Below are 56818 nucleotides of genomic sequence, written 5' to 3' on the forward strand. Positions count from 1 at the left end.
GCACCCGCGCCCGCCCAAGCACCCGCTCAAGCACCCGTTCAAGCTCCCGTTCAGGTGCCCGTTCAGGCACCCCCTCCCGTGCTCGCTCCGGCGCCCAGCCAGGCCCCGTCGCTCGCCCGGAAAGCGGCCCAAGCGCCGCAGGAAGCCGAGCAGGCCCTGGAGGGAGCCCTGCCGCAGCTGACCTGGCGCACCGCGGGACCGGGATCCGGCCCGCCGGCCCGCATGGCGAACGGCTGGGAGACCTGGCGCTTCCTGCCCGACAAGCAGCTGAACCGCTACTACCCGACCGGCATCTGGACGATCACCGCCACCGCCAGGGGAGCGGGCGGGGCGACGGTCACCGAATACGCGTCGTTCCAGTTCAGGCGGGACACGAAGCTCTCGTCGGTGCGGGCCGACAAGCTCGAAGGCTCGGATCTGGTACGCCTGCGCGGCTCGCTCCGGCGGGTGGACCCGCGCGGCTACACCGACTACGGCCCGTTCGCCAGGCAGCGGCTGGAGATCCTGTGGCGCGGCGACGAGGCCTCGGCCTGGGAGCGGATAGGGCAGACGACGACGGACGCCTCCGGCACCTTCGAGGCGACGGTTACGGGCCGCTCGGGGGGCTTCTGGCGCGTCCGCTATCCCGGAACGGGACACTACGCCTCAGACGCCTCCAAGTCCCGACAAATTACGCAATAGCCGAAAAGATGCCTATAGCACGGCCTTAAACCGCCGTTGCGGAATTGTGATCAGCTTTACCACAACTTTTCCTTACCCTTACGCGTCATTGGCGTTGACGTGGCCCCGTCTTGGGGTCGCGTTCGAGACGGGGAAGGAATTCCATTTTGAAGATGCGACGTCTAGCCGCCGGCCTGGCGGCTGCCGCCCTGGGCGCGACGATGGTGGCGACCGCCGCCTCGCCCGCCCTCGCGGACCCGGACCCGGGCCTGGACCCGGATGTCGCGGGCTACACGAGCCTGCAGTTCGACGCGAACCCCGAGCCCGCATGGCGGGGCCGGCCCATCACTCTCGAGGGCAAGCTCTCCGTGCAGTGCGACGAGGACTACATCAGTGGCCTCGTCTCGGTGCACAACGCCGACTACTGCAAGGACTCGGAGCGCTGGCACCGTCTGGCCTGGAAGCGGATCGTGATCCTCTTCCAGCCTGACGGCAGCGGCCGCTGGGAGTACGTGGACACCATCAGGACCAGCGGCAAGGGCTACTTCTCGACGCGGGTTCCGGCCCGCACGTCGGGTACGTGGCGCGCGGTCTTCGAGGGCTCCCGCTCGCTCTCCCCGGCGGAGGGCAAGGACTGGGTCAAGGTCGTCGGCCGCCGCTGATCCACCCCGAAACGCCCGGCCTCTCCGGCCGGGCGTTTCCCATTCCCGCCCCTTTCTCCCGACATCGCGATTCCCACTACCTCCCTAGACGCCCTGAGCGCGGGAACCGGCGGTGTCTAGTACGACACGGCGACCTGGACGCGGTGATGCCGGGGCCGTTCGACCTCGTCCACCACCGCCACCCCCAGATCGGCGAACGAGAACACGGGCTCCAGCGCCGGTACCTCCCCGCCCCCGATCCGGTACCGCCCGGTCCGGGACGCCGCCTCATCGAGGAACACGGGCGGCGGCGCGAGCACCACCCAGTCGAGCCCCGACCCCTCGAACACCTCCAGCTCCGCCGCATGCCCCAGCGAGAACGCCCGCGCCTCGGCCGGGAAGTCCGGCGTGTCCACGAGCCGAACCCCCGGCGACACCTCCAGCAGGCTCCCGATCCCGACCGCCACCAGCCGGGACACCCCAGCCTTCCGCAGCCCGCCGGCCAGCGCCCGGGCCGCCGCCGTGTAGAACTCCTCCGACGACATGTCCAGCCGGGCCGCCACCTGGACGGCCGCGTCGTGCCCGGCCGCGACCTCCGCCACGCCGGCGAGGTCGGTGACATCCCCGGCCACCACCCGCACCCGCCCCACGGACTGACCCGGCCCGGAGGAATCCCACACGCCCGCGTACTTCCCGGGATCCCGGACGACGGCCGTCACCTCGTGCCCCCGCCCGACCGCCTCGGCGACCACGCGCACCCCGGCCCGCCCACCGGCACCGAAAACGACGATCTTGCTCACCTTCACCACACCCTTCTGCCTGGGCCGGCCTGTCCGGACCGGCCGCTCAGCGGAGACGGTAAAGGGTGAGATATCGCTTTCCGCAACGATAGTTACCTACGATGTCGGGATGGCCGAGCCACTCGATCCGGACATGTTCACCGGCTGCCCTCCGGTAGCCGCGCCGATTCGCATCGGCGACAAGTGGACCGCGAAGCTCATCCGTTGCCTGGAATCGGGCCCACGTCGCTTCAAGGAGCTTCAGACCACGCTGCGCGGCATCACCCCGAAGGTCCTCACCGAGTCCCTGCGCGCCATGGAGCGCGACGGCTTCCTCACCCGCACCGCGTACGACGAGATCCCGCCGCGCGTCGAGTACGAACTGACCGACCTCGGGCGCAGCCTCATCGGACCCATGAACGCGGGCTGCGAGTGGTCGAGAAACCACCTGGCCGACCTGATGCACGCCCGCGAGGCGTGGTACGAGGCGGCGGGATGAACAGGGGGACGCGGCGGCCTCTCCCGCCGCTCTGATCCGTTCGTGTGGAATCGATCTAGCGGGCAAAGCGTTGTCGTGCGGTGAAGGAGTGATTTTGAGCGCCGCCCGACGGGCGTCGTAGTCTGGCCCTCTGGCGAACGAACAGGAGGTGACGCCCCATGTTGCGAGACTCGTTCGGACGGGTGGCGACGGATCTGCGGGTGTCCCTCACGGACAAGTGCAACCTGCGCTGTACGTACTGCATGCCCCCGGAAGGCCTCGACTGGCTGCCCAACGCGCAGCTCCTCACCGCCGACGAGATCGTCCGCCTCGTGACCATAGGCGTCGAACGCCTGGGCATCACCGAAGTGCGCTACACCGGTGGCGAACCCCTCATCAGGCGCGAGCTGGTCGACATCGTCGCCCGCACCACCGCCCTGACCCCCAGGCCGCAGGTCTCGCTGACCACCAACGGCATCGGGCTGGCCCGGCTGGCCGGGCCGCTGGCCGCCGCCGGGCTCGACCGGGTCAACGTCTCGCTCGACACGCTCGACCGCGACACGTTCAAGCGGCTCGCCCACCGGGACAGGCACGCCGACGTGATCGCCGGCCTCGCCGCCGCCGACGGGGCGGGCCTGCGTCCCGTGAAGGTCAACGCGGTGCTCATGCGCGGCATCAACGACCACGAGGCCGTACCGCTGCTGCGCTGGTGTCTCGACCAGGGCTACGAGCTGCGCTTCATCGAGCAGATGCCCCTCGACGCCCAGCACGGCTGGACCCGCGAGGGCATGGTCGACGCCGACGAGATCCTCGACCGGTTGTCGGGCGCGTTCGACCTCACGGCGGACGACCTGGAGGAGCGCGGCAGCGCGCCGGCCGAGCGGTTCCTCGTGGACGGGGGGCCCGCCCGGGTCGGGGTGATCGGGTCGGTGACGCGCCCGTTCTGCGGGTCCTGCGATCGGGTCCGGCTCACCGCCGACGGCCAGGTACGCAACTGCCTCTTCGCGAGGGAGGAGTCCGACCTGAAGACGTACATGCGCGAGGGGGCCTCCGACGAGGAGCTGGCCGAACGCTGGATGGCCGCCGTGGCCCGCAAGCGCGCCGGCCACGGCATCGACGACCCGTCCTTCCTCCAGCCGGCCCGGCCCATGTCCGCCATCGGCGGCTGACGACGTGACGCCCTCGGCCGAGAGCCCGGGCCAGGTGGCCTTCGACGCGGTGATCCTGGCCGGGGGAGAGGCGCGCCGGCTCGGCGGGGCGGACAAACCCGGCCTCACCGTGGGCGGCAGATCCCTGGTCGAGCACGTGGTGGCGGCCGTCGCGGACGCCCGCACGACGATCGTCGTCGGCCCCGGGCGCCCGATCCCCGGAGCGGTGTTCGTCCGCGAGGACCCGCCGGGAGGCGGCCCCGTCCCGGCCCTGGCGGCCGGACTGAACGAGGTCACCGCCCCATGGGTGGTCGTGCTCGCGGGCGACCTGCCGTTCATCACCGCCCCCCACGTCACCGCCCTCCTGAACGCCGCCACAACCCGACCACCCACCACCCACCCGGCCGCACCGACCATCCCGGCCGGAGCCCCAGCACCCCAGCCGCCCACCAAAGCCGCACCCCCGACGCCGGCTGACGCCGTACCTCCGACGCCCGCCGACGCCGCATCTACGACGTCCGTTAACGCCGCAGGGCCGACGCCCGCTGACGCCGCACGCCCGACGCTCGGTGCGACGGCGCGGCCGGTGTCCGGTGAGAGGGTGCGGCCGGTGTCCGGCAGCGTCGTCATCCCGGCGCCCGGCCACTTCGCGGAAGCTGCGCCCGGAGGCGCGGCGCGGTCAACGCCCGAGAGCGCGGGGCGGTCAACGCCCGAGAGCGCGGCGCGGTCAGCGTCCGGGAGCGCGGCGCGGTCAGCGTCCGGGAGCGCAGCGGAGCCGGGCGTCGGCCCTGCGATGCCCGGCCAAGCGGCCCACCCGACGCCTCAGGACGCCGCAGCGGCGATGCCTCGTCACGCCACCAGGGCGACGGAGGGTGCCGCGCCGCCGGCGGCCGGAGACGCCCGCCAGCGGACGCCCGAGGAAGGGGCGGTCGGCGGGGTGGTGATGGTGGATGACGGCGGCCGGGAGCAGTGGCTGGCCGGGGTGTGGCCGACGGCCCGGCTCAAGGAAGCCCTCGCCGCCTACCCGGGCCGCTCGCTCAAAGGCCTGCTCGGCCCCCTCACAGCCGTGCGGCTGGCGTTGCCGGGAAGGCCGTGGTTCGACTGCGACACAATGGACGACCTGGAGGAGGCTCGCATGCACGTGCTCAACGAATGGACCGCGCTGGCCTGCAAGGAGCTGGGCATCGACCCGGCCACCGTGGACCGCGACCTGATTCTCGACCTCACCAAGGAGGTCGCCCACGGCGTGGCCAGACCGGCCGCGCCCTTGACGGCGTATCTGCTCGGCCTCGCCCAGGGCGCCGGGACCGCCCCCGACGACGCGGCGGCGAAACTGATCACATTGGCGAAGAACTGGGGACAGGCCACAGCCGAGACGCTGACAGACAGCTGACACTCGAACGAACTCTTGAAGTCAAGCCGTCCTCCCGCCTGAAGATTTCCTGTGAATAACGAGGCGGGAGGGAGTGCAAACGGTTTCGGGAAAGCGGCCCTATCGGACTGCGGCCGGCGTCGCCACGCTGATCAATAGTTCCGGGAAAGGGCGACGCCGGGTGGTTACGGGGGCAAACCACCCGGCGTCGCGTCATCGGCGTTCCGACGGGGGCCCGGAACGCCGGCACCAGCACTCCGACGGGGGACCGGAGCGCTTGCCTAAAGCGTACACCTACAACCCGTGGGATGCGTCAAGACTTAGTCACGACCCGATCTCGCGTCGATGCAGCGGTATCTCGGTTTGGTTAGCTTCAGGGGTCTCAAAGGTAGGCGGAGGGGCAGCCTTCCCTCTCTCATTGGCCCCGATTACTGCTATGTATGGCAAAAAGACGGCCGCCGCGATGAACAGCAGGCGGTACGGCCACGGCACCGGCACCACGACCGCCAGGATCAGGCAGATCGTCCGGATGCCCATCTTGATGAGGTAGCCGATCTCGCGCTTGCGGATGTCGTCCGTCAGCGACGGCTTGGCGTCCGTGACCTGGTGGACGTCCGGTCTCCTGCGCCACCCCTTCATGTCTTCCACCGTAGACCTGGAAGAGGCAGGGTGCGACAGCGCCCCGGTGCGGGAACAGGGGTCATGCGATCATGGCCTTCGAGTAAGGAGGATGAGGAGATGACGGATCGAACGTACCGGGTCACCGAGATCGTCGGAACGTCGGGTGAGAGCGTCGACGAAGCCATCCGCAACGGCATCAGGCGGGCCTCGCAGACGCTGCGCCACCTCGACTGGTTCGAGGTGACGGAGATCCGCGGATACCTCGACGCGGGAGAGGTCGCGCACTTCCAGGTCGGCATGAAGGTCGGCTTCCGCCTCGAGGACGCCTGACCTCAAGGACACCTCGCGGGCCGTGTACGGCTCTCTGGCGGCCGTAGGGGGCCGTGCAGGCCCCGGGGGAGCCCGGGGGGATCGAGGGCCGTCCCGCCGCCCCTCGCCGGAGGCGAGAGGTTAGATTGGCCGGTGTGAGTGTTGAGTTCCGGATCCTGCTGGTGTGCACGGCGAACATCTGCCGTTCCGCCATGGCGCAGGTGATCGCCGAGGCGATGCTCAACTCCGCGCACCTGCCCGTGGCGACGGGGAGCGCGGGGGTTCAGGCGCTGGTCGGCCAGCCGATGGCCCCCCACGCGATCACGGCCCTCCACCGGCTGGGCCTGGACGGCCGGGCGCACCGTGCCCGGATGCTGGACCTCGACCTGGTCAGGTCGGCCGATCTGCTCCTGACGATGGAGTCCGGGCACCGGGCCGTGGCCATCGGGATCGACCCTCAGGCGGAGCGCAGGACGTTCACGCTGCCGGAGTTCGCCGAACTGGCGGCCGGGGCGGGGCACCGCCGTTACCGGTCGGACACGGCCGAGCGGGCGCGGGCGATCGTCGAGTCGGCCGCCGAGCGGCGCGACGTGCGGCGGGTGCTCGAGGTGTACGACCCGTACGGGGGCCCGTACGAGGGTTACGAGGCGTGCACCAAGACCCTCGGCGAGGCCCTCAGCCACGCCCTGGGCGCGCTCCTGGGCCCCCGCTGAACGACCGCCCGCTGATGACCGGGGCCGCGCCCGGGAGGGGCGCGGCCGCCGGGATGGTCAGCTGGCCTGGCTGACCGTCGACATGTTGAAGTCGGGCACCCGCACCGCCGGCATGATCGTGCGCTGGAAGTAGTCGTTCCACTCCCGGGGCAGGGTGCGACCGCCCGCGCCCACCTCCGTCAACCGCCCGAGCAGGTCCACCGGGCTCTCGTTGAAGCGGAAGTTGTTCACCTCGCCCACGACCTCGCCGTGCTCGACCAGGTAGACGCCGTCCCGGGTCAACCCGGTCACCAGCAGCGTCTGCGGGTCGACCTCGCGGATGTACCACAGGCAGGTGACGAGGAGCCCGTGCTCCGTGGAGGCGATCATCTCCTCCATGGACCGGCCGCCGTCGGGGCCCGACATGATCAGGTTGTCGATCGGGGGCGTCACCGGCAGGCCGCTCAGCTCCGCCGAGTAGCGGGTCTGCAGCAGCGCCTCCAGGCTCCCGTCCTTGATCCAGTCGGTCGGCCCCAGCGGGAGCCCGTTGTCGAAGACCGAGCTCTGCCGGCTGGAGGCGTGCGCCGTGACGAACGGCGCGCACGCGATGCCCGCGGCCGACGGGTCGCTCGACAGCGTGACGGGCAGCGTGCCCAGCCGCTCGCCCACCCGCGTGCCGCCGCCGGGCTTGGAGAACACCGAACGCCCGTCGAGCGCGTCCCTGGCCCCCGCCGACCAGAACAGGTAGATCATCAGGTCGGCCACCGCGCTGGGCGGCAGCAGCGTCTCGTAGCGCCCGGCCGGCAGGTCGACCCGGGTCTTGGCCCACTCCAGCCGCTGCGCCAGCGAGGAGTCGAGCGCCGCGACGTCCACGTCCGTGAAGTCCTCGGTGGACACGCCCGTCCACGCCGAGCGCTTCAGGTCGCCCGACTTGGCGTTGAGCTCCAGGCGCCCGGTCGGCTGGTCGTGGCGCAGCCGCAGGCCCGCCGACGTGCCGAGGAACGTCGAGGTCAGCGAGTGCTCCGCGAACCCGTACAGCTTCCTGCCGCCCGCCTCCGCCGCCGCGAACGCGTCGCCGAGCGCGGGCGCGAACCCCTCGAACACCCCGATGTCGGTCGGCTGGACGGCCGAGCCCCAGTGCGGCGACTGCGGCACGCCCTCGACGAGGGCGCGGGCGTCCTCGGCGGGCTGGGCCTCCCGCGCGGCCGCGTCGGCCGCCGCCACCACGTCCGCGAGCTGATCGTCGCGTACGGCGGCCCGCGAAACGACCCCGACGCCCTGCCCCGCGATCGAGATCACGGTCAGCCGGGCCGAGCGGGCGACGCCGTTGGTGGTGAGCGTGTTGCCCGCGAACCGCAGGTTGGCCGTGGACTCCTCGTCCACCAGCACCACGCAGTCGTCGTTCGCCGAGAGCTCCAGGGCCTTCTCGACCATCTCCTGAGGCGTCACTTGCCACCCTCCTGAACGGTGTTGAGGATCCGCACGCCCCTGAACAGCGCCGACGGGCAGCCGTGGCTGACCGGCGCGACCTGGCCCGGCTGGCCCTTGCCGCAGTTGAAGGCGCCCCCGAGCACGTACGTCTGCGGCCCGCCGACGGCCTCCATCGACTGCCAGAAGTCCGTCGTGGTCGCCTGGTAGGCGAAGTCCCTGACCTGCCCGGCCAGCTTCCCGTGGGAGATCTTGTACGCCCGCTGCCCGGTGAACTGGAAGTTGTAGCGCTGCATGTCGATCGACCAGCTCTTGTCGCCGACGATGTAGACGCCCCGCTCCACGCCCGAGATCAGCTCGTCGGTGGAGGGGCCGTCCGGCGCGGGCGCCAGCGACACGTTGGCCATGCGCTGGATCGGCATGTGCCCCGGCGAGTCGGCGAACGCGCACCCGTTGGACCGCCCGAGCCCCTTCATCAGGGCCATCCGCCGGTCGAGCTGGTAGCCGACCAGGATGCCGTCCTTGACGATGTCGAAGCTCTGCCCCTGCACGCCCTCGTCGTCGTAGCCGATCGTGGACAGGCCGTGCGTGACCGTGCGGTCGCCGGTCACGTTCATCAGCGGCGAGCCGTAGACCAGCTCGCCCAGCTGGTCGAACGTGGCGAAGCTGGTGCCCGCGTACGCCGCCTCGTAGCCGAGCGCCCGGTCCAGCTCGGTCGCGTGGCCGATCGACTCGTGGATCGTCAGCCACAGGTTGGACGGGTCGATGACCAGGTCGTAGTCGCCCGCCTCGACGGAGGGCGCCGCCAGCTTCTCGGCCAGCAGCTCGGGCAGCCTGGCCAGCTCGCCCTGCCAGTCCCAGCCCGTGCCCGTCAGGTATTCGTACCCGCGCCCGACCGGCGGCGCGAGCGTGGACATGTCGTCGAAGCCGCCCTCGTGCGCCTTCATCGCGTTGAGCTTCGGGTGCACCCGCACCCGCTGCTGCGTGGTGACCGTGCCGGCCGTGTCGGCGTAGAACTTCTGCTCCTTGACCTGCAGCAGCCGCGCCGACACGTGGTCGGCGCCCTTCAGCAGGCCGGCCGACCAGTCGGCCAGCAGGCTCACCTTGTCGGCCGAGGAGACCTCGAACGGGTCGACGTCGTAGGCCGACACCCACACGGCCTCGGCGTGCACCGGCTCGGGCGCCAGCTCGATGGGCTCCCGGTTGATCGGGGCGCTCACCTCCGCCACCCGCACCGCCTGCTCGGCCACGGCCGCGGCGGCCTCCGGGGTCAGGTGGATGCCCGCCGCGAACCCCCACGTGCCGCCCTTGACGACACGCACGGCGTAGCCCAGGTCGTCGGCGTCCATGGCGCCTTCGAGCCGGGCGTCATAAAGGCTGAGCGTCTCGGCTCTGACGCGTTCGAGGCGGAAGTCGGCGTGCTCGGCGCCGAGCTCGCGGGCGCGTTGCAGGGCGGCGTCCGCCAGCTGCCGCAGCGGCAGCTCCAGGAAGTCGGGATCGATCTGGCGCATGTCCACGATCCTAACCCTGTGATCTTGTGCCACCCGGACAACCGGATACCCGCCGGTAGGAGATAGCGTCTGGTGCCATGGCACGCTCTGTACTCGTCACCGGGGGCAATCGCGGCATAGGCCTCGCGATCGCCCGTGAACTCGCCGCGGCCGGCGACGCCGTCGCGGTCACCTACCGATCGGGGGAGCCGCCCGAGGGCCTGTTCGGCGTGCGCTGCGACGTCACCAGCATGGCCGACGTCGAGGCCGCGTTCGACAAGGTCGAGGCGGAGCAGGGCCCGGTCGAGGTCCTCGTCTCCAACGCCGGCATCACCAAGGACACGCTGCTGGCGATGATGAAGGAGGACACCTTCACCGACGTCATCGACGCCAACCTGACGGGCGCCTACCGCGTGGCCAAGCGGGCCATCCGCCCGATGATGAAGCTCAAGCGCGGCCGGATCGTCCTCATCTCCTCCGTGGTCGGCCTCACCGGCCAGGCCGGCCAGGCCAACTATGCCGCCTCCAAGGCCGGGCTGGTCGGCTTCGCCCGCTCCCTGGCCCGCGAGTACGGCTCGCGCAACATCACGGTCAACGTGGTCGCGCCCGGCTTCGTGGCCACCGACATGACGGCCGACCTCGACCAGGAGGCGATCGTCTCGCGCATCCCCCTCGGCCGGCAGGCGGCGCCCGAGGAGGTGGCCCGCGTCGTACGCTTCCTGGCCGGCGACGACGCCTCTTACATCACCGGGGCCGTGATCCCGGTCGACGGCGGACTCGGAATGGGGCACTGACGTGGGAATTCTCGAAGGCAAGCGGATCCTCGTGACCGGCGTGCTCACCGACGCCTCGATCGCGTTCTCGGTGGCCAAGCTGGCCCAGGAGGAGGGCGCCACGGTGGTGCTCACCGGGTTCGGCCGGCTGAGCCTGGTCGAGCGCATCGCCAAGCGGTTGCCGAAGCCGGCGCCGGTGCTGGAGCTCGACGTCCAGAACACCGAGCACCTCGACACGCTCGCGGCGCGGGTGGGCGAGCACGTGGACGGCCTCGACGGCGTGGTCCACTCGATCGGCTTCGCCCCGCAGACGGCGCTGGGCGGCAACTTCCTCAACACCACGTGGGAGGACGTCGCCACGGCCCTGCACGTGTCGACGTACTCGTTCAAGTCGCTCGCCGTGGCCTGCCTGCCCCTCATGAAGGAGGGCGGGGCGGTCGTCGGCCTCGACTTCGACGCCACGAAGGCGTGGCCCGTCTACGACTGGATGGGCGTGGCCAAGGCGGGCCTGGAGTCGTGCAGCCGCTATCTCGCCCGCGACCTGGGACAGCACAACATCCGCGTCAACCTGGTGGCGGCCGGTCCGCTGCGCACCATGGCGGCCAAGTCGATCCCGGGCTTCAAGGAGTTCGAGGACAGCTGGCCGGACAAGGCTCCGCTGGGCTGGGACCTGTCGGACACGATCCCGGCGGCCAAGGCCTGCGTGGCCCTCATGTCGGACTGGTTCCCGGCGACGACCGGCGACATCGTCCACGTGGACGGCGGTGTCCACGCCGTAGGCGCCTGATCAGAGGTCAGTGCGGGGTCTCGCGGGTCGCGGGGCCCCGCTTCCTGGTTCGCGGGGCCGCTCTCGGGGCCGGTCAGGCCAGGCGGTGACGGCCGTTCCCGGTGCCGGTGCCGCTGCCGGCGCGCGCCGGTTCGAAGGGGATCGACTCCACCGGCTCCGTGCGCTGCCGGCGCTGCTGGACGATCCGCGTGGCCAGCACCGCCGACCCCAGCAGCGCGATCGTCAGCGCCGTCCCCAGCACGTCCGAGGCGGGCGGGCTGGGCCGTACCACCCGCTTGTCCTGCATCGGCAGGGTCAGCTCATGGGCGAACGGATTGGGCCACAGCAGGTCCACCCGTGGCTCGTCCGTGTCGACCTTCGTCTCCTTCTCGACCACCGGCCGCCCCGTGTCCACGGTCTGCGGCCGCTGCTCCGGCGCCGTGGGCCGCTTGCTGGGCAGGGACTCCACGCCCCATTCGCGGGGGCGCGACGTGCGCGAGGGAGAGGGCGAGGGGGAGAGCTTCTGCGTGGCGTCCTCGCCCGCGCAGGCGAGCCCCGGCTGGCAGGCGCTGTCCGAGGGGGCGTCCTGCCCCGTCGCGGAGGTGGAGGGCGCCGGCGAGGACCTGGTGGTGGGCGTGGACTTCGTGGTCGGCACCACCTCTCCGACCCGGCCGAGCACCTCGTTGGTGGTGTCGTTGACGCCGTCCGTCACTTTTTCGGTGGTTCCGCCGGTTAAGGTGTCGACCGTGCCGGTGAGCGTGTTCACCACGTCGCACAGAGTGTTGGTCACCCCTGACAGCAGGCCCCCGTCGCGCGTACAGTCCTGCGCGTCGGCCGTCGCGGCCGTCGCGGCCCCTGGGACGGCCGCCAGCGCCACCGCGAGAACTCCAGCCGAGATCGCGGTCCTGGTCCCCATCCGTCCCCTCCCGCGTCGCTTCCGGGGGAAATCTTTATGGACATCGGACCTGAGACGCAGGCGTTTGGCAGGTAAAGTTGCGATTCGGTATCGACTAGTGATACGCGAGGGGGTCTCTCGTTCCTGGGGCGAGGGGTCAGTCGGGTGACGACACGTCATCGAGGGCATCTCGGATCTCTATGGGCAGCACCACGTCCTCGGCCGTCAGGGCCCCCGTGAGCTGCGCGTGCGTACGGGCTCCGACGATGGCCGAGGAGATCCCCGGCTGATCGCGGACCCAGGACAGGGCGACCGCCAGCGGTGAGACGCCGAGCCCGTCGGCGGCGGTCATGACCGACTCGACGACGCTGCGGCTGCGCTCATCCAGATACGGCCGGACGAAGTCGGCGAAGTGCGGGGTGGCGGCCCGGGAGTCGGCCGGGATGCCGGTGCGGTATTTCCCGGTCAGCACCCCGCGGCCCAGCGGCGACCAGGCCAGCACGCCAACACCCAGCTCGGCGGCGGCGGGCAGCAGCTCGCGTTCGGGCTCGCGGGCCAGCAGCGAGTATTCGGCCTGCGCCGAGGTGATCGGGATGCGGCCGGGGATCATCTTCTGGGTGACCGCCGCGACGGCCAGCTGCCAGCCGGTGTAGTCGCACACGCCCGCGTAGACGGCGCGCCCGGAGGAGACGATCGCGTCGAGCGCGGCCATGGTCTCCTCCAGGGGCACCTCGGCGTCGTAGGTGTGCAGCTGCCACAGGTCGACGTAGTCGAGCCCGAGCCGGTTGAGCGAGTCGTCGACCGCGGCGATCAGGTGGCGCCTGGAGGCGTCGCGCGGCCGGCGGCCGGTCGGCGTCACCACGGCCTTGGTGGAGATCACCAGCTCCGAACGCGGCACCGAGTCGCGCAGCATCCGGCCCAGCAGCCGCTCGGAGTCGCCACCGGTGTAGACGTCGGCCGTGTCGACGAGATTGCCGCCCGCGTCCATGAACGTGCGGAGCTGGGCGGCCGCCTCGTCGGCGTCGGTGTCACGCCCCCAGGTCATCGTGCCGAGCCCCAGCCGGGACACCGACAGGCCGCTGCGGCCGACATAGCGCTGCTCCATGATCCCGCCAGATTACCAACAACAAACCTGCTCATCGGGCTGCCGCACCACTGTTGGGTCGCGGTCGGGGCGGCAGCGGCGGCCCGCGTGGAGATGTTGTGATCCACGCCTGCGACACTTGCCGGGTGACCACGCTGCTTTTGGCCCGCCACGGGCTGACGGACCTCACCGGCCCGGTGCTGGCCGGACGTACGCCGGGGGTGCATCTGAGCGAGGCCGGCCGGGCGCAGGCCGCGGCGCTGGCCGCCCGCGTCGCGGGCGTCAGGCTGGACGCCGTCGTCTCCAGCCCGCTCGAACGCTGCCGGGAGACGGCCCACGCGGTCGCCGACGGGCGCGGGATGGACGTGCTCGTCGACGACCGGTTCATCGAGTGCGGCTACGGCGGCTGGACCGGCCGCCCGCTCAAGGAGCTCGCCAAGGAGCCGCTGTGGCAGGTGGTGCAGGCGCACCCCAGTGCGGTGACATTTCCGGAAGGGGAGTCCCTGGCCGGTATGCAACACCGGGCGGTCTCGGCGGTCCGGGAGTGGAATCAACGCCTGGGGGAGAAGGCTGTCTACCTGGTTTGCAGCCACGGCGACGTGATCAAATCGATCGTCGCGGACGCTCTGGGCCTGCATCTCGATCACTTTCAGCGGATAACAGCCGATCCTGCGGCCCTCACCATCATTCGCTATGCGCCCCTGCGCCCCTTTGTTCTCAGGCTCAACGATATGGGGGAATTGCGGCTTCCCGAGGATTCGGAGGAGAAAGACGGGGGAGAAAACATCACCGGGAGCGATGCCGCCGTCGGCGGCGGACCCGGAACCACGTAAGGTCAGCGTATGCCGGTCTTCGACTACGACCCACCAGAGAGGTTCGTCGCCGGTGCCCTGGGGCAGCCGGGCGCGCGCGCCTTTTTTCTGCAGGCCAGGGCCGAGGGCAGACTGACCACGGTGGCGCTGGAGAAGTTGCAGGTCGCCGCCCTCGCGGGCAGGCTCGACGAGTTGCTGGACGAGGTGCTGCGCCTGAGCGGGGGCACCGCGCACGTGCCCGCGCTGGCCCCGGCCGACCTGGCCGACGACGCGCCGCTCGACGTGCCCCTCTCGGAGGACTTCCGCGTGGGCACCATGGCGCTGGCCTGGGACGCGGAGAAGTCGCAAGTGGTGATCGAGGCGCAGGAGGTCGTCGACGAGGAAGACGTCGAGGCCGCCGACCCCGCGGTGCTGCGCGTGCGCATCAGCGCGGGAGCCGCTCGCGCCTTCACCCGGCGGGCCCTTGAGATCGTCGCCGCGGGCCGACCGCCGTGCCCGCTGTGCGGACAGCCGCTCGACGCTGCCGGGCACGTCTGCGTGCGCCTCAACGGATATCGCGGGGGTGAGGCGGCTTCATGACCGCTCCGGAGAGCGAACCGGCCGTCAAGCCGTCCCGGCAACCGCCGTCCATACAGGAGGATGAGGCTCTCGCGCTGCTGCGCGACGGCCGGCTGGAGGTGGCCGGCCGCCTCGTCGAGGCCACCAACATGACGCTCTACTGCTCGGTCAAGCTGGGCTCGCGCTCGGCCGCCTGCGTCTACAAGCCGGTACGCGGCGAGCGCCCGCTGTGGGACTTCCCCGACGGCACGCTGGCCGCCCGGGAGGTGGCCGCGTTCGAGGTCTCGCAGGCGACCGGCTGGAACATCGTGCCGCCCACCGTCTACCGCGACGGCCCCTTCGGGCCCGGCATGGTCCAGCTGTGGATCGACACCGAGCGCGAGGTCGACCTCCAGCGGCTGGTCAAGAGCCGAAACCCGCTGGTGCGCCGGATGGCGGTCTTCGACGCGGTGATCAACAACGCCGACCGCAAGGGCGGCCACCTGCTGCCGCTGCCCACGGGGCACGTCTACGGGGTCGATCACGGGGTCTGCTTCTCCGCCGAGGACAAGCTGCGTACCGTGCTCTGGCAGTGGCGCGGCAAGCCCCTCGCCCGCGAGGCGGTGGCCGTGCTGGCCAAACTGGAGCGCGACATCGAGTCGGGCTCGCTCGGGCGCAGGCTGCGCGAGCTGCTGACCCTGGAGGAGGTCGAGGCCACCTGGCAGCGGGTCAGGCGGCTGCTCGACACCGGCGTGCACCCGTACCCCTCCGAGGGCTGGCCCGCCATCCCCTGGCCCCCCATCTGAACCGTTCCCGGGCCCGTTCGGGGCCCGCCCCCTCCTGTCGGCGGCCGAAGCCCGTTTATTACCCTTTGCCCCATGTGCACGCTGATCGTGAGACCCGGGCGGACGCTCACCCTCATGGGCGTCAGAGACGAGTTCACCGACCGCCCGTGGGAGGCGCCGGGCGAGCACTGGCCGGAATATCCGGGCGTGGTCGGCGGGCGCGACCTCAAGGCCGGCGGCACCTGGCTGGCCGTCAACCCGGCGGCCCGCCGCGCCGCCGCGCTGCTCAACGGGCGTGGCCGGCCCGCGCCGGAGACGGACCGGCTCTCGCGTGGCGACCTGGCGCTGCGAGCCGCGTTCACGGGCGGGCCACCCGGCCCCGGCCTGACCCGCTACGACCCCTTCCACCTGGTGCTCGCCGACCTGGCGCGGATCCGCATGTTCAGCTGGGACGGCGACCGGCTGACCACCACCGACCTGCCCGACGGCATCAGCATGATCGTGAACACGGGCCTGGACCCGGCGAGCGAACGGGTCGTCGTCTACCTGCCCAGGTTCGAGAGCGAGACCTGGAGCGAGCTCATCAAGGCGGAGCCGTCCGCCGACCCCGGCGCGCTCATCGTCCGGCACGAGCTCCCCGACGGCCGGGTCTTCGCGTCCCTGTCGGTGATGGAGGTCTCACTCTCGCCGCAGGACGTGACGTACGAGTTCACTGACCTGACCGCTGATCGGGACAGATAGGCTCAAACACATGAGATCGTGGGCTGCCCAGAACGTTCCAAAGCTCCCAGGTGAGAGCATTCCGCTGAGTCTCTATGACACCTCGGCCAATCAGGTGAGGCAGAGCGATCCGGGGCCGACCGCCAGGATGTACGTCTGCGGCATCACCCCCTACGACGCCACCCACCTCGGCCACGCCAACACCTACCACGCCTTCGATCTCGTCGGCCGGATGTGGCGTGACGCGGGTCACGAGGTCCACTACACGCAGAACGCGACCGACGTGGACGACCCGCTACTGGAGCGGGCCGAGCAGACCGGCGTCGACTGGCGGGAGCTGGCCGAGCGGGAGATCGAGCTGTTCCGCGGCGACATGGAGGCGCTGCGGATCCTGCCGCCCCGCGAGTACGTGGGCGTCACCGAGGTCGTCGGCCGGGTGGCCGAGCTGATCTCCAGGCTGTCGGCCAAGGGCGTCACGTACGTCCTGGACGGCGACGTCTACTTCAGCGTGTCCGACGCGCCCAAGTTCGGGCAGGTGTCCGGCTACGACGAGGCGCAGATGCTGGCCCTGTTCGCCGAACGCGGAGGCGACCCCGCCCGGGCGGGCAAGCGGCACCCCCTCGACTGGCTGCTGTGGCGGGCCGAGCGGCCCGGAGAGCCCGCCTGGGACTCCCCGCTGGGCCGGGGGCGGCCCGGATGGCACATCGAGTGCACCGCGATCGCCCTGGACAGCCTGGGGGGCGGTTACGACGTGGCGGGCGGCGGCTCGGACCTGATCTTCCCGCACCACGAGTGCGGCGCCTCCGAGGGACACGCCCTCACCGGCGAGTGGCCGTTCGCCAAGTTCTACACGCACGCGGGCATGGTGGCGCTGGACGGCGAGAAGATGTCGAAGTCCAAGGGCAACCTGGTGTTCGTGTCCAGGCTCCGGGTGGCCCACGACCCGATGGCGATCCGGCTGGTGCTGCTGGCCCGGCACTACCGCGCGGACTGGGAGTACGTCCCGTCCCTGATGGCCGACGCCGAGCGGCGGCTGGCGCGGTGGCGCGCGGCGGTGGCGCTGCCCTCGGGGCCGCGCGCCGACGAACTGCTGGCCACGGTACGCGCCCGGATGGCCGACGACCTCGACTCCCCGGCCGCCCTGACCGCCATCGACGCCTGGGCGGAGGAGGCCCTCACCCAGGGCGGCCCCGACCCCGACGCCCCCGCCCTGGTCCGCGACCTCACGGACGCCCTCCTGGGCGTCGCCCTCTGACGCCGGCCTGCGAGCGCCGGATCTGACGGCGCTCTCGGCGGGGTGCCGGGTTCAACGGCCCTTCTTGGGACCGTCGAATTCGCCGCGCTCGGTGGGATGCCGGGTTTCGGCGGCGCTTCTCCGGGGCCTTCGAATTCACCGCGCTCGGTGAGGTGCCTGGTTCGGCGCGTTTCTGCGGGATCGTCGGGCGTGAACGGCGCTCGGCGGGGTGTCGCACTCTGACGGCGCTCCGCGGGTGCCGTGCCAACGGTGCTGCGGAGCCGTCGGGCTGACGGCGCTTCGCGGGCGTCGGGCCTTGAGGACCCTCGCCCGCCCGCAACAGCGCTCCGGGCCGGGAACGCCATGCACCCCACATCACCCCGCACCTCCCGGCTTAGTGCCTGCCGTCCGCCGCGCCGGAGGGCAGGCCCCGCCGGAAACCGCACGCCGCACGTCGCCGGGACCTGCGCTGGAGGGCAGGCGCCGCTGGAGGCCGCACCTCGGTGGGAACCGCACCTCGCCGGCAACGCGCCGCGTCGGCAACGGCGCCGGAGGGCGCGCTCCGCCGGAGGTCGCACCTCGCCGGGAACGGCGCCGGAGGGCGCGCTTGGCTGGAGCCGCAGCCCGCCGAAAAGCCGCAGCCTCCGTTACAAGGACGCCCGGTGCAGGCCGGGTGAATGCCGGGCGAGCCTGTGGCGCCGGGCGAGGGCGGTGTCGTAGCGGTGCCAGATGAGGGCCGCCACGTCCGGATCAGGCCCCAGCGGGTCGCTCACCAGCCCCGCCCCCGCCGCCGCCAGCCGGTCGTGGAAGTGGCCCGGCGCGAGCACGTACGAGGCGATGGCCACCCGGGCGGCCGGGGTCGAGCCGAGCCGTTCCATGGCCTCCTCCAGGGACGGCGAGCCGGCCGAGGCGAAGGCGGCCGTGACCGGCCGGGCCAGGCGTACGGCGAGCCGGTGGGCGGCGGCGCGGACGTCGGCGAGGGCGGAGGGGTCGGAGGAGCCCGCGGCCCCGAGCACGACCGCGTCCGTGGCGCGCAGCCCGGCGCGCGCCAGCTTGCGGACCAGCGCGGACGTCAGCAGCCGGTGCGGCCCCAGCCAGCCGGCGATCACGGCGTCGGGTCGGCGGGAGGCGATGACCTCCGGCAGGTCGATGTGGGCGTGGTAGCCGCCCGCCAGCAGCAGCGGGACGACGACCACGGGCCCGCGGACGGCGGGCAGCACGTCGGACAGCAGGGGCGAGCTGATCTCGAGGTAGCTCAGCTCGACCCGGTGCCCGGGACGGGCCCTCCTGACCGTCTCCGCCAGGGCCGACAGGGTCGACTCCCCGGCCGCACTCCGCGTGCCGTGCGCGGCCAGGACGAGTGTGGGCGTGCGTTCGATCACAGCCCCGCCTCGTACTGGCAGGCGAGCCGGTAGCCGCGCTTGACCACCGTCTCGACGATCCCGCTCGGCCCGAGCGCCCGCCGCAGCCGCGTGATCGCCATTTCCACCGCGTGCTCGGCCGAGTCGCGGGCGATGCTGCCGGGCAGCACGGTACGCAGATCGGCGCGGGACACCACGTGACCCGGCTTGTCGGCCAGGCGCTTGAGCACCGCCATCGGGGCCGGGGGCAGCGGGCGCAGCTCACCGTCCACCACCACCGCGTGACCGCGGATCTCCAGCCGGTGGTCGCCCGCCAGGAGCCGGGTCACCCCGTGCTCGGGCAGGTGCCGGGCCAGGGCGCGGGCCAGCGCGCCGAGGCGCGAACGTTCGGGCTGCAGCGTCGGCACGCCGCGCGAGGTCAGCGGCTCGGCGGTGACGGGCCCGACGCAGGCGGCCACGACCGTCCCGCTGAACGCCGCCAGCAGCGACTCCTCCAGCCCTTCGGCGCGGGCCGCGCCCAGCATCGCGTGCACGGCGGGCGCGCTGGTGAAGGCCACCGCGTCCACGGAACCGGAGATGGTCTGGCTGATGAGGCGGCGCAGCGGCGAGATGTCGCGGTACGGCAGCCACCGGTAGACCGGGATCTCGATCACCTCGGCCCCTGCTCGGCGCAGGTCCGCCACGAAGTCGCTGAGCGGCTCGCCGTGCTGCTGCACCGCGATGCGCCGCCCGCGCAGGTCCTGGTCGAGGAGGTACTGCTTGACCTCCTCGCACGATTCGGTGGCGGGCGTCCAGTGGTCGTTGAGCCCGGCGGCGCGTACCGCACCCCTGGCCTTGGGGCCGCGGGTCAGCAGACGCGCGTTCGCCAGGTGCTCGCCCAGGTCGGACGACAGGCCCCAGCCCTCGGCGGCGGCCATCCACCCGCGGAAGCCGACGCCGGTGGTGACCACCACGTCGTCGAGCGGCTCGGCCAGGCTGAGCCGGGTCGCGGCGAGCAGGTCGGCGTCCTCGGCCAGCGGGACCAGCCGGATCGCGGGGGCGCTGACCACCCGGGCGCCGCGCCGCTCCAGCAGCGCGCCGAACTCCTCGCGCCGCCTCGTCGCGGTCACGCCGACCGTGAAGCCCGACAGGGCGTCGGGGGCCGTCTCCGGGGAAGACCCGCCCTCAAGGGCAAGCACGCTCATGCCGGCACCTCCAGGTAGTCGAAGATGCCTGGCCGGGCCCCGAGCACCCGGCCAGGCATCACAGGCACGTGTGACGCAAGTGAGATCACCCTCCGATACTGCTTTCGGGTGGTTTCACCCACGGGTCTCCTCTGTTACCGCTGTGCTACAAGCCAGGTCTCCAGGGATTGGCGAGGCGCGGTCGCGGGAAACGTCAACGGTGACGACGTGGCCTATGGGGGAGTTGCGGGTGACGGTCCGGCCTATTCGCACGTTCGACGATCCGGTGCTGCGTTCGGTCGCGGAGCCGGTGCAGGACTTCGACAGGGAGCTGCGGCGCCTGGTCAAGTCGCTGACCGTCACCATGCGCGCCGGCGCCGGCCGCGCGGGCCTGGCGGCGCCGCAGGTGGGCGAGCCGGTCCGGGTGGTGGTCTACTCCTACGACGGCAAGTCCGGCCATCTGGTCAACCCCCGCCTCGAGCTGTCGGAGCGGCGGATCACGGCCGACGAGGCGTGTCTGTCGGCGCCCGGGGTGTGGTGGCCACTGGAACGTTCCTACATGGTCACAGCGCGTGGCCGCGACATGCTGGGCAAGCCTGTGACGGTCCGCGCGCTGGGGGTGCTGGCCAGGGTGCTGCAGCACGAGGTCGACCATCTCGACGGCGTGCTGTTCAGCGACCACCTGGAGGCGACCGAGCGGGAGCGCTTCCTCGCGGCGGCCCTGCCCGGCTGAGCGGTCCTGCCCGGTTGAGCGGCCCTGCCCGGCTGAGCGGTCCTGCCCGGTTGAGCGGTCCTGCCCGGCTGAGCGGTCCTGCCCGGTTGAGCGGTCCTGCCCGGCTGGACGGTCCTGCCCGGTTGAGCCGGGAGGCCGGTCAGGCGGCCGAGCGCACGACGAGTTCCCTGCGCTGCTGCGGATCGGTGCCGCCCCACACGCCGTGCGCCTGCCGCGTGGTCAGCGCGTACTCCAGGCAAGGCTCACGTACGGGGCAGCCGGCACACACATGCTTGGCCCGCTCGGCCTGCGACTGGCTCGGCCCTTCCATCGAGATCGGGAAGAACAGTTCCGGGTCCAGGTCGAGGCAGGCGGCCCTGCGGGTCCAGTCGAGCATCATCATGCTGCTCGCGCCTACCCAGCCGACCTGCTCTCATACCTCCCGGCTCACCAGCGGCTCCAACCCAGAGCGCGGGCCCACGGCGCGCTGATGGCCGGCACCGGCGCCTCGGCGTCGCTGAGCACGAGGTCGACGACGTCGATCAGGTCGTCCGCGACCTCGGCGGCCTGCACGATCTCCTCCTGCCGGGTCTGCGGAGTGGGGACCAGGATGCCCCTGGCCCCGGCGGCCCTGGCCGCCTCCATGTCCCTGCCGATGTCCCCCACGACCACGCAGTCGCGGGGGCTGACGTCAAGCACGGCGGCGGCTCTGATCACGAGGCCGGGCGCCGGTTTGCGGCAGGTGCAGCCGTCGGCGTCGTCGTGCACACAGATCGCCCACGCGTCGAACGGGCCCAGCAGCTCCTCCACCCGGGCGTTCACCTGGTCCATGTCGTCCGGGGACAGCAGGCCCTTGGCCACGCCGGACTGGTTGGTGACCACGGCCACCGGCACCTCGGCCCGTCTGAGCCTGGCCACCGCCTCCACCGCGCCCGGCATGGGCTCGACGAGGTCCGGGTCACCGTTGTACGGCACGTCCCTGATCAAGGTCCCGTCCCGGTCGAAGAGCACCGCGCCGGGACGTCGCTTTTCGAACACCTTCCACCTCCGTCGCGTGTCCGCCAGCTACCCGGCGCCTGACCAGGCAAACAACTACCCAACGTGACCAACTCCAGGCCGTTTCTCCTGTTTGCACAGCTCAATGCCATGGGGAAGGTTTGAGCATCGCTCCGCTCGGTAGCGGTTCCCAGCCTCTGAGGGGGAACGATGAGGTTTCTCGGCATCGACGCGATCTTCCACGATCCGGCCGCCACCTGGTGCCCGCGAGCGCAGGCGGCGGTGAACGGTCGCATGCCGGGAGCGGTGCTGTGCGGCACGACCCCGCGCCGGAGGATGAGAACCGTCCCGCGCGCGTCGACCAGGAGGGCGGCCGTGCGCGCCGCGAGCCATCGTGGCCGGGACGACCGGGGCCGGGTGCTGGTGGCCCGGCTGGACGGCGCCGGCGACGTGCTGCTGGCCGGGCCCGCCGTCAGGGCCGTGCGCACGCTGGCCCGCGAGCTCGTCTTCCTGGCCGGCCCGGGCGGCAGCGCGGCCGCCGAGCTGCTGCCCGGCGTGGACCGGGTGATCGAATGGCGGGCCCCGTGGATCGACCTCGCGCCGCCGCCCGTCACCAAGGGGCAGGCGGCCGACCTCGTCGGCCGGCTCTCGGGCGTCGACGAGGCGGTGATCCTCACCTCGTTCCACCAGTCGGCGCTCCCGCTGGCCCTGCTGCTCAGGCTGGCCGGCGTCCGCAGGATCGCCGCCATCAGCAACGACTACCCCGGCTCGCTCCTGGACGTCCGGCACGTCGTGGACGAGAGCGTCGACGTGCCCGAGGCGGAGCGGATGCTGGGGGTCGCCAGGGCGGCCGGGTTCGAACTGCCGAAGGGCGATGACGGCAAACTCGCTGTTCAGCGGCCGTTGCCGGATATCGCCGGAAATTTGGGGCACCTGCTTGGTGCCGGCGCCGATGCCGGTAGCAAAGGCACGTACGTCGTGGTGCACCCAGGGGCATCGGCCCCCGCACGGACCTGGCCGGCCGAACGCCATCGGCGGACCGTACGGGAGCTGGTGCAGGACGGACACCGGGTCGTCGTGACCGGCAACGAACGCGACCTCACCGCCTACGTGGCCGGCGACGTCGCCGTCGATCTCGGCGGTGTGACCACATTCGCCGAACTCGCCGCCGTCATCGACGGCGCCTGCGTGCTCGTGGCCGGCAACACCGGCCCCGCGCACCTGGCCGCCGCGGTCGGCACGCCGGTCGTGAGCCTGTTCGCCCCCGTCGTCCCCGCGGCGCGGTGGGCTCCGTACGGCGTGCCCACGGTGCTGCTCGGAGATCAGGAGGCGCCCTGCCGCGCAAGCAGGGCCCGCGCCTGTCCGGTGCCCGGGCACCCGTGCCTGTCCCACGTGACAAGCGAGCAGGTGGTCAAGGCAGTAAGGGAGCTCACGCAGTGAAGGTCGATCTCATCTCCGAGCACGCGGACCCGCTGGCGGCGGTCGGCGGCGTCGACTCCGGCGGCCAGAACGTCCACGTCGCCGAACTCGCCCGCGCGCTGGCCGGGCGCGGGCACACGATCGTCGTCCACACCCGGCGCACGTCCGAGCGGCAGCCCGAGTCGGTGACCATGGCGCCGGGCGTCACGGTCGAGTACGTCACGGCCGGGCCGCCGGTCCCCCTCCCCAAGGACGAACTGCCCCCGTACATGGCCGAGTTCACCGAGCGCCTGGCCGACCGCTGGGCCGCGAGCCCCCCGGACGTCGTCCACGCCCACTTCTGGATGAGCGGGCAGGCGGCGCTGCAGGCCGCCGACGGGGTGCCGGTGGTGCAGACGTTCCACGCGCTCGGCACCGTCAAGCGGCGCTGGCAGGGCGACGCCGACACCAGCCCCGCCCACCGGATCGACACCGAGCGCGCGATCGGCAGGCGCGCCGACGCCGTGCTGGCCACCTGCGGCGACGAGGTGGCCGAACTGCGCGCGATGGGCGTCCCCGAGCGGCGCATCGCGGTCGTGCCGTGCGGAGTGGACCTGTCGGTGTTCCGCCCCGACGGGCCGGTGGCGCCGCGCACGGGCGGCAAGCTGATCCTCAGCATCGGCAGGCTGGTGCCGCGCAAGGGCGTGGACACCGTGATCAGGGCGCTGCGCCGGATCCCGGACGCCGACCTGGTGATCGCGGGCGGCCTCGAGGACGACGAGGAGGCGGTCAGGCTGTACGAGCTGGCGCGGGCGTACGGGCTCGAACGCCGCGTCCACGTGATCGGCAGCGTGCCCCGCGAGCACGTGCCGGCGCTCATGCGCTCGGCCGACGTCCTGGTGGCGGTGCCCTGGTACGAGCCGTTCGGCATGGTGTCGATCGAGGCGATGGCGTGCGGCGTCCCCGTCGTGGCCTCGGCGGTCGGGGGACACCTGGACACGGTCGCCGGTTGTGGCGTCCTGGTGCCGCCGCGCCGCCTGCGCGCCTTGGCCAGGGCGCTGAGCGACGTGCTCGACCACCCGGGCAGGCGGGCGGAGCTCGCCGCCGCCGGGGCGCTCAGGGCCCGCGAGCGGTACGGCTGGCCGCGCGTGGCCGAGCTGACCGAGGCCGTGTACACCCAGGTCATCGACGGTACGGTGTGCCGCCTGGCCGCCCTGGGAGGCTGAGCGCCTAACGCTCGTTCCCGGCGCGCAGCCAGGCGAGGTAGTCCGCGACCGCCCGCTCGGTGTCGTAGGCGGGCTCGTATCCCGTGTCCTCGCGCAGGCGGGTGATGTCGAGCCAGGTGTTCCGCGCGGCGGGGTCGCGGCCCTCCGGGAGGCCGACCCGGGCGTCGGGGACGAGCTTCCTGATCGCCGCGGCGACCTCGCCGTTGGTCGTCGCCCTCCCGGAGGCCACGTTGTACGTGCGGTGCGTCAGCCGGTCCGCGAGCTGGAGCAGGGCCAGGGCGCGGCCGCAGTCCTTGACGTAGCACAGGTCGATGCCGTCCTGCGCGTACGCGCCGGCGCGCAGCGCGGACAGGTCGGGCTCGGCGCCGCGGGCGGCCGCGTGCACGAGCTGGGGCGCGGCGAAGAACGGCGACCGGACGTGGCCGAGCGGGCCCCAGATGGCGCCGATGCGGTAGTGGACCACGTCGAGGCCCATGGCGCCGGCCAGATGGTCGCCGAGCAGCTCGCCGATCTTCTTGAACGCCGGGATGGGGTGGGGTGAGGTCATCGGCAGGGGGAGGTCCTCCTTGAGCGCGCCGTCGCCGGTGACGCCGCCGTACACGCCGATCGTGCTGGCCAGGCCGAGCCGCGTCACCTGCCACTCGCTCGCGGCGCGGAAGACGTTCAGGAGGCTGCGGACGGACTTGTCTGCGCCCTCCAGGGGCTGGTACGCGCCGGGCGGCCAAGGGATGGAGCCGGCGAGGTGCACGATGCCGGTGATCTTGTGCCGCTCGCCGATCGCCAGGAGGGCGGCCTCGTCGGTGAGGTCGGCCTGCTCGACGGCGACGGGCGCGTTCGCGAACCTCTCGGGCAGCACGGCGGGCCTGCGCTGGACGAGCACGCAGGATTCGCCGAGGTCGAGCAGGGCCTGGGTGGTGTGCGTGCCGATGAAGCCCAGCCCGCCGGTGATCAGAATCATGGTCAGCTCTCCAGATCGTCAGTGTAACTGACAATCAGTCTAGCCCTAGAAGCGGTGGTGGAGAACCACGTTCCCCTTCCGCGACAGCGCCGCGCTGGGCGCGGTCAGGCGGTTCATCAGCCGCAGCCACGCCGGGAACCCGGCCACCTCGGGCTCCCGCGTCATCAGGATCTCCTTGACCAGCTTCAGCCTGGGGTGCCAGTGTTCGGGCTCCCGGGGGTCGTCGAGGCCGGGGAACCTGGAGAGGCCGGCGACGTTCCGCCGACGGCGACCCGTTTCTGGGCCCACGCGGCGAACCTGCTGTAGCCGTTGAAGGCGATCTCGCCGGTGGGGAAGTGGCCGACGAGGCGGTTGACCAGCGCGATCAGCTCCTCCAGGAAGAGGAACGCGATCAGCCCGTCGGCGACGATCACCGCCGTCCGGTGGGAGGGCAGGCCGTCCAGGCACGCGGGGTCGGTGACGTCCGCGGCGAGGTCGTGGGGCCTGGCGCCATCCGGCAGCAGTTGCCGCCGGGCTTCGACGACCTCGGGGAAGTCGACGTCGTGCCATTCGGCGGTGGGCGGCGGGGCGATGCGCAGCGCCCGGCTGTCGAGGCCGGCCCCCAGGTCCAGGCCGATCGCGCCGGGGTGGCGGGTGAGGAAGCGCTGGGCGATCTCGTCCAGCTTCCTGGCCCGGTGCGCGATGTAGAGGGCGCTGGAGGAGGGGATGCGGAGCCTGCCGTAGTCGTAGCCGACCTCGCGGACGATCTCGTCGGCCATCCGGTCGCCCAGGACGGGGTGGGGCAGGCGGTTGTCGAGCGCCCTGCCGCACAGCGTCAGCCACAGGGTGTTCTGCAACGGGGTCAGAGCGGGAAGCGCGGTGGTCATCGGTCATCCATCCCTGTTCTCTCGAGCGGCCTCCCAGGCGGTCCGGGCCGCCTTCAGCGGCGCGTCGTCCGCGTACAGGCCGTGGGTGAAGAGCTCCAGCGTGGGCAGCGTCATCCGGCGCAGGACCTCGGGGCCGAAGCGGTCGTGCCCGAGCGCGCGCGTCAGGGGCGGCGCCATGGTCAGCGTGGCGAGGCCGGTCAGCACGGTGAACACGGCCAGCGCCCGAACGTCCGAGGACGGCCGCACCGAACCCTCGGCGATCCCGGCCCGCAGGATCGTCTCCGACTCGGCCACCAGCGTGTCGACGAACCTGCCCGCGGCGGGGGTGTCCTCCTCGATCGCCCGGACCATGTAGCGCACCTGGAGCTGGTACTCCTCCGGGTTCGCCATGAACTCGCCCAGCAGGCCGGGCGTGCCGGCCTCGTGCGCCCGCCGTACCAGCACCCCGAGCACATGGTCGTCGCAGACGCCCCGCAGCTTCTCCTTGCTGCCGAAGTGGTGGATGACCAGGGCGGCGCTCACGCCCGCGGTGGCGGCGACAAGCGTCTGTGCGCGCGAACGCCTCGGCCCCGCCCGCGGGATCGCCGCGGGCGGGGCCGAGGTGCTGTCGCTGTCAGGCGGGGACGGGATCGAGGCGCAGCTCGCGGACGATCTCGCGAGCGCTGTCCTCCAGTGTCGGGCCGGCGTCGGCGCCGACGAACATCTCGAGGTAGGCCCGGTGGAAGCAGCCCGCGATCAGCAGTCGCGCGCTGGCCTCCGGGTCCACCTCGGGCCCGATCCGGCCGAGGCGCTGCTCCGCCGCCAGGTACGCGGCCAGCGGCGCGACTTCGGTGCGCGGCCCGAGCCCCGTGTCGCGGACGGCCTCGCGGAAGCGGACCGTCACGGTGGGCGAGGTGAATGCGGGAAGTGCCGCGCTCTGTACGTCGATGTAGTAATCAATGCCCGCTCGGGCAACGGGGAGAAGGTTGTCCGCTACGCACCCTTTTCCGATGCGATAGGAGAGATCGTGAAGAATGCTCAGCCAGAGCGGAAGGCGGTCCTGCAGGAGCGCGAGGAAGTGGTCCACGGAGCCGCCGGTGCGGTCCTCCCGGAGGGAGACGGCCATCTCGAGGATGCGGCGCCTGGTGTCCTGACTTCTCTGGTGCGGGTCAACATGGGAAGTCGCCATGGCGTGCCTAACGTGCGCGGTTAGTTGAGTAGGCATCACGGCGCGAAGCCGAGGGGATTTTTCTGGATTTATCCGGTTTGAATCTGGAGCCCTGACTTGGTGCAATCTTGTACGGCCCCGATTATTACTCGAAATCCCGAAAATTTCGCGGTTTTTATCCCTGAGGATTAGCTGTCAGTATCCCGGTCCCGGCGGCGCAGGTAGCGCTCGAACTCGGCCGCGATCGCGTCGCCGCTGGCCTCGGGCAACTCGGCGGCGTCCTTGCGCTCCTCCAGCTCCTTGACGTACTCGGCCACCTCGCTGTCCTGCGAGGCCAGCTCGTCGACGCCGCGCTCCCACGCGCGGGCCTCCTCGTCGAGGTCGCCCAGGGGCATGGGGATCTCCAGCACGTCCTCCAGGCGGCGCAGCAGCGCGAGCGTCGCCTTCGGGTTGGGCGGCTGGGCGACGTAGTGCGGCACCGACGCCCACAGCGAGATGGCGTCCAGCCCCGCCTCGCCGAACGCGTGCTGCAGCACCCCGACGATCCCGGTCGGGCCTTCGTAGCGGCTCAGCTCCAGGTTGGTCGAACGGGCCAGCGCCTCGTCCGTCGCGCCCCCCAGAATGGGCACGGGCCGGGTGTGCGGCGAGTCGTTGAGCAGCGCGCCCAGCATCACGGCCAGCTCGATGCCCAGCTCGCGGCAGATCTCGATGATGTCGGCGCAGAAGGAGCGCCAGCGCATGTTGGGCTCGATGCCGCGCAGCAGCACGACATCGCGCTCCACGCCCGGCGGGCGGGCGCGCAGCAGTCGCGTCGTCGGCCACACGATCGAACGCGTCAGCCCCTCGCCCATCTCCACGACGGGGCGGGTGACCTGGAAGTCGTAGTAGTCGTCCGGGTCGAGCGCGATCAGCGGCTCGGCCTTCCAGGCGGACTCGAGATGGGCGATCACACCGCTGGAGGCCTCGCCCGCGTCGTTCCACCCCTCGAACGCGGCGATGAGCACCGGGTCTACGAGCTCGGGGAGCCTTTCGAGCTCTATCACGTGTCGCCTCCTCTCTCCATCGTCTCGCTAAGCCTATGCGGTCGGGAGTGCTCGGCGTCACCGATCTCCCCGCGAACGCGCGACCCGCCTCTCAAGCCCGAACGCGCCATCCCCGTCCCCTCAGGGAACCTCACCGCGCCTCCCCATCGCCCATCCCAGCCCGCCACCCCACCCGCCGCAAACCCCTGCACCGCCTCGTCACCCATACCTCCTGCACCCTTATCCCGCCTCCAGCCCCCGCAACCCCTCCAGCACTCCCACACCCGCCCGCCTCTCGCATTCCCACACCGTGCGCATCCCCATCTCCACGCTCCGTGCCTGCCTCCTGCGCCCTGTGCATCCTCATCTCTTGCCGATGCGTTCCATCGCGCCCGCAGTACCTCCAGCGCCTGCGCCCTCCGTTGCCTCCCGCCCTCAAGCGCCTCCGCATTCCCTTCGCCTCCGCACTCCGCACCCTCGGTGCCATGCGCGCGCTCTGAGCCGGATGCGCCCTTTGTGAGGCTTGCGTCCGGTGCGGTTGGTGCGCCTTGTGTGCAATGTGCCGTTCTATGCGCCAGATATGCCCCCTGTGGCCACCTATCTACCGCTACGGCGCATACGTGATCTACGCGCTCCGCGTCCCCGGTGGCCGCGAACCGTGCCACCTGCGTCAATCGGGGACGTGCGCCGCGCTGCCGGCGACCCTGGAACCGCGCCGCACGCCCCCTGCGCCACGCGGCACGTGCCTGGCAAGCCGGTAACGGCGGCCCAGCCCCTCGCGTGCAGGTGCCCAGGAGGAAGCCGGTAACGCCGGCCCAGCGCCTCGCGCGCGCGTGCGCGTAAAGGGGAGGAAGCGGAAGGGGCCGGTCAGCGGCCGTCGGTCGTGTGGACGATCAGGACGTCGCAGGCGGCGCGATGGGAGACCGCGGACGGTACCGAGCCGAGCAGCCGCCCGGCCAGGCTGTTGAGCCCGCGATTGCCCACCACGAGCAGGTCGGCGCGGTGCCGGGCGGCCAGCGAGACGAGCACGTCCACGGCGTCCCCCTGCTCGGCGGCCAGGACCACGTCGGAGGCCCCGGCCGCCACGGCGTGCCCGCGCGCCGCCCGCAGGGCGTCGTCGGCGGGGGTGGAGCCGCTCACCTTGTACGCGAGGTCGCCCAGCCGGTCGGCGGCCGCGGCGCGCTCGCTCTCCCGCATCGGCAGGTACGCGCAGGCCAGGACCAGGGTGGCGCCGGTCGCCGCGGCCAGGGACGCCGCCGCGGAGACGGCGCGGAAGGAGGAGGACGAGCCGTCGGTGCCGACGAGCACGGTGCGGTAGGTCACGGAGACCCCCAATTGGACGCGGCGTTCAATTGACAGTCGGTACGATAGCGCCCGGCCCTCACCCCAGGCTCGCCCGGGTCCCGCAGACCGGAGGCTCCAGCCCCTGGAGGCCCCGATTTGGCGCCCAAAGCGAACGGGCGTACGGGCCGCTTGCGAGTAGGGCTCGAGGCGCACCCGATAAGCTCTACCCCATGAGCATCTCCCCGTCCTTCCGAGAAGTGTTGTCCCAGCGCGTCATCGTGGCCGACGGGGCGATGGGCACGATGCTCCAGGCCCAGGACCCGACGCTCGACGACTTCCACGGTCACGAGGGCTGCAACGAGGTGCTCAACGTCACCAGGCCCGACATCGTGCGCGGCGTCCACGACGCCTACTTCGCCGTCGGCGTCGACTGCGTCGAGACCAACACGTTCGGCGCCAACCTCGCCGCCCTCGGCGAATACGACATCTCCGACCGCGTCTTCGAATACTCCGAGGCGGGGGCCAGGATCGCCCGCGAGGCCGCCGACCACTGGTCCACGCCCGAGCAGCCGCGCTTCGTGCTCGGCTCCATGGGCCCCGGCACCAAGCTCCCGACGCTCGGCCACCTGCCCTACGCCGTCCTGCGCGACGCCTACCGCGACAACGCCGCGGGCCTGATCGCGGGCGGCGCCGACGCGCTGATCATCGAGACCTGCCAGGACCTGCTCCAGGTCAAGGCCGCCGTCATCGGCGCCAAGCGGGCCATCGAAGACTCCGGCCGCGACATCCCGATCATCGCGCAGGTGACCATCGAGACCAACGGCGCGATGCTGCTCGGCTCCGAGATCGGCGCCGCGCTGACCGCGATCGAGCCGCTCGGCGTCGACGTCGTGGGCCTCAACTGCGCGACCGGCCCCGCCGAGATGAGCGAGCACCTGCGCTATCTCGCCCGCCACTCGCGGCTCAAGCTCTCCTGCATGCCCAACGCCGGCCTGCCGGTGCTGACGGCCGACGGCGCGTACTATCCGCTGAGCGCGCCGGAGCTGGCCGACGCGCACGGCACCTTCACCCGCGACTACGGCCTGTCGCTGGTCGGCGGCTGCTGCGGCACCACGCCCGAGCACCTGCGCCAGGTCGTCGAGCGCGTCCGCGGCAAGCAGGTCGCGCCGCGCCGGCCGCACCCCGAGCCGGGCGCGTCCTCGCTCTACCAGACGGTCCCGTTCCGCCAGGACACCTCCTACCTGGCCATCGGCGAGCGCTGCAACACCAACGGCTCCAAGGCCTTCCGCGAGGCCATGCTGGCGGGCCACTGGGACGACTGCGTCGAGACGGCCCGCGACCAGGCCCGCGACGGCGCCCACATGCTCGACCTGTGCGTCGACTACGTCGGCCGCGACGGCGTGGCCGACATGAAGGAGCTGGCGTTCCGGTTCGCCACCGCGTCCACGCTGCCGATCATGCTCGACTCGACCGAGCCCGCGGTGCTGCAGGCCGGTCTCGAGATGCTCGGCGGGCGCGCCGCGGTCAACTCCGTCAACTACGAGGACGGCGACGGCCCCGACTCCCGCTTCCAGAAGATCATGCGCCTCGTACGCGAGCACGGCTCGGCCGTCGTCGCGCTCACCATCGACGAGGAGGGCCAGGCCCGCACCGCCGAGTGGAAGGTGCGCGTGGCCAGCCGCCTCGTCGAGGACCTGACCGCCAACTGGGGCATGCGGGTCGAGGACATCATCGTCGACTGCCTGACCTTCCCCATCGCCACCGGCCAGGAGGAGACCAGGCGCGACGGCCTGGAGACCATCGAGGCCATCCGCGAGCTCAAGCGCCGCTACCCGGGCGTGCAGACCACGCTGGGCCTGTCCAACATCAGCTTCGGCCTCAACCCGGCCGCCCGCATGGTGCTCAACTCGGTGTTCCTCAACGAGTGCGTCAACGCCGGGCTCGACTCCGCCATCGTGCACGCCTCCAAGATCCTGCCGATGGCCCGCATCCCCGACGAGCAGCGCCAGGTCGCGCTCGACATGGTCTACGACCGCCGCCGCGAGGGCTACGACCCGCTGCAGCGGTTCATGGAGCTGTTCGAGGGCGTCGACGCGGCCGCCCTGCGCGCCGGCAAGGCCGAGGAGCTGGCCGCGCTGCCGCTGTGGGAGCGGCTCAAGCGGCGCATCATCGACGGCGAGCGCAAGGGCCTGGAGGCCGACCTCGACACCGCCCTCGACCAGCGTCCCGCCCTCGAGATCATCAACGACGTGCTGCTCGACGGCATGAAGACGGTCGGCGAGCTGTTCGGCTCCGGGCAGATGCAGCTGCCGTTCGTGCTGCAGTCGGCCGAGGTCATGAAGGCCGCCGTCGCCTACCTCGAGCCCCACATGGACCGGGTCGAGGGCGAGTCGAAGGGCCGCATCGTGCTGGCCACCGTCAAGGGCGACGTGCACGACATCGGCAAGAACCTCGTCGACATCATCCTGTCCAACAACGGCTACCAGGTCGTCAACCTCGGCATCAAGCAGCCGGTCTCGGCCATCCTCGAGGCCGCCGACGAGCAGAAGGCCGACGTCATCGGCATGTCGGGGCTGCTGGTGAAGTCGACGGTCATCATGAAGGAAAACCTGGAGGAGATGAACTCCAGGGGCCTGTCCGAGAGATACCCCGTCCTGCTCGGCGGCGCCGCCCTGACCCGCGCCTACGTCGAGCAGGACCTGGCCGAGCTGTTCGAGGGCGAGGTGCGCTACGCGCGCGACGCGTTCGAGGGGCTGCGGCTGATGGACTCGTTCATGGCCGTCAAGCGTGGCGTCGCCGGCGCGACGCTGCCGCCGCTGCGCGAGCGGCGCGTCAAGACCGGCGCGGTGCTCCAGCGCACGCCCGTCGAGGAGCTGCCCGCCCGCTCCGACGTGGCCGCCGACAACCCCATCCCCGCGGTGCCCTTCTACGGCGACCGCGTGGTCAAGGGCATCTCCCTGACCGAATATGCCGCCTTCCTCGACGAGCGCGCCCTGTTCCTCGGCCAGTGGGGGCTCAAGCCCACCAGGGGCGGCTCGGGGCCCGACTACGACGAGCTGGTCGAGCTCGAAGGGCGGCCGCGGCTGCGCATGTGGCTCGACCGCATCCAGACCGAGGGCCTGCTGGAGGCGGCCGTCGTCTACGGCCACTTCCCGTGCGTCTCCGACGGCGACTCGCTGATCATCCTCGACGACGACGGCAGCGAGCGCACCCGCTTCACATTCCCGCGCCAGCGCCGCGACCGCCACCTGTGCCTGTCCGACTTCTTCCGGGCCAAAGACTCCGGCGAGGTGGACGTCGTCGGTTTCCAGGTGGCCACCATGGGCTCCAAGATCTCCGAGGCCACGGCCGAGCTGTTCGCCAAGGACGCCTACCGCGACTACCTCGAGCTCCACGGCCTGTCGGTGCAGCTCACCGAGGCGCTGGCCGAATACTGGCACGCCAGGGTGCGCTCGGAGTGGGCGATCGGCGGCGAGGAGTCGCTCGACGACATGCTCAAGGTCAACATCCAGGGCTGCCGCTACTCCTTCGGCTACCCGGCCTGCCCCAACCTGGAGGACCAGAAGCAGCTGTTCGAGCTGCTCAACCCCGAGCGCATCGGGGTGTCGCTGTCGGAGGAGTTCCAGCTCCACCCGGAGCAGGCCACCTCGGCCCTGGTCGCCCACCACCCCGAGGCCAAATACTTCAACGTCTGACCCGCACCCGCCCGCTCGGCCCTTCACCGGCCGGCGGGCGTACGGCCGGCTCCCCCACCCGCCGTCCCACCGGCGCGCCCTGACGGCGGGGGAGGGACGCCAGAGGCGGTTCGCCATGCACCACCCAGCGAACGGACCGGCCGTACACCGCCTACCGGACGTACGACCAACGCCCGGTCCCTAGCGACCCGCCGCCCACCGGACGTACGGCCGGCGTCCGGCCCGCTGCTCAGCGTCCGGACGGCCAGCGTCCGGTCCCGGCGGCCCGCCGCCCACCCTACGGACGACCAGCGCCCGTTCCCGAGCGACCCCGCCGCTCAGCGGACGGACGACCGGCGTCCGGCCCGCAGCGACCCGCCACCCACCGGAGGGGAGGCAGGACAGGCCACCTGACCGTGGCGGCTCGGCCGGTGGATGGGCCGATTCAGCAAGGTCGACGGTGGACGGGCCGGTGCCGCAGGGGCTGGCGGGCCGGGGCGGTTCGGGTGGGTGGACGGGCCGGTGCTGGGGGCGGCCTGTCGGCGTACCGGGCGGGGCAGGACAATGGCGGGCAAACACTAACGATCGGGGGATGCATGGAAGCGGTCTTCTTCGACATGGACGGGCTGCTGGTCGACAGCGAGCGGGTCTGGCTGGAGATCGAGACCGACGTGATGGCCAGGCTCGGCGCCCAGTGGACGCCCGAGCACCAGGTCCACCTGGTGGGCGGGTCCATGGAGCGTACGGTCGACTACATGCTGGCCGTGTCCGGGGCCGACGTGCCCGCGGAGATGGTGCGGGAGTGGATGACCGGTGGGATGGTGCGGCGGCTGTCGGCGGGCGTCCACGTCATGCCGGGCGCCTTGGAGCTGCTGGGGGCGCTGCGGGACGAGGGGGTGCCCGTGGGGCTGGTCACCTCGTCTCTGAAGGAGATCGCGGAGGCGGTGCTCAAGAGCGTGGGGCGTGATCGGTTCGACGTCGTGGTCACGGCGGACGACGTCACGCGTACCAAGCCTGACCCTGAGCCGTACCTGACGGCTGCGCGGCTGCTCGGGGTGGAGCCGGTGCGGTGCGTGGTGCTGGAGGACTCTCCCAACGGCGTGGCGGCCGCGACGGCGGCGGGCTGCGCGGTGGTGGCCGTCCCGAGCCTGCTGCCCATCGACCCCGCCCCCGGCCGACTGGTGGTCTCGTCCCTGGAGCACGTCACCGTCGCCGACCTCCGCGCCCTCATCACGTTGTGACGTCTGAGCCCTCATCGCGCTCTGGTCTCGGCGTCCTCGTCCCGTTGTGACGTCTGAGCCCTCATCGCGCTCTGGTCTCGGCGTCCTCGTCCCGTTGTGACGTCTGAGCCCTCATCGCGCCATGGTCTCCGCGCCCTCATCAGGTTGTGACGCCTGAGCCCTCATCGCGCTCTGGTTTCCGCGCCCTCATCACGCTGTGACCCCCGTCCCCTCTTCACGCTCCGGTCTCCGTGCCCCGGCACGTTCCTGACCATGGCGATCACCCTCGCGACCGTCGGCCCGGGGAGAGGCCCTGACCCCTAAGGGGCAAGTGGTTCTTGCGGAGGAGGGGCGGGTGGCATTTCGCGTGCCAGGATGGAGACGTAGTCGATACGAGGGGTGGCGTGATGCTCAATCCGACCGTTTGGCTGCCGCTGTGCGCCGGACTGACCCTGCTGGGCCTGGTGCTCAGTTTCCTGGCCTTCAGGCGCAGGGGAGCCGCCTCGGGCATGCGGGTCGCGGCATGGGCGCTGCTGCCGGCGGCGGCCTATCTGACGGGTGCGCTGCAGATGTTGTGGACCGTGGGCACGACCATCGTGGGGTTCGTCACCGGCCTGGTGTTCAACCCCTTCGTCTGGGCAGGTGTCGCCGTGGCGGGGCTGTCGGTGGTGCTCTTTGTCGCCTCGGGCGTCATGCGCGGCCGGAAACTGGCGAGCTTCAGGAAGAAGACCCCTGCGGAAGCCCCCGAGGTTAAGCCCTCAGCGAACAAAACCGCCCCCAAACCACAGCAGCCCGCCGTCGCCCCGAAGCAATCTCCCAAGGCCGAGGACGACTTCTCCGATATCGAGGCGCTGCTCAAAAAGCGTGGCATCAGCTGAATCCACGGGCGAAATCGGCTGTGTCACAGTTCCGAGACGCAACCGGGACGACTCGTAGACATTCTCCTCAAGATCGATACGAATGAGTTTCTGGTCAATCACAGTTGAGCCACATAGAGCACAGAGGGACTAGTCACACCAGCTCAGGCCATAGATTCTGCCTCCTGGGGCCGCGACGCGCGGACCTCGCACGCATGGGCGCACTACCCTGACCGGGACCGCGCCGACACGGACGATGTCGTCTGGAATCCAGGGGGCTACTGGCATGACCGCACCGCTCGATGTTCCGGAATCGGCCATCGAAGCAGGGCCGGAGACCGTTCTTGAGGGAGCGGAGACCTCGGTCATCAGGGGACGTTCCCTGGGGCAGATCGCATGGATGCGCCTCAAGCGCGACCGCGTCGCGATGATCGGTGGGATCGTCATCCTGCTGCTCATCCTGGTCGCCGTCTTCGCGCCGCTGCTGGTGTCGTGGTTCGGGCACCCGCCGGGTGAGTGGCACCGGGAGAAGCTCGATCCCTCCATCGGGGCGCCGCTGGGCTCCTTCGGTGGCATCAGCAGTGACTTCCTGTTCGGCGTGGAGCCCGACTCGGGCCGCGACCTGTTCAGCCGCGTCCTGTACGGGGCCCGCATCTCGCTGCTGATCGCGTTCTTCGCGACCCTGCTCTGCGTGGTGCTCGGCACCGTCCTCGGGATGATCGCCGGCTTCTTCGGCGGCTGGGTCGACACCGTCATCAGCCGCCTCATGGACATCTTCCTGGCCTTCCCGCTGCTGGTGTTCGCGCTGGCGCTGGCCGGCGTCATCCCCGACAAGGCGTTCGGCCTGTCGGGCGACACGCTGAGGATCAGCCTGCTGGTGTTCATCATCGGGTTCTTCAACTGGCCCTACATCGGACGCATCATCCGGGGTCAGACGCTGTCCCTCCGCGAACGGGAGTTCGTCGACGCGTCCAGGAGCCTGGGCGCGCGCAACCACACCATCCTGTTCAAGGAGGTCCTGCCCAACCTCCTGGCGCCGATCCTCGTCTACTCGACGCTGCTGATCCCCTCGAACATCCTGTTCGAGGCCGCGCTGTCGTTCCTCGGCGTGGGCGTGCGGCCGCCGACTCCCACGTGGGGAGGCATGCTGTCGGACGCCGTCCACAACTACCAGGTGGCGCCCAACTTCATGATCTTCCCCGGTCTCGCGATCTTCATCACCGTGCTGGCGTTCAACCTGCTCGGTGACGGCCTCAGGGACGCCTTCGACCCCAAGGCCCGATAGCCCTCGTGAGTTTTCTGCAAGTTCTCAACTCCTAGATACAAGGGGTGTGTCAGGTCGATGAAGACAAGATCAAAGGCGTCGGCAGTGGCGATGACCGCCGCTCTCGCCGTGGTCGTATCGGCGTGTGGCGGCGGTGGCGGTGCCAAGAGCACCAGTGGCCCCGGCAGTGACGACAAGCCCGCGAGCCAGTACAACGCGGGTGTCACGCAGGTCGTCAACCCGTCGGAGAAGACCGGCGGCACCCTGCACATGGGCATGCCGGGCGACTTCGACTCCGTCGACCCGGGTGACCAGTACTACGGCTACGCGTGGAACTTCTCCCGCCTTTACACCCGCGCGCTGACCATGTTCAAGCCGGTGCCGGGCGAGGAGGGCCTGCAGCTCGTCGGCGACCTGGCCGAGGACCTGGGCAAGCCCAGCGACGGCGGCAAGACGTGGACGTACAAGCTGCGCAAGGGCATCAAGTTCGAGGACGGCACCCCGGTGACGTCGAAGGACGTCAAGTACGCCGTGGCCCGCTCGCTGGACAAGGACATCCTGCCCAGCGGCCCGACCTACTTCAACGACTGGCTCGACGTGCAGGGCTACACCGGCCCGTACAAGATGAAGGGCAAGCTCGACGACTTCAAGGCCGTTGAGACGCCCGACGACTCCACCATCGTCTTCCACCTGAAGAAGGCGTACGGCGGTTTCGACTACTTCGCCATGCTCCCGCAGACGGCCCCCGTGCCCGAGGCCAAGGACACCGGCTCGAAGTACAAGGAGCACCCGGTCTCGACCGGTCCCTACATGTTCAAGTCGCACGAGCTCACCAAGCGCATCGAGCTCGTGAAGAACCCCAACTGGGACCCGGCCACCGACCCCAACCGCAAGCAGCTCAACGACTCCGTCGAGGTGCTGCTCGGCCAGAACGAGGACGACCTCGACCAGCGGCTGCTGTCCGGCAAGATCGACGTCAAGATCAACAGCACCGGCGTGGCGGCCAACGCCCGCAAGACGGTCCTGACCGACCCGAAGGTCAAGCAGTACGCCGACTCGGCCCCGATCGACCGGACCTGGTTCACCAACATCAACGGTGACGTCAAGCCGTTCGACAACATCCACTGCCGCAAGGCCGTGATGTACGCGGCCGACCGCTCCGCGCTCCAGGGCGCCTACGGCGGCCCCGACGCCGGTGGTGACATCGCGCTGAGCCTCATGCCGTCGAAGATGACCGGTTACCAGAAGATCGACCCGTACGGCGTCGAGGCCAACCCGACCGGCGACGTCGCCAAGGCCAAGGAGGAGCTGGCGGCCTGTGGCCAGCCCAACGGCTTCAGCACCACCATCTCCTACCGCAACGAGCGCGCCGCCGAGAAGCTGACCGCCGAGTCGCTGCAGCAGTCGCTCGGCCGCGTCGGCATCAAGCTGGAGATCAAGGGTTACCCGCAGGGCGACTACTTCAAGCTGTACGCCGGCAAGCCCGACTTCGCCAAGAAGAACAACCTCGGCCTCATGGTCTACGGCTGGGGCGCCGACTACCCCGAGGGCTTCGGCTTCTTCCAGCAGATCGTCGACAGCCGTGTCATCCGCGACGCCGGTAACACCAACCTCAGCGTCAAGGACCCGAAGATCGACGAGCTCATCGACCAGGCGGCCGCTGAGACCGACGCCGCCAAGCGCAACGCCATCTGGGCCCAGGTCGACAAGCAGGTCATGGACTCGGCGTTCATCCTGCCCTACGTCTGGGCGCACGGCCTGTTCTACCGGCCGCCGACGCTGAAGAACGTCTTCGTCAGCCAGAACTGGGGCATGTACGAGTACCTCACGCTGAGCACCCAGTAATCGGTCAGGCGACCCCGCCGGACACGTACGTCGAAAGCAGGTGAAGGCTCCGGCGGCCGGGCTCACGAGGCCCGGCCGCCATGGCCGAGATCAGTGTTCACATACATTCTCAGACGGTTGATAGCGGCCGTCATGCTGCTCTTCGTGGTGAGCATCACGACGTTCGCCATCTTCTTCCTCGTGCCTCGGCTCGCTGGGATGTCCGCTGACGACCTCGCCTCTCGTTACGTCGGCAAGGCCGCCAACGAGCAGGTCATCCACGACACGGCGATCCGGCTGGGGTTCTACGACCCGCTCCTGGTCCAGTACGGGCGGTTCGTCAAGGGCATCTTCGTCGGCGTGGAGCGCAACTACGGTCCCGGCGTCGAGCTGTGCCCCGCGCCCTGCCTCGGCTACTCGTACGTCACGCAGAACCCGGTCCTGCCCGACCTGCTCGACCGCATACCGATCACGCTGTCGCTGGCGCTCGGCGCGGCCGTGGTGTGGGTCGTCTTCGGCGTGTCCACCGGCGTGGTCTCCGCGCTGCGGCGCGGCAGCTTCTTCGACCGCCTCTCCATGGGCGTCGCCCTGGCCGGCGTGTCACTGCCGATCTTCTTCACCGGCATCGTGTCGTTGGCCATCTTCCGCGACCAGCTCGGCCTCGTCGGCGACTTCGCCGACTGGGTGCCGTTCAGCGAGGACCCGCTCACCTGGGCCAACAACCTGATGCTGCCCTGGATCACGCTCGCCTTCCTGTACGCCGCCGGCTACGCCCGGCTCACCAGGGCGGGCATGCTGGAAACCATGTCCGAGGACTACATACGCACGGCCAGAGCCAAGGGCCTGCCCGAGCGGGCCGTGGTGCTCAAACACGGGCTGAGAGCCACGCTCACCCCGGTGCTGACCATGTTCGGACTGGACCTGGGCCTGCTGCTCGGCGGCGCGGTGCTGACCGAGAGCACGTTCTCGCTGCCCGGCATCGGCAAGTACGCCAGGGACGCCATCGAGCGCAACGACCTGCCCCAGGTCATGGGAGTCACCCTGGTGGCGGCGGCCTTCATCATCGTGGCCAACCTGATCGTCGACCTGCTCTACGCGGTCGTGGACCCGAGGGTGAGGCTGGCGTGAGCGAGCACAGCAGCGCATTTCTGCAGGTCAAAGACCTCAAGATCCACTTTCCGACCGACGACGGCCTCGTCAGGTCCGTCGACGGGCTGACGTTCGACCTCGAACGCGGCAAGACGCTCGGCATCGTCGGCGAGTCCGGCTCCGGCAAGTCGGTCACCAGCCTCGGCATCCTCGGCCTGCACAAGGGCAAGGGCGCCAACGTCTCCGGCGAGATCTGGCTCGACGGCGAGGAGCTCGTCGGCGCCTCCCAGGAGCACGTGCGCGGGCTGCGCGGCAAGAAGATGTCGATGATCTTCCAGGACCCGCTGTCGTCGATGCACCCCTTCTACACGGTCGGCGACCAGATCATCGAGGCGTACCGCATCCACCACAAGGTCACCAAGGCCGTGGCGAAGAAGCACGCCGTCGACATGCTCGGCCGGGTCGGCATCCCCGAGCCGCAGCGCCGCGTCGACTCCTACCCGCACGAGTTCTCCGGTGGCATGCGCCAGCGCGCCATGATCGCCATGGCGCTGTCGTGTGACCCCGAGCTGCTCATCGCCGACGAGCCCACCACCGCGCTCGACGTGACCGTGCAGGCCCAGATCCTCGACCTCATGGTCGACCTGCAGCGCGAGTTCAACTCCGCGCTGATCATCATCACCCACGACCTGGGCGTGGTGGCCGAGCTGTCCGACGACATCCTGGTCATGTACGCGGGCAAGTGCATCGAGTACGGCAGCACCGACGACATCTTCTACCGTCCCGAGCACCCCTACACATGGGGTCTACTGGGATCGATGCCCCGGCTCGACCGGGAGCCCACCGAACGGCTGCTGCCGATCAAGGGCTCCCCGCCGTCGCTGATCAACGTGCCGCCGGGCTGCGCCTTCCACCCCCGCTGCCCGTACGCGGAGCGGACCGCGGGCAAGGCCAAGTCCGAGGTCCCGGACCTGCTCCAGACCGAGGGCGGCCACCTGGTGCGCTGCCACATGGACCGGACGGAGCGGCGGGAGCTGTGGGAGAACGAGATCAAGCCACTGCTGGAGACCCAGTGACCGAGCCCAAGAACGAGCCGCTTCTTTCCGTACAGGGCCTGGAGAAGCACTTCCCCGTGACGAAGGGCCTGCTCAAGCGGCAGGTCGGCGCCGTCAAGGCCGTCGACGGGATCAGCTTCGACGTGTTCAAGGGCGAGACGCTCGGCCTGGTGGGGGAGTCCGGCTGCGGCAAGTCCACCACCGGCCGGCTGGTCACCCGGCTCCTCGAGCCCACCGCCGGCAAGGTGGTCTTCGAGGGCGAGGACATCACGCACATGGGGCAGGGCAAGCTGAGGCCGCTCCGCCGCGACATGCAGATGATCTTCCAGGACCCGTACTCGTCGCTCAACCCCCGCCACACGGTCGGCACCATCGTCGGCGCGCCGTTCCGCATCCAGGGCGTCGAGACCGAGCACGGCATCAAGCGGGCAGTCCAGGACATCCTCGCCCTGGTCGGGCTCAACCCCGAGCACTACAACCGCTACCCGCACGAGTTCTCCGGCGGGCAGCGTCAGCGCATCGGCATCGCCCGCACCCTCGCGCTCAAGCCCAAGCTGATCATCGCCGACGAGCCGGTCTCCGCGCTCGACGTCTCCATCCAGGCCCAGGTCGTCAACCTGCTCGAAGACCTGCAGAACGAGCTGGACCTCACCTACGTCGTGATCGCCCACGACCTGTCGGTGGTGCGGCACATCAGCGACCGGGTCGCCGTCATGTACCTGGGCAAGATCGTGGAGATCGGCGACCGCAAGCGGCTCTACAGCGCGCCGATGCACCCGTACACCAACGCCCTGCTGTCGGCCGTGCCCGTGCCCGACCCCAAGGCGCGCAAGGAGCGCGAGCGCATCCGGCTGACCGGCGACGTGCCCAGCCCGCTCAACCCGCCGCCCGCCTGCCGCTTCCACACCCGCTGCTGGAAGGCGCAGGAGATCTGCAAGACGGTCGAGCCGCCGCTGGAGGAGCTGGCCAGCGGCCACCGCGTCGCCTGCCACTTCCCGGAGAACGCCCCCGCCTCGGCCGCCGAGGCCGCCCCCGCGGCCGCGTCCTGAAGCCATCCTGAGACTGAGGGTGCGCCCTCAGTCTCAGGAGTAGGTGCCCGGGGTGATCAATCCGGTCTCGTAGGCCAGCACCACGGCCTGCACGCGGTCGCGCAGCCCCAGCTTGGTCAGCACGTTGCCGACGTGGGTCTTGACCGTCGTCTCGCTCACCACGAGCTTGGCCGCGATCTCCGCGTTGGACATGCCCTTGGCGATCAGCCGCAGCACTTCCAGCTCCCGCTCCGTCAGCCGGTCCAGCCGCGCCGGAGCGGGCTGCTCGTACGCCGACGGCAGCCGCTTGGAGAACCGGTCGAGCAGCCGCCGCGTCACGCTCGGCGCCACGATCGCGTCGCCGGCCGCCACCACCCGGATCGCCTGCACCAGCTCGTCCGGCGGCACGTCCTTCAGAAGGAACCCCGACGCGCCCGAGCGCAGCGCCTCCACGATGTACTCGTCCAGGTCGAACGTCGTCAGCACCAGCACCTTCGGCACGTGCGCCGTCGGCGCCGCCTCCCGCACGATCCTGCGGGTCGCCTCGATGCCGTCGACGCCCGGCATGCGGATGTCCATCAGCACCACGTCGGGCAGCAGCGCCCGCGTCTGCTCCATGGCGTCCTTGCCGTCGCCCGCCTGCCCCACCACCGTGATGTCGGACTCGGCCTCCAGAATCAGGCGGAATCCCGTACGCAGCAGCGGCTGGTCGTCCACCAGCAGCACTCTGATCGTCATTGGCCGTCCTTCAACGGGAACCTCGCCCGCACTTCGAAACCGCCCCCCGGTAGCGGACCGATGTTGAGGATTCCACCATAGAGTGCGACCCGTTCGCGAATGCCCACCAAACCATGCCCTGACCGCGCGGACACCCCGGCCGCGCCCAGCCCGTCGTCCTCCACCCGTACGTCCAGCTCACGGGGGTCGTGGCGGACCGTCACCACGGCCTCGGCCCCCGCCCCGGCGTGCCGCAGGCTGTTCGTCAGCCCCTCCTGGGCCAGCCGGAAGGCGGCCAGGTCGATCCCGGCGGGCAGCGGCCGCGGCTCGCCCTCCACGATCAGCCGGGTCGGCAGCCCGGCCTCGCGCATCTGCTCCACCAGCGCGGGCAGATCCTGCACGCCGGGCTGCGGGCCCAGCTCGGCGCGGGCGTCGGTACGCAGGACGCCGACGATGTTGCGCATCTCCGTCATCGCCATCCGGCCCGTGTGCTCGATCGCCGACAGCGCCTCGCGCGCCAGGTCGGGATCGGAGGCCAGCACCCTGCGCGCCGCGGCCGCCTGCACGGTCATCACGCTGACGTGGTGGGCCACCACGTCGTGCAGCTCGCGGGCGATCCTCGAGCGCTCCTCGGCGCGGGCCGCCCTCGTGTCGGCCGCGCGCGCCCGCTCCAGCCGCTCCGCCCGGTCCTTGAGCTCGTCCAGGTACGCCCGCCGCAACCGCAGGCTCCGCCCCGCGCCCCACACCGCCACCAGCACCACGGCCACCACGACGTGCTCGCTCCAGCTCGTCGCCCTGACCGGCCCCGCCAGGGCGCCCAGCACGTACGTCACCAGCGAGATCAGCAGCCCCGCCAGCGCCATCGCCAGCCCGCGGTAGGAGGCCACCGAGTACAGCAGCACCAGCCCGGCCAGCCCCGAGATCCCGGTCCCGTAGCCGAGCACGGTGAGCATCGTCTCGGGCACCAGCTCGGCGCACATCGCCGCCAGCGGCCACCGCCGGCGCGCCGCCACGGGCACGCACGCCAGCACCACCAGAACCCCGCCCAGCGGGTCGGGGGCGCGCATGCCGTCCACCGCCACGCCCTGCGCCTCCAGGTGCTCGGGGCCGTAGAGCACGAACATCGCCACCGACGCCGCGGCCACCACCCCGGCGAGCACCGTGTCGTGGAACGTGGTCCGGTCTATGCGCACCGCTTCACTGTAGGCCCAGGTGAAAGCCCGTAACCTCCTCCCTCGGGAGGATTACCGCCCATACACCTCAAACCACGCACCCCGCCGTCGCCCGGCCCTCGGGGCGTGCCCGCCCGCTGAGAGCGCGCCGGCTCCCTGCCTGCCGCCGTCGCGTCGTTACGGCGGTCTTGGCCTGAGCCCGAGCGCCGTGCGCGCTCGCCGAGGGCGCGACCCGCCCCAACCCGCCGTGCGGGTTGCGCCGTGCCACCGTACCGGCGCTCGGCAAGCCCGTGGCGGCGTGGTCTCACGCGTGCGGCCGGGCCGTCGCGCGTGCCGGCCCATTACGGCGCGACCTCATGCATGGGGCCATCGTCCGCGTGGCGCCCGTGCCGAGCATGCCGTCGCCGAGAGCATCGGCACCGCCTTGCCAAGCCGACGTGCTCGCGACGGCCAAGTCGCCGGCGGGCCCCCGCGGGCCTTACCGCCGCCCGAGCACGCGCCGACCGGCCGGGCTCGTGCGCCGTGCGTGCTCGCCGCGGGCGCGACCGCCCCCACCCGCCGCAGCGCACGCCTGAGCACCGCGCGGTGTGCGGCCCGGCACGTCCGTGGCGTGGGGTGGGGTGGGGTGACAGTGAAACGGGAGCGGCGGTGACCCTGAGACGAAAGGGAGTGGGGTGACGGTGAGACGGGTGGGTCAGAGTTCGTCGGTGGCGGCGCGGCGGTGGGTGCGGGTGGTGTCGCCCGGTTGGCGGGCGGGGACCGGCGGCGGGGTGCCGCCGAACTCCGGGCACAGGGCCTGGTGGTCGCACCAGTCACACAGGCGGCTGCGGCGGGCACGCCACTCGCCGGACTCCAGCGACCGCTCGATCGCCGTCCACAGCGCCATCACCTTGCGCTCGGTGGCCAGCAGGTCGGCCTCGTCCGGGGCGTAACGCAGCACCTCGCCCTGCCCGCCCAGGTAGACCAGCTGCAGCAGCCGAGGCACCTGGCCGCGCAGCCGCCACAGCACCAGCGCGTAGAACTTCATCTGGAACAGCGCCTTGGCCTCGAAGTCGCGGCCCGGCGCGCTGCCCGTCTTGTAGTCGACCACCCGGACCTCGCCGGTCGGCGCCACGTCGAGCCGGTCGACGTAGCCGCGCAGCATCAGCCCCCCGTCGAGGACCGCCTCCACGTAGAGCTCGCGCTCGGCGGGCTCCAGCCGCGTCGGGTCCTCCAGCGTGAAGTAGCGCTCCAGCATGCCGCGCGCCTGGGCCAGCCACTCGGCCTGCTCGGTCTCGTCGGCGAACATCTGCGCGTACTGCGCGTCCTCGTCCAGCAGCCGCTGCCACTGCGGCTCTAAGAGCTCCAGCGCCGCCTGGACCGAGCGCCGCGGCGCCGGGAGGTCGTAAAGGCGCTCCAGGACCGCGTGCACCACCGTGCCCCGCACCGCCGCCGGCGAAGGCTTCTCGGGGAGCTGGTCGATCACCCGGAAGCGGTAGAGCAGCGGACATGTCATGAAATCGCCTGCCCGGGACGGGGAGAGAGCTCCGATGATCACCGGTTCGGTCAACGTCATGCACCGCACTCTAGGTCAAGACCCCGACAGAATAGCCCTCGCGCCACGATGATCGGCCGATCCGGCGCGTAGCATCAAGGCAGCAACAGCACGTAATGGACGTTCAAGGAGTGCGGTGAGCGAGCAGAGCCCGCGGCAGGAGTTCTCCGGTCTTCGGATGGGGAAGCCGTTCGGCATTCCGGTGTACGTCTCATGGACCTGGTTCATCGTGGCGGCCTTCATCACCATGATGTTCGGGCCCCGGGTGCGCCAGATGCTGCCCGAGCTCGACAGCACGGCCGCCTACGCGGTCGCGTTCGTGTTCGCGGTCCTCCTGTACGTGTCGGTGCTGCTGCACGAGCTGGCCCACAGCGTGCTGGCCAAGGCCTACGGCCTGCCGGTGCGCAGGATCACCCTCTACCTGCTCGGCGGCGTGTCGGAGATCGAGAAGGAGCCGCCCACGCCGGCCAAGGAGTTCCTGGTCGCCGCGGCGGGGCCGGCGCTGTCGCTGGGCCTGGCGGGGCTCGGCCTGGCCGCCGACACCTACGTGATCAACGGCGGCGGCATCCCCGAGGTGCTCATCTGGCAGCTGTGGGTGGCCAACCTCATCGTCGGCGTGTTCAACCTGCTGCCCGGCCTGCCTCTGGACGGCGGCCGGATGCTGCGCGCCGGCGTCTGGAAGCTGACCAAGAACCCCAGCTCGGGCACCATCGTCGCCGCCTGGGGCGGCCGCGTGCTGGCCGTGCTGCTCGTCGTGTTCCCGATCGCCACGGCCCTGCAGGGCGGCCAGGACATCGACCCGACGGACCTGCTGTGGCCGTTCGTGCTGGCGTCGTTCATCTGGCTCGGCGCGAGCCAGTCGCTGCGCGTGGCCAAGATCCGCGCCAGGATCCCGCAGGTCAACGCCCGCGCGCTGGCGCGCAGGGCGATCCCGGTGACCGCCGAGACGCCGCTGTCGGAGGCGCTGCGGCAGGCCGCCGAGCGCAACGCGGGCGCCCTCGTCGTGGTCGGCCACGACGGCGAGCCCCTCGCGATCGTGAACGAGGCCGCCGTCCAGGCCACCCCCGAGCACCGCCGCCCCTGGGTGAACGTCGGCTCGGTCGCCAAGTCCCTGGAGCCCGCCATGGTGCTCGCGGCCGACCTGACCGGAGAGCCGCTCATCGACGCCATGCGCGAGGCCCCTGGCAGCGAATACCTCCTGGTGGAGGGGGGCGGGGAGATCTACGGGGTGCTCGCCACGGCCGATGTGAACCGGGTTTTCGCGGGCGTCTGATTTGTCCCACTCGTTTAAGCGGCGGGCCATGGATAGGGTCGTGTCCAGCAGTTTCGGGCGGCCGGAGCCGACTCCGGCCGGTTACTGCGATGTGACGACTGGCCGATAGTGTTCTGTTTGGCCAAACTTGCACAGTTAAGGGGCTTGTTGCGGTCCGCCGGTTCATCGAATCGAGACGACGAGGCCGCGACACGGCCTCTTCGTCTGGGTATGCGTATGGCTGGTGGCCAGCACGGCAGTGCGGGTGCCGTAATTTCGCCGGCTTCCGGGGAGGAGAAATGAGTGACCCAGCGCAGCGAGGGCACCGATGAGCAGCGCAGCGCCGTCGTCATGAGGGAGGACGCATGACCGACCAAGGCTTCGGAGTGGTGCGTCCGCTTCCCGGTAACGGGCTGGTCGCCTACGCGGGCGGGCTGCTGCTGGTGTGCGACGCCGGCGAGGCCGCCGCCGACGACCTGCTCGACGCGCTGCGCGAGACGGCCGCCTCCGGTGGCGACGGCAGGGCGCTGGCCCGCCGCGCCGCGCAGGTGCTCGCGGCCAACATGGCGGGCGACCCGGCCACCTGCGCCGTCGCCGGCCGGGTGGGAGAAGGCGTGGCCGTCCTGGTCAGCGGCTCGGCCGCGGCCACCATCGCCACCCCGGGCGGTGAGACGCGGCTGGCCGGCAGCGACTCGCTGACCTGGGCCGACCGGCTCGTCACCGGGCCCGTCGAGCGGGTCGAGCTGAGCCTGCCCGGCGCCGGCACCCCGCACCCCGCGGTCCGCTTCGACGGCGGCGTGGTGCACGGCGGCGGCCTCGTGGGCGACCTCACCGATCAGCCCTCGGCGCCCGCCCCGTCCAGGCCGCTCACCAGCGAGATGCCCGCCACGGCCTTCCACCTCGAGGCAGACCTGGTCCAGCAGCCGCCCGCGCCGGTGGAGCGGCCGCCGTACCCGCTGGCCGACCAGCCGCCGGTCGTGCCGGGACCGCCGTCGGGCCCGCAGCCCGCGCCGGTGGAGCAGCCACCGTACGTCCCGCCCCAGGACCCGCCCGCCTACCTCCAGCCCCAGGACGCGCCGCCGTACCACACGCCGCAGGAGCAGCCGGCCCCCTTCTTCCCGCCGCCGCAGGAGCAGCCGCCGCCCCTGCCGGAGCAGCAGCAGTTCCCCTCCTACGACGAGCCGCCCCCCGGCAACGGCGTGCCCGACCAGCCGATGCCGCAGCACCTGGGCGGGCCGTCCGACCACTTCGACCAGCCCGCGCCGCCCCTGCTCGGCCCGCCCGACCACTTCGACCACCCGGGCCCGCCGCCGCAGGAGCAGCAGCAGGACCACGGCGACCGGCCCCTGGTCTACGGCGTCGACTGCAAGAACGACCACTTCAACGACCCCCGCTCGCCCTACTGCGCGGTCTGCGGCATCGCCCTGGTGCAGCGCACCCTCGTCCCCTACAAGGGGCCGCGCCCGTCGCTCGGGGTGCTCATCCTCGACGACGGCACCGCGCTGCCGCTGGAGAGCGACTATCTGCTGGGCCGCGACCCGGAGCGGGCGCCCGAGGTGGCCGGCGGCACCGCCAGGCCCGCCAAGGTGACCAGCCCGGACGGCTCGGTCTCGCGCCGCCACCTGCGGGTGGCGCTCGACGGGTGGGACGTCAACCTGGTCGACCTGGGCTCGGTCAACGGCACCCAGATCCAGCCGCCCGGCGACCCCAACTTCTACGACATCCCGCCGAACGAGCCGGTCACCATCGCCCCCGGGACGACGGTCCGGGTGGGCGTCTCCCGCACGCTCCGCTTCGAGGCGCACCGGGGATAACCCGGCCGCCGAAACGCCCGCGTCCCCGGCCCGGGGCCGCGGGCGTTCCCGTACGCCACTCAGGACGCCAGAAACCCGCCTGCGCGCCGCCCAGCCCGTTCCCCGCGCCCGCCCAGCCCGGTCCCTGCGCCGCCGCCGTCCCCGACGACCAGGGTTGTCCTGGCGATCGCCGCACCCGGCAGGACGCCGCCACTGCCGTCTGGGCCGTCACCGCCGCACGTTGCCGCGGACGCACGTCGCCACCGCCGCTCCATACGGGCCTGTGCCCGCCACGTACGGGCTGACCGGGCGGGCGCCCGCCCAGAGGCCTCATGGCGCGCTGTGGCCCCGGAGAGCATGGCGTCGCACCGGCCGCCTGCCCAGCCGCGGGACAGCCACGGCGACGTGCGTGGGGGCCGGCCAGGTGGCTTTCCGGTACGTCGCGTCGGTCGTCGCCCTCCCGCCGGAGCGGGTCCAGAGCGGTCGGGACGCTCTCGCGCGAGCACACGGCGGGTGGCAGTCACCGCGCCCCGAACCGCTCCGGGTGCCGGGGCGGTCGCCAGGGATTCTCAGGGGCGGCAAAGGCCTATGCTTTATTGAAAAACAGTCAAATATCAGCAAAATCTTCGACAAATGGGGCGGGCGGGAAGCGGCCATTCCGCGCCCGATCCGGCCGGGCAACCGGTCGTCCCTTACCTCGGGATCCGGTCGCCTCCAACCGGGAGGCCCGGTGGCTGGGCCGGGCAGAACGCCCGTACCCCCCGCAACAGCCGTACCGCGGCCTCCAGCCCGCTCGCCGCCTCCAGCGCCCGCCCGGCGGCGGTCGCGAAGCGGCTCAGCAGATGTTCGTCCCCGTCGCCGAACCTCCGCCCGGCGACCCACACGAACGTGTGGTCCCGCGTCGCCAGCGGCAGAGGAGTGGCCAGGAAGCCCGGCTCGCCCACCGCCGCGTCCCGCGCCAGCCGGACCGTCGACGACACGGTCGCCAGCTCCTTCAGCACCCCGGACTCGGCCAGCCACCGGCGCACGCGCTGGGGGTCGCCGGGAGGGGCGTGGGTGTGGATCGCGTCGGCCTCCAGGCGCAGGGCGTCCACGCGCACGAATCCCGCGTAGGCCGTGCCCGTGACGGCGGCGGCGGTACGCGCCAGCCGGTCGAGCAGGTCGGCGGCCTCCAGGCAGGAGAACGAGGCGATGAGTTCACGCATGGCGGCATCGGCATGGTTGTATGGCATCGCGGTGCTCCCTCGGGGGGAGGAGAGATCGCGCGGCCCGATCGCGCGAAACTGAAGTGCGGGTGCCCTGACTATCACCCCCGACGCGGCTTCTGACTAGTCCTCAACAGGAAATCGGGATTTCTGGGCCCTCCCGGCCCGCATGCGTCACGTCGGACGCAGGACCGACCACGCCACGTCGTCCACCCGCGTCCCGTCCGCCTTGACGAACAGCCCCCGGTGCACGCCCTCCCGGCTGAACCCGGCCCGCTCCAGCACCGCGTGCGAGGCCGCGTTGCCCGCGTCGGTGCCGGCCACGATCCGATGCAGCGCCGTGTTCGCGAACGCCCAGTCCACCAGCAGCCTGACCGCGCGCGTCATGAACCCCTTGCCCCGGAACCCGGGCACCAGCGAGTAGCCCACCATGGCCTGCCCCAGCGACGGGACGACGTGCGCCAGCTGGATGTGCCCGGCGAACGCCCCCGACGCCGCGTCCCTGACGGCCAGCTCGATCCGCTGCCCCGACACCCACCAGTAGCCGGTGTAGCGGCAGCGCCGCTCGTGCTCCTCCAGCGTGCCCATCGGCCCGAAGTGATAGGCCGCCACCGTCGGGTCGGCCAGCATCCGGTGGAAGTCGCCGGCGTCCTCCACGGCCAGCGGCACCAGCCGCACCACGCCGTCGCACAGCTCCCCGCCGGCGAAGAACGGCAGGTACGGCTCCGCCGCCACCGCGTCCCCCGCCAGCCGGGCGAAGGTGATCATGTCGACGTAGCGGCCGTCGCGCAGCCGCTTGGCGTCCCGCCTGCGCCCCTCCTCGAGGAAGCCCGCCTTGACGGCCACCCGCAGGCTCGCCACGTTCTCCACCGCGGCCTGCAACTCGACCCTGCGCACCCCGTGGTCGAACAACCAGTCGGTCACCGCCCTGGCCGCCGTCGCCGCGACGTTCCTGCCCCGCGCCCACGGCGCCACCATGTAGCCGATCGAGGCCACGCCCCATTGATCGGGCTGGACGACCCCGATCGAGCCCACGTAGCCGCCGTCCTGCGTGATCACGAACTCCGCGCCGCCGCCCGCCCACTTCGCCGCCGCCTTCTCCAGGAAGCCGTGCGCGTCCTCCACCCGGTACGGCGACGGCAGCGCCGGCAGGAACCGCGCGGTCACCGGGTCGTTGCACACCTTCACGATCGCCTCGACGTCCCCCTCCGCGGGAGGCCGGAGAATCAGGGGACCGGTGGAGATCACGTCGCGCGGAAGCATCCCCCATAGATACCGTGCGTCCGGACGCGCTCGAAAGCCCTATAACCTTGCCGCCATGGGTTTCCGCAGGCATGGGCCTTTCCAGGCGGGGGATCAGGTGCAGCTCACCGACCCCAAGAACAAACGCCACACGATCACGCTCAAGGAGGACGGCGTCTTCCACACCCACAAGGGCGCCATCCCGCACAGCGAGCTGATCGGGCAGCCTGAGGGCTCAGTCGTGCGCTCCTCCGGAGGCACGCAATACCTCGCCTTCCGCCACCTGCTGCAGGACTACACGCTGGCCATGCCGCGCGGCGCGGCCGTCATCTACCCCAAGGACGCCTCGATGATCGTCGGCATGGCCGACGTCTTCCCGGGCGCGCGGGTGATCGAGGCCGGCGTCGGCTCCGGCGCGCTGACGTGCTTCCTGCTGCGGGCCGTCGGCCCCGACGGGCACGTCACCTCGTACGAGCGGCGCCAGGAGTTCGCCGACGTGGCGAGCAAGAACGTGGAGAAGTTCTTCGGCGGCCCCATGGACGACAACTGGCGCCTGGTCGTCGGCGACCTGGTCGCCTCCATCGACGAGGCCGACGTCGACCGGGTGATCCTCGACATGCTCGCCCCGTGGGAGTGCGTCGACGCCGCCGCCAAGGCGCTCACCCCGGGTGGCGTGATCTGCTGTTACGTCGCCACGACCACGCAGTTGTCCAAGACGGTCGAGACGATTCGCGATCACGGGTGTTTCACGGAGCCACATGCGTGGGAGACCCTGGTTCGCGACTGGCACGTCGAAGGACTCGCGGTGAGACCGGATCATCGGATGATCGGCCACACGGGATTCCTGGTTACCGCCCGCCGCATGGCGGACGGAGTGACGCCCCCGCCGAGACGCCGTCGACCGAAGGGGACCACCGAGGAACTATGACAATTTGGCCACGAGGGTGCGTTGGCGCGTGACACGGGAACAGATTCCCGTGTGCATGTGCTGGGAGTATTAAACGCACTATTGAGGATTATTCACCGAATACTGATTGTCACTCTACGAACACTGCCCGGCCAGGTTACGGAGGGGCCCGAGATAGGTAAGGTCCTTAGTAGTCGCCCTCGACTGGGAAGGAGGTGACGGGGCGTGGCAGCTCGCGATGATGCTGAGGCTCGAGCCGCGCAGCGCGAACGGGAGGTCGCTGATCTTTCAACACAGGTCTCCTTCCTCCAGGAGGAGATCACCGCGCTGAGGCGGAAGCTGGCCGAGTCACCCCGTCAGGCCAGGGTCCTCGAAGAGCGTCTCCATGAGGCACAGGCGAATCTCGCGGCCGTGACCGGCCAGAACGAACGCCTGGTCGCCACACTCAAGGAGGCCCGGGACCAAATCGTCGCCCTCAAGGAGGAGGTCGACCGGCTGGCGCAGCCGCCATCCGGTTTCGGCACCTTCCTCGAGGCCAGAGAAGACGGCACCATCGAGGTGTTCACCGGCGGCCGCAAGCTCCGGGTGAACGTCAGCCCTGCCGTCGACATCGACTCGCTGCGGCGTGGCCAGGAGGTCATGCTCAACGAAGCGCTCAACGTGGTCGAAGCCCTCGGCTACGAAGAGGTCGGCGAGATCGTCATGCTCAAAGAACTGCTCGACGAGGGCAAGCGGGCCCTGGTCATCTCGCACGCCGACGAAGAGCGCGTCGTGCGACTGGCCGAGTCGCTCGTCGGCCAGCCCATCAGGGCCGGCGACTCGCTCCTGCTCGAGCCGCGCTCCGGCTACGTCTACGAGCGCATACCCAAGTCCGAAGTCGAAGAGCTCGTCCTGGAGGAGGTCCCCGACATCTCCTACGAGGAGATCGGCGGCCTCGGCAGGCAGATCGAGCAGATCAGGGACGCCATCGAGCTGCCCTACCTGCACGCCGACCTGTTCCGCGAGCACAAGCTCCGGCCCCCCAAGGGCGTGCTGCTGTACGGGCCGCCCGGATGCGGCAAGACGCTCATCGCCAAGGCGGTCGCCAACTCCCTGGCCAAGCAGGTCGCGGAGAAGACCGGCCAGTCGGGCAAGAGCTTCTTCCTCAACATCAAGGGCCCCGAGCTGCTCAACAAGTACGTCGGCGAGACCGAGCGGCACATCCGCCTGGTCTTCCAGCGGGCCCGGGAGAAGGCCTCCGAGGGCACCCCGGTGATCGTGTTCTTCGACGAGATGGACTCGATCTTCCGCACCCGAGGCTCCGGCGTGTCCTCCGACGTGGAGAACACCATCGTCCCTCAGCTGCTGTCGGAGATCGACGGCGTCGAGGGCCTGGAGAACGTCATCGTCATCGGCGCCTCCAACCGCGAGGACATGATCGACCCGGCGATCCTGCGGCCCGGCCGCCTGGACGTCAAGATCAAGATCGAGCGGCCGGACGCCGAGGCGGCCAAGGACATCTTCTCCAAGTACCTCATCGCCGACCTGCCGCTGCACCCGGACGACCTGACGGAGCACGCCGACTCCCGCGAGGGCACCATCCAGGGCATGATCCAGAGCGTCGTCGAGCGCATGTACACCGAGAGCGAGGAAAACCGCTTCCTCGAGGTGACCTACGCCAACGGCGACAAGGAGGTCCTCTACTTCAAGGACTTCAACTCCGGCGCGATGATCCAGAACATCGTCGACCGCGGCAAGAAGATGGCCATCAAGCAGTTCCTCGAAACCGGCCAGAAGGGCCTGCGGGTGCAGCACCTGCTCACGGCCTGCGTGGACGAGTTCTCCGAGAACGAGGACCTGCCCAACACCACCAACCCCGACGACTGGGCCCGCATCTCCGGCAAGAAGGGTGAGCGGATCGTCTACATCCGCACGCTCGTCTCCGGCAAGCAGGGCACCGAAGCCGGCCGATCCATCGACACCGTCGCCAACACCGGCCAGTACCTGTAAAACCCCCGAACGGGAGGGCCGCCGCGGCCCTCCCGTTCGCGTGCCGGCGGCACGCCGCAGGCGACACGGCCGATACGCATGCACGCCGGCCCGATCAGGCGCACACTGGGCTGATGACCACGCTCAAACGAGTAGACGTGCACGTCGAAGGCGTCGTCCAGGGCGTCGGCTTCCGTCCTTTCGTCCACTCGCTCGCCCGCCGCCTCGGACTGGCCGGGCGCGTGCACAACGACGTCGACGGCGTGCACATCGAGGTCGAAGGCGCCCTGGCGGGCGTCGAGGAATTCCTGACCGCGCTCGAACGCGACGCGCCCGCCCTGTCCGAGATCGAACGCGTCACCGTCGTCAGCGCCCGCCCCACCGGCCACAGCGGCTTCACCATCGCCGCCGGCATCCCGTCGGGACCGCTGCGCCCCCTCGTCCGCGCCGACGGCGCCACCTGCGACGACTGTCTGAGCGAGCTGGCCGACCCCGCCGACCGCCGCCACGGCTACCCGTTCATCAACTGCGCCAACTGCGGGCCCCGCTTCACGATCGTGCGCGGCGTCCCGTACGACCGGCCGCTGACCACCATGGCCGGCTTCGGCATGTGCCAGGCGTGCGCCGCCGAATACCACGACCCCGGCAACCGCCGCCACCGCGCCCAGCCCACCTGCTGCCCCGACTGCGGGCCCCGGCTGCGGCTGCGCGACGCCCGCGGCACCGAGCTGTGCGGCGACCCCATCGCCGGCGCCGTCACCCTGCTGCGCGCCGGACGCGTCGTCGCCGTCAAGGGCCTCGGTGGCTTCCACCTGGCCGTGCCCGCCGCCGACGAGCGGGCCGCCGCCCTGCTGCGCGGCCGCAAGCACCGCGAGGAGCAGCCGTTCGCCGTCATGGCGGCCGACCTGGCGCAGGCGCGGCGGCTGTGCGAGATCGACGAGCACGCCGCCGGGCTGCTCACCGGCCGCGCCCGGCCCATCGTGCTGCTGCCCCGCCTGCCCGGCGCCCCCGTCGCCGCCTCCGTGGCGCCCGCCACCCGCAGCCTCGGCCTCATGCTGCCCTACACGGCCCTGCACCACCTCCTGCTCGCCGAGCTCGCCGAACCCATGGTCCTCACCGGCGGCAACGTCTCCGGCGAGCCCATCGCCTACGAGGACGACGACGCGCTGACCCGGCTGAGCGGCATCGCCGACGCCTTCCTCATCCACGACCGCCCGATCCATGTACGCGCCGACGACTCGGTCGTGCGTCCCATGGCGGGCGAGGTGACCGTGCTGCGCCGGGCCCGCGGGTACGCTCCCGAACCGCTCGCGATGCGCTGGCCCGCGCCCCGGCCGGTGCTCGCCTGCGGCGCCGAGCTGAGAAGCACCTTCTGCCTGGCCGAAGGACGGCGCGCGTTCGTCTCCCAGCACATCGGCAACCTGGAGAACCACGAGACGCTGCGCTCGTTCGTCGAGAGCATCGACCACTTCTGCGGCCTGTTCGGCATCCGGCCCGAGGTCGTGGCGCACGACCTGCACCCCGGCTACCTGTCCACCCGGCACGCCATGGAGATCCACGGCGCCGAACTCCTCGGCGTCCAGCACCACCACGCCCACATCGCCTCCTGCCTGGCCGACAACGGCGACCCCGGGCCCGTGCTCGGCGTGGCCCTCGACGGGCTCGGCCACGGCCCCGACGGCACCCTGTGGGGCGGCGAGTTCCTGCGCGCCGACCTGACCTCCTTCGAACGCCTCGGCCACCTCGCCCAGGTCCCCATGCCGGGCGGCAGCGCCGCCGTCCGGCAGCCCTGGCGCATGACCGCCGCCTACCTCGGCGACGACCACCCCGGCCTGGACGTGGCCCGCCGCAACCCCTGGGCCGACGCCCTCCGGCTCGCCCCCGATTCCCCGCTGACCTCCAGCGCGGCCCGCCTCTTCGACGCCGTCGCGGCGCTGCTCGGGATCCGCGACAAGATCACCTACGCGGGGCAGGCCGTCATCGAGCTCGAACAGCACGCCGACCCGGCCGAGCGCGGCACGTACGAGGCCCGGATCACCCTCGGGGACCTGCTCGTCCTGCAGGGCGCCGACCTCGTCCGGGCCGCCGCCGCGGACCTGGCGGCCGGGACCTGCACCCGCGCGATCGCCGGCCGCTTCCACAACGGCCTCGCCGACGCCGTCACCCGCGCCTGCGACGCCCTGCGCCAGGCCACCGGGCTGACGTCGGTGGCGCTGTCGGGCGGGATGTTCCAGAACGCGCTGCTGCTGGAGGGCACCGTGACCCGGCTGCGCGCGGCCGGGTTCCGGGTGCTCAAGCACGTGCGCGTGCCGCCCGGCGACGGCGGGGTCAGCCTCGGCCAGGCCGCCGTCGCCGCCGCCCGCGACCGCGCCTGACCACCCGCCACCGTGCTCTCACCGTGCTCTCACCGTGCTCTCACCGTGCTCTCACCGTGCTCTGAAGGCGGTCTCAACGTGCTCGCATCGCGGCGGAGTGGCGGGCCGGGGGAGAGCGGCGGCCCCGCCTAGCATGGCGATCATGGAGTACCTCAACCCCGCCCGCGCCCCGTACACCGCGCACGACCGCGCGCTCATCGGGACCGAGCACGCCCGCCAGGCCCGCGCCCACTTCGCCCGGCACCCCTCCTACCGGCCCACGCCGGTCCGCACCGTCCCGGACCTGGCCGGGACCGAAGCCGTCCACGTCAAGGACGAGAGCGGGCGCATGGGGCTGGGCAGCTTCAAGGCGCTCGGCGGCGCGTACGCCGTGCACCTGCTCGCCGAGCACGAGGGCGGCGGCACGCCGTTCGTGTGCGCCAGCGCGGGTAACCACGGCATCTCCGTCGCCTCCGGGGCCGCCGAGGTCGGCGTCGACTGCATGGTGTACCTCAGCGAAGGCGTCCCCGAGGCGTTCGCGCAGCGGCTGCGCGAACTCGGCGCCGAGGTGCGGCGCAGCGGCGAGGACTACGAGGCCAGCATGGCCGCCGCGATCCGGGCCGCCGAGCGCAACGGCTGGCGGCTCGTCTCCGACAGCTCATGGAACGGCTACACCGGCATCCCGCTCGACGTCATGCGCGGCTACACCGTCCTGTTCGACGAACTCACCGACCCCGGCGCCCTGCCCCCCGGCCTGTCGGAGACCGCGCACGCCGGCGGCCCCGCCACGCCCCCAGGAGCGCCCGCCGGCCTCGAGGCGTACACGGGCAGGCTCAACGGCTCCTCGGCCGCGACCGGCGGCCACAGCGCGCCCCATGGCGCTGAGAGCGCGCCCACCCACGTGTTCCTCCAGGCGGGCGTCGGCGGGCTCGCCGCCGCAGGCGCCGCATACGTGCGCGACCGCTGGGGCGAGCAGCCCAAGATCGTCGTGGTCGAGCCGGAGGGCGCGCCCTGCCTGCTCGAAAGCGCCCGGGCCGGCGAGCCCGTACGCGTCCAGGGCGGCCGCACCACCCTCGGCCGCCTCGACTGCCTGGAGCCCTCCGTCATCGCCCACCACCTCCTCCTCCACCTCGCCGACCTCTACATGACGATCACCGACGACCAGGCGGCCGACGCGGCCCGCCTCCTCGCCGGGCACGGCGTCCACCTGTCGGAGTGCGGCGCCGCGGGCGCCGCCGGGCTGCTCGCCCTCACGCCCGCCGCCCGCGACGCGCTCGGGATCGACGACGCCTCCCGCCCGCTGGTG

The 56818-nt window shown here is 71.3% G+C and carries 52 protein-coding genes (1 of these 52 cut by a window edge); 31 read left to right on the forward strand and 21 right to left on the reverse strand.

The genetic code is table 11. The features are described from left to right. Positions 1 to 681 (forward strand): hypothetical protein (locus ACFKCF_RS22900; protein WP_394496464.1); only part of this gene is annotated, 681 nt, incomplete at its 5' end. 152 nt (positions 682 to 833) lie between these two features. Beyond that, entirely contained in the window at positions 834 to 1322 is a 489-nt protein-coding gene (locus ACFKCF_RS22905) for a hypothetical protein (protein WP_394496466.1), read from the forward strand. Between the two features lie 116 nt (positions 1323 to 1438). On the opposite strand, the gene ACFKCF_RS22910 is transcribed toward ACFKCF_RS22905, so the two are convergent. Then, positions 1439 to 2101, reverse strand: coding sequence for an NAD(P)-dependent oxidoreductase (locus ACFKCF_RS22910; RefSeq protein WP_394496468.1), 663 nt, complete (start codon positions 2099 to 2101; stop codon positions 1439 to 1441). Between the two features lie 109 nt (positions 2102 to 2210). Between ACFKCF_RS22910 and ACFKCF_RS22915 the strand changes: the two genes are divergently transcribed. From ACFKCF_RS22915 to ACFKCF_RS22925, 3 genes are all read left to right on the forward strand, one after another. Then, positions 2211 to 2579 (forward strand): winged helix-turn-helix transcriptional regulator, encoded by a 369-nt coding sequence (locus ACFKCF_RS22915; protein WP_394496470.1) that lies wholly within the window; start codon positions 2211 to 2213, stop codon positions 2577 to 2579. A gap of 158 nt (positions 2580 to 2737) precedes the next feature. Continuing rightward, positions 2738 to 3727: a GTP 3',8-cyclase MoaA gene (gene moaA, locus ACFKCF_RS22920; RefSeq protein WP_394496471.1), complete on the forward strand. Its 990-nt coding sequence runs from the start codon at positions 2738 to 2740 to the stop codon at positions 3725 to 3727. A 4-nt stretch (positions 3728 to 3731) separates the two neighbouring features. After that, positions 3732 to 5099, forward strand: a complete 1368-nt coding sequence (locus ACFKCF_RS22925) for an NTP transferase domain-containing protein (protein WP_394496473.1) — start codon at positions 3732 to 3734, stop codon at positions 5097 to 5099. 303 nt (positions 5100 to 5402) lie between these two features. On the opposite strand, the gene ACFKCF_RS22930 is transcribed toward ACFKCF_RS22925, so the two are convergent. Continuing rightward, positions 5403 to 5717 (reverse strand): DUF3099 domain-containing protein, encoded by a 315-nt coding sequence (locus ACFKCF_RS22930; protein WP_394496475.1) that lies wholly within the window; start codon positions 5715 to 5717, stop codon positions 5403 to 5405. 99 nt (positions 5718 to 5816) lie between these two features. Between ACFKCF_RS22930 and ACFKCF_RS22935 the strand changes: the two genes are divergently transcribed. Further along, positions 5817 to 6029, forward strand: coding sequence for a dodecin (locus tag ACFKCF_RS22935; protein WP_185076887.1), 213 nt, complete (start codon positions 5817 to 5819; stop codon positions 6027 to 6029). 134 nt (positions 6030 to 6163) lie between these two features. Then, a complete protein-coding gene (locus ACFKCF_RS22940; protein ID WP_394496476.1) occupies positions 6164 to 6721 on the forward strand; it encodes a hypothetical protein in 558 nt (185 codons plus the stop codon). A 57-nt stretch (positions 6722 to 6778) separates the two neighbouring features. Here ACFKCF_RS22940 and ACFKCF_RS22945 read toward each other — a convergent pair whose 3' ends face one another. Both ACFKCF_RS22945 and ACFKCF_RS22950 read right to left on the reverse strand, forming a co-directional pair. Continuing rightward, a complete protein-coding gene (locus ACFKCF_RS22945; RefSeq protein WP_394496477.1) occupies positions 6779 to 8149 on the reverse strand; it encodes a metallopeptidase TldD-related protein in 1371 nt (456 codons plus the stop codon). Further along, entirely contained in the window at positions 8146 to 9639 is a 1494-nt protein-coding gene (locus ACFKCF_RS22950) for a TldD/PmbA family protein (RefSeq protein WP_394496478.1), read from the reverse strand. Before ACFKCF_RS22950 ends, ACFKCF_RS22945 begins: the two co-directional genes overlap by 4 nt. Before the next feature lie 77 nt (positions 9640 to 9716). Between ACFKCF_RS22950 and ACFKCF_RS22955 the strand changes: the two genes are divergently transcribed. Next, the gene (locus ACFKCF_RS22955; protein WP_394496480.1) at positions 9717 to 10412 is read left to right on the forward strand and encodes a beta-ketoacyl-ACP reductase; all 696 of its coding nucleotides are present in this window, start codon (positions 9717 to 9719) and stop codon (positions 10410 to 10412) included. Position 10413: 1 nt separating this feature from the next. Beyond that, on the forward strand, positions 10414 to 11178 hold the full coding sequence (gene fabI / locus ACFKCF_RS22960) for an enoyl-ACP reductase FabI (RefSeq protein ID WP_394496482.1): 765 nt from the start codon (positions 10414 to 10416) through the stop codon (positions 11176 to 11178). 73 nt (positions 11179 to 11251) lie between these two features. Here the strand turns inward: fabI and ACFKCF_RS22965 are convergent, their stop codons facing one another. Further along, complete coding sequence (locus tag ACFKCF_RS22965) at positions 11252 to 12073, reverse strand: hypothetical protein (RefSeq protein ID WP_394496484.1); 822 nt, start codon at positions 12071 to 12073, stop codon at positions 11252 to 11254. 136 nt (positions 12074 to 12209) lie between these two features. Continuing rightward, on the reverse strand, positions 12210 to 13157 hold the full coding sequence (locus ACFKCF_RS22970; protein ID WP_394496485.1) for an aldo/keto reductase: 948 nt from the start codon (positions 13155 to 13157) through the stop codon (positions 12210 to 12212). 125 nt (positions 13158 to 13282) lie between these two features. Here ACFKCF_RS22970 and ACFKCF_RS22975 point away from each other — a divergent pair, with 125 nt between their 5' ends. From ACFKCF_RS22975 to mshC, 5 genes are all read left to right on the forward strand, one after another. Continuing rightward, positions 13283 to 13969 (forward strand): MSMEG_4193 family putative phosphomutase, encoded by a 687-nt coding sequence (locus ACFKCF_RS22975; protein WP_394496487.1) that lies wholly within the window; start codon positions 13283 to 13285, stop codon positions 13967 to 13969. Positions 13970 to 13978: 9 nt separating this feature from the next. Continuing rightward, a complete protein-coding gene (locus ACFKCF_RS22980; protein ID WP_394496488.1) occupies positions 13979 to 14527 on the forward strand; it encodes a DUF3090 domain-containing protein in 549 nt (182 codons plus the stop codon). Then, positions 14524 to 15291: an SCO1664 family protein gene (locus ACFKCF_RS22985; RefSeq protein ID WP_394496490.1), complete on the forward strand. Its 768-nt coding sequence runs from the start codon at positions 14524 to 14526 to the stop codon at positions 15289 to 15291. Before ACFKCF_RS22980 ends, ACFKCF_RS22985 begins: the two co-directional genes overlap by 4 nt. 72 nt (positions 15292 to 15363) lie before the next feature. Beyond that, positions 15364 to 16011 (forward strand): NRDE family protein, encoded by a 648-nt coding sequence (locus ACFKCF_RS22990; protein WP_394496491.1) that lies wholly within the window; start codon positions 15364 to 15366, stop codon positions 16009 to 16011. Between the two features lie 10 nt (positions 16012 to 16021). Beyond that, a complete protein-coding gene (mshC, locus tag ACFKCF_RS22995; protein WP_394496493.1) occupies positions 16022 to 17245 on the forward strand; it encodes a cysteine--1-D-myo-inosityl 2-amino-2-deoxy-alpha-D-glucopyranoside ligase in 1224 nt (407 codons plus the stop codon). Positions 17246 to 17871: 626 nt separating this feature from the next. On the opposite strand, the gene ACFKCF_RS23000 is transcribed toward mshC, so the two are convergent. Both ACFKCF_RS23000 and ACFKCF_RS23005 read right to left on the reverse strand, forming a co-directional pair. Next, positions 17872 to 18606, reverse strand: a complete 735-nt coding sequence (locus tag ACFKCF_RS23000; RefSeq protein WP_394496495.1) for a sirohydrochlorin chelatase — start codon at positions 18604 to 18606, stop codon at positions 17872 to 17874. Beyond that, complete coding sequence (locus ACFKCF_RS23005; RefSeq protein WP_394496497.1) at positions 18603 to 19769, reverse strand: uroporphyrinogen-III synthase; 1167 nt, start codon at positions 19767 to 19769, stop codon at positions 18603 to 18605. Before ACFKCF_RS23005 ends, ACFKCF_RS23000 begins: the two co-directional genes overlap by 4 nt. A gap of 199 nt (positions 19770 to 19968) precedes the next feature. Between ACFKCF_RS23005 and ACFKCF_RS23010 the strand changes: the two genes are divergently transcribed. Continuing rightward, positions 19969 to 20481 (forward strand): peptide deformylase, encoded by a 513-nt coding sequence (locus ACFKCF_RS23010; RefSeq protein WP_394496499.1) that lies wholly within the window; start codon positions 19969 to 19971, stop codon positions 20479 to 20481. A gap of 139 nt (positions 20482 to 20620) precedes the next feature. On the opposite strand, the gene ACFKCF_RS23015 is transcribed toward ACFKCF_RS23010, so the two are convergent. Both ACFKCF_RS23015 and ACFKCF_RS23020 read right to left on the reverse strand, forming a co-directional pair. Next, on the reverse strand, positions 20621 to 20863 hold the full coding sequence (locus tag ACFKCF_RS23015) for a WhiB family transcriptional regulator (protein WP_394496501.1): 243 nt from the start codon (positions 20861 to 20863) through the stop codon (positions 20621 to 20623). A 44-nt stretch (positions 20864 to 20907) separates the two neighbouring features. Next, positions 20908 to 21498, reverse strand: coding sequence for a D-glycero-alpha-D-manno-heptose-1,7-bisphosphate 7-phosphatase (locus ACFKCF_RS23020; protein ID WP_394496503.1), 591 nt, complete (start codon positions 21496 to 21498; stop codon positions 20908 to 20910). 168 nt (positions 21499 to 21666) lie between these two features. On the opposite strand from ACFKCF_RS23020, the gene ACFKCF_RS23025 reads away from it, so the two are divergent. Together ACFKCF_RS23025 and ACFKCF_RS23030 are read left to right on the forward strand one after the other, a co-directional pair. Then, a complete protein-coding gene (locus tag ACFKCF_RS23025) occupies positions 21667 to 22896 on the forward strand; it encodes a glycosyltransferase family 9 protein (RefSeq protein WP_394496505.1) in 1230 nt (409 codons plus the stop codon). After that, on the forward strand, positions 22893 to 24080 hold the full coding sequence (locus tag ACFKCF_RS23030) for a glycosyltransferase (protein WP_394496506.1): 1188 nt from the start codon (positions 22893 to 22895) through the stop codon (positions 24078 to 24080). Before ACFKCF_RS23025 ends, ACFKCF_RS23030 begins: the two co-directional genes overlap by 4 nt. A gap of 4 nt (positions 24081 to 24084) precedes the next feature. Here ACFKCF_RS23030 and ACFKCF_RS23035 read toward each other — a convergent pair whose 3' ends face one another. From ACFKCF_RS23035 to ACFKCF_RS23060, 6 genes are all read right to left on the reverse strand, one after another. Then, positions 24085 to 25038, reverse strand: coding sequence for an NAD-dependent epimerase/dehydratase family protein (locus tag ACFKCF_RS23035; protein WP_394496508.1), 954 nt, complete (start codon positions 25036 to 25038; stop codon positions 24085 to 24087). Positions 25039 to 25223: 185 nt separating this feature from the next. Further along, positions 25224 to 25904: a class I SAM-dependent methyltransferase gene (locus ACFKCF_RS23040; protein ID WP_394496510.1), complete on the reverse strand. Its 681-nt coding sequence runs from the start codon at positions 25902 to 25904 to the stop codon at positions 25224 to 25226. 3 nt (positions 25905 to 25907) lie between these two features. After that, positions 25908 to 26426 (reverse strand): hypothetical protein, encoded by a 519-nt coding sequence (locus tag ACFKCF_RS23045; RefSeq protein ID WP_394496512.1) that lies wholly within the window; start codon positions 26424 to 26426, stop codon positions 25908 to 25910. Between the two features lie 91 nt (positions 26427 to 26517). Next, on the reverse strand, positions 26518 to 27009 hold the full coding sequence (locus ACFKCF_RS23050; RefSeq protein ID WP_394496514.1) for a hypothetical protein: 492 nt from the start codon (positions 27007 to 27009) through the stop codon (positions 26518 to 26520). A 230-nt stretch (positions 27010 to 27239) separates the two neighbouring features. Next, a complete protein-coding gene (locus tag ACFKCF_RS23055) occupies positions 27240 to 28094 on the reverse strand; it encodes a PAC2 family protein (RefSeq protein ID WP_394496516.1) in 855 nt (284 codons plus the stop codon). A gap of 846 nt (positions 28095 to 28940) precedes the next feature. Beyond that, positions 28941 to 29396 carry a universal stress protein gene (locus ACFKCF_RS23060; protein ID WP_394496518.1) on the reverse strand — a complete coding sequence of 152 codons (456 nt, stop codon included), beginning with the start codon at positions 29394 to 29396 and terminating at the stop codon, positions 28941 to 28943. A gap of 191 nt (positions 29397 to 29587) precedes the next feature. Here ACFKCF_RS23060 and metH point away from each other — a divergent pair, with 191 nt between their 5' ends. The 8 genes from metH (at position 29588) to ACFKCF_RS23100 (ending at position 41389) form a co-directional block, all read left to right on the forward strand. Next, positions 29588 to 33052 (forward strand): methionine synthase, encoded by a 3465-nt coding sequence (gene metH / locus ACFKCF_RS23065; protein WP_394496520.1) that lies wholly within the window; start codon positions 29588 to 29590, stop codon positions 33050 to 33052. A gap of 575 nt (positions 33053 to 33627) precedes the next feature. Beyond that, complete coding sequence (locus tag ACFKCF_RS23070; RefSeq protein ID WP_394496522.1) at positions 33628 to 34272, forward strand: HAD family hydrolase; 645 nt, start codon at positions 33628 to 33630, stop codon at positions 34270 to 34272. 386 nt (positions 34273 to 34658) lie between these two features. Beyond that, a complete protein-coding gene (locus ACFKCF_RS23075; RefSeq protein ID WP_394496524.1) occupies positions 34659 to 35129 on the forward strand; it encodes a cellulose synthase in 471 nt (156 codons plus the stop codon). A gap of 265 nt (positions 35130 to 35394) precedes the next feature. Then, the gene (locus ACFKCF_RS23080) at positions 35395 to 36393 is read left to right on the forward strand and encodes an ABC transporter permease (protein WP_394496526.1); all 999 of its coding nucleotides are present in this window, start codon (positions 35395 to 35397) and stop codon (positions 36391 to 36393) included. A 57-nt stretch (positions 36394 to 36450) separates the two neighbouring features. Beyond that, the gene (locus ACFKCF_RS23085) at positions 36451 to 38217 is read left to right on the forward strand and encodes an ABC transporter substrate-binding protein (RefSeq protein ID WP_394496528.1); all 1767 of its coding nucleotides are present in this window, start codon (positions 36451 to 36453) and stop codon (positions 38215 to 38217) included. Positions 38218 to 38310: 93 nt separating this feature from the next. After that, a complete protein-coding gene (locus ACFKCF_RS23090) occupies positions 38311 to 39324 on the forward strand; it encodes an ABC transporter permease (protein WP_394496530.1) in 1014 nt (337 codons plus the stop codon). Then, positions 39321 to 40361, forward strand: coding sequence for an ABC transporter ATP-binding protein (locus tag ACFKCF_RS23095; protein ID WP_394496532.1), 1041 nt, complete (start codon positions 39321 to 39323; stop codon positions 40359 to 40361). The genes ACFKCF_RS23090 and ACFKCF_RS23095 overlap by 4 nt, the downstream gene beginning before the upstream one ends. After that, positions 40358 to 41389 carry an ABC transporter ATP-binding protein gene (locus ACFKCF_RS23100; protein WP_394496534.1) on the forward strand — a complete coding sequence of 344 codons (1032 nt, stop codon included), beginning with the start codon at positions 40358 to 40360 and terminating at the stop codon, positions 41387 to 41389. Before ACFKCF_RS23095 ends, ACFKCF_RS23100 begins: the two co-directional genes overlap by 4 nt. A 33-nt stretch (positions 41390 to 41422) precedes the next feature. Here the strand turns inward: ACFKCF_RS23100 and ACFKCF_RS23105 are convergent, their stop codons facing one another. The 3 genes from ACFKCF_RS23105 to ACFKCF_RS23115 all read right to left on the reverse strand — a co-directional run bounded on the left by ACFKCF_RS23105 (position 41423) and on the right by ACFKCF_RS23115 (position 44812). After that, positions 41423 to 42106 carry a response regulator transcription factor gene (locus ACFKCF_RS23105; RefSeq protein ID WP_192785575.1) on the reverse strand — a complete coding sequence of 228 codons (684 nt, stop codon included), beginning with the start codon at positions 42104 to 42106 and terminating at the stop codon, positions 41423 to 41425. Continuing rightward, the gene (locus ACFKCF_RS23110; RefSeq protein ID WP_394496535.1) at positions 42103 to 43278 is read right to left on the reverse strand and encodes a sensor histidine kinase; all 1176 of its coding nucleotides are present in this window, start codon (positions 43276 to 43278) and stop codon (positions 42103 to 42105) included. Before ACFKCF_RS23110 ends, ACFKCF_RS23105 begins: the two co-directional genes overlap by 4 nt. A 673-nt stretch (positions 43279 to 43951) precedes the next feature. Continuing rightward, a complete protein-coding gene (locus ACFKCF_RS23115) occupies positions 43952 to 44812 on the reverse strand; it encodes a RecB family exonuclease (protein ID WP_394496537.1) in 861 nt (286 codons plus the stop codon). Positions 44813 to 44927: 115 nt separating this feature from the next. On the opposite strand from ACFKCF_RS23115, the gene ACFKCF_RS23120 reads away from it, so the two are divergent. Together ACFKCF_RS23120 and ACFKCF_RS23125 are read left to right on the forward strand one after the other, a co-directional pair. Next, positions 44928 to 46064 carry a site-2 protease family protein gene (locus tag ACFKCF_RS23120; protein WP_394496539.1) on the forward strand — a complete coding sequence of 379 codons (1137 nt, stop codon included), beginning with the start codon at positions 44928 to 44930 and terminating at the stop codon, positions 46062 to 46064. A 344-nt stretch (positions 46065 to 46408) separates the two neighbouring features. Continuing rightward, a complete protein-coding gene (locus tag ACFKCF_RS23125) occupies positions 46409 to 47857 on the forward strand; it encodes an FHA domain-containing protein (protein ID WP_394496541.1) in 1449 nt (482 codons plus the stop codon). Between the two features lie 671 nt (positions 47858 to 48528). On the opposite strand, the gene ACFKCF_RS23130 is transcribed toward ACFKCF_RS23125, so the two are convergent. After that, positions 48529 to 49068, reverse strand: coding sequence for a hypothetical protein (locus ACFKCF_RS23130; protein ID WP_394496542.1), 540 nt, complete (start codon positions 49066 to 49068; stop codon positions 48529 to 48531). A gap of 147 nt (positions 49069 to 49215) precedes the next feature. After that, positions 49216 to 50304, reverse strand: a complete 1089-nt coding sequence (locus tag ACFKCF_RS23135; RefSeq protein ID WP_394496544.1) for a GNAT family N-acetyltransferase — start codon at positions 50302 to 50304, stop codon at positions 49216 to 49218. A gap of 55 nt (positions 50305 to 50359) precedes the next feature. On the opposite strand from ACFKCF_RS23135, the gene ACFKCF_RS23140 reads away from it, so the two are divergent. The 4 genes from ACFKCF_RS23140 to ACFKCF_RS23155 form a co-directional block, all read left to right on the forward strand. Further along, on the forward strand, positions 50360 to 51211 hold the full coding sequence (locus ACFKCF_RS23140; protein WP_394496546.1) for a tRNA (adenine-N1)-methyltransferase: 852 nt from the start codon (positions 50360 to 50362) through the stop codon (positions 51209 to 51211). Positions 51212 to 51415: 204 nt separating this feature from the next. Continuing rightward, positions 51416 to 53179 carry a proteasome ATPase gene (gene arc / locus ACFKCF_RS23145; protein WP_192785568.1) on the forward strand — a complete coding sequence of 588 codons (1764 nt, stop codon included), beginning with the start codon at positions 51416 to 51418 and terminating at the stop codon, positions 53177 to 53179. A 113-nt stretch (positions 53180 to 53292) separates the two neighbouring features. After that, positions 53293 to 55533 (forward strand): carbamoyltransferase HypF, encoded by a 2241-nt coding sequence (gene hypF / locus ACFKCF_RS23150; RefSeq protein ID WP_394496548.1) that lies wholly within the window; start codon positions 53293 to 53295, stop codon positions 55531 to 55533. Between the two features lie 142 nt (positions 55534 to 55675). After that, positions 55676 to 56818: the 5' portion of a pyridoxal-phosphate dependent enzyme gene (locus tag ACFKCF_RS23155; RefSeq protein WP_394496550.1), read on the forward strand. It continues 33 nt past the right edge of the window; the window shows 1143 of its 1176 coding nt (coding positions 1-1143); its start codon is at positions 55676 to 55678; its stop codon lies beyond the right edge, outside the window.

The sequence above is a fragment of the Nonomuraea sp. JJY05 genome, from assembly GCF_043496855.1.
Lineage (GTDB): Bacteria > Actinomycetota > Actinomycetes > Streptosporangiales > Streptosporangiaceae > Nonomuraea.

What these genes read in the sequence shown, in the direction of transcription:
- moaA (WP_394496471.1), top strand. Translation starts at nt 2,738, where the DNA reads ATGTTGCGAGACTCGTTCGGACGGGTGGCGACGGATCTGCGGGTGTCC.
- ACFKCF_RS22905 (WP_394496466.1), top strand. Translation starts at nt 834, where the DNA reads ATGCGACGTCTAGCCGCCGGCCTGGCGGCTGCCGCCCTGGGCGCGACG.
- metH (WP_394496520.1), top strand. Translation starts at nt 29,588, where the DNA reads ATGAGCATCTCCCCGTCCTTCCGAGAAGTGTTGTCCCAGCGCGTCATC.
- ACFKCF_RS23040 (WP_394496510.1), bottom strand. Translation starts at nt 25,904, where the DNA reads ATGACCACCGCGCTTCCCGCTCTGACCCCGTTGCAGAACACCCTGTGG.
- ACFKCF_RS23035 (WP_394496508.1), bottom strand. Translation starts at nt 25,038, where the DNA reads ATGATTCTGATCACCGGCGGGCTGGGCTTCATCGGCACGCACACCACC.
- ACFKCF_RS22935 (WP_185076887.1), top strand. Translation starts at nt 5,817, where the DNA reads ATGACGGATCGAACGTACCGGGTCACCGAGATCGTCGGAACGTCGGGT.
- ACFKCF_RS22985 (WP_394496490.1), top strand. Translation starts at nt 14,524, where the DNA reads ATGACCGCTCCGGAGAGCGAACCGGCCGTCAAGCCGTCCCGGCAACCG.
- ACFKCF_RS23140 (WP_394496546.1), top strand. Translation starts at nt 50,360, where the DNA reads ATGGGTTTCCGCAGGCATGGGCCTTTCCAGGCGGGGGATCAGGTGCAG.
- ACFKCF_RS23080 (WP_394496526.1), top strand. Translation starts at nt 35,395, where the DNA reads ATGACCGCACCGCTCGATGTTCCGGAATCGGCCATCGAAGCAGGGCCG.
- mshC (WP_394496493.1), top strand. Translation starts at nt 16,022, where the DNA reads ATGAGATCGTGGGCTGCCCAGAACGTTCCAAAGCTCCCAGGTGAGAGC.
- ACFKCF_RS23025 (WP_394496505.1), top strand. Translation starts at nt 21,667, where the DNA reads ATGAGGTTTCTCGGCATCGACGCGATCTTCCACGATCCGGCCGCCACC.
- ACFKCF_RS22990 (WP_394496491.1), top strand. Translation starts at nt 15,364, where the DNA reads ATGTGCACGCTGATCGTGAGACCCGGGCGGACGCTCACCCTCATGGGC.
- ACFKCF_RS23050 (WP_394496514.1), bottom strand. Translation starts at nt 27,009, where the DNA reads ATGGCCGTCTCCCTCCGGGAGGACCGCACCGGCGGCTCCGTGGACCAC.
- ACFKCF_RS23070 (WP_394496522.1), top strand. Translation starts at nt 33,628, where the DNA reads ATGGAAGCGGTCTTCTTCGACATGGACGGGCTGCTGGTCGACAGCGAG.
- ACFKCF_RS22980 (WP_394496488.1), top strand. Translation starts at nt 13,979, where the DNA reads ATGCCGGTCTTCGACTACGACCCACCAGAGAGGTTCGTCGCCGGTGCC.
- ACFKCF_RS22950 (WP_394496478.1), bottom strand. Translation starts at nt 9,639, where the DNA reads ATGCGCCAGATCGATCCCGACTTCCTGGAGCTGCCGCTGCGGCAGCTG.
- ACFKCF_RS22915 (WP_394496470.1), top strand. Translation starts at nt 2,211, where the DNA reads ATGGCCGAGCCACTCGATCCGGACATGTTCACCGGCTGCCCTCCGGTA.
- hypF (WP_394496548.1), top strand. Translation starts at nt 53,293, where the DNA reads ATGACCACGCTCAAACGAGTAGACGTGCACGTCGAAGGCGTCGTCCAG.
- ACFKCF_RS23105 (WP_192785575.1), bottom strand. Translation starts at nt 42,106, where the DNA reads ATGACGATCAGAGTGCTGCTGGTGGACGACCAGCCGCTGCTGCGTACG.
- ACFKCF_RS23005 (WP_394496497.1), bottom strand. Translation starts at nt 19,769, where the DNA reads ATGAGCGTGCTTGCCCTTGAGGGCGGGTCTTCCCCGGAGACGGCCCCC.
- ACFKCF_RS22930 (WP_394496475.1), bottom strand. Translation starts at nt 5,717, where the DNA reads ATGAAGGGGTGGCGCAGGAGACCGGACGTCCACCAGGTCACGGACGCC.
- ACFKCF_RS23015 (WP_394496501.1), bottom strand. Translation starts at nt 20,863, where the DNA reads ATGATGATGCTCGACTGGACCCGCAGGGCCGCCTGCCTCGACCTGGAC.
- ACFKCF_RS22955 (WP_394496480.1), top strand. Translation starts at nt 9,717, where the DNA reads ATGGCACGCTCTGTACTCGTCACCGGGGGCAATCGCGGCATAGGCCTC.
- ACFKCF_RS22965 (WP_394496484.1), bottom strand. Translation starts at nt 12,073, where the DNA reads ATGGGGACCAGGACCGCGATCTCGGCTGGAGTTCTCGCGGTGGCGCTG.
- ACFKCF_RS23130 (WP_394496542.1), bottom strand. Translation starts at nt 49,068, where the DNA reads ATGCCATACAACCATGCCGATGCCGCCATGCGTGAACTCATCGCCTCG.
- ACFKCF_RS23135 (WP_394496544.1), bottom strand. Translation starts at nt 50,304, where the DNA reads ATGCTTCCGCGCGACGTGATCTCCACCGGTCCCCTGATTCTCCGGCCT.
- ACFKCF_RS23125 (WP_394496541.1), top strand. Translation starts at nt 46,409, where the DNA reads ATGACCGACCAAGGCTTCGGAGTGGTGCGTCCGCTTCCCGGTAACGGG.
- ACFKCF_RS23115 (WP_394496537.1), bottom strand. Translation starts at nt 44,812, where the DNA reads ATGACGTTGACCGAACCGGTGATCATCGGAGCTCTCTCCCCGTCCCGG.
- ACFKCF_RS22970 (WP_394496485.1), bottom strand. Translation starts at nt 13,157, where the DNA reads ATGGAGCAGCGCTATGTCGGCCGCAGCGGCCTGTCGGTGTCCCGGCTG.
- ACFKCF_RS23075 (WP_394496524.1), top strand. Translation starts at nt 34,659, where the DNA reads ATGCTCAATCCGACCGTTTGGCTGCCGCTGTGCGCCGGACTGACCCTG.
- ACFKCF_RS23085 (WP_394496528.1), top strand. Translation starts at nt 36,451, where the DNA reads ATGAAGACAAGATCAAAGGCGTCGGCAGTGGCGATGACCGCCGCTCTC.